This is a genomic window from Methanobrevibacter sp. UBA212 (assembly GCF_905233225.1).
Taxonomy (GTDB): Archaea; Methanobacteriota; Methanobacteria; order Methanobacteriales; family Methanobacteriaceae; genus Methanocatella.
In genome coordinates, this window is record NZ_CAJODJ010000019.1 from 1 (window position 1) to 57,326 (window position 57,326).

Annotated in this window: 59 protein-coding genes, 2 pseudogenes and 1 riboswitch; of the genes and pseudogenes, 31 read left to right on the forward strand and 30 right to left on the reverse strand. The window is 36.8% G+C overall.

Annotated elements, in window-relative coordinates:
• Nucleotides 1-244: 244 nt before the first annotated feature.
• From QZ138_RS06405 to rfbD, 3 genes are read right to left on the reverse strand one after another with little or no spacing between them, the layout of a single operon-like run.
• Entirely contained in the window at nucleotides 245-475 is a 231-nt protein-coding gene (locus tag QZ138_RS06405; RefSeq protein ID WP_292601535.1) for a barstar family protein, read from the reverse strand.
• A 1-nt stretch (nucleotide 476) separates the two neighbouring features.
• Nucleotides 477-929: a ribonuclease domain-containing protein gene (locus QZ138_RS06410; protein WP_292887654.1), complete on the reverse strand. Its 453-nt coding sequence runs from the start codon at nucleotides 927-929 to the stop codon at nucleotides 477-479.
• A complete protein-coding gene (gene rfbD, locus QZ138_RS06415) occupies nucleotides 926-1,762 on the reverse strand; it encodes a dTDP-4-dehydrorhamnose reductase (protein WP_292887657.1) in 837 nt (278 codons plus the stop codon). Before rfbD ends, QZ138_RS06410 begins: the two co-directional genes overlap by 4 nt.
• Before the next feature lie 77 nt (nucleotides 1,763-1,839).
• Between rfbD and QZ138_RS06420 the strand changes: the two genes are divergently transcribed.
• Nucleotides 1,840-3,078, forward strand: coding sequence for a nucleotide sugar dehydrogenase (locus QZ138_RS06420; RefSeq protein ID WP_292887659.1), 1,239 nt, complete (start codon nucleotides 1,840-1,842; stop codon nucleotides 3,076-3,078).
• On the opposite strand, the gene QZ138_RS06425 is transcribed toward QZ138_RS06420, so the two are convergent.
• On the reverse strand, nucleotides 3,075-4,286 hold the full coding sequence (locus QZ138_RS06425) for a DUF2264 domain-containing protein (RefSeq protein WP_292887661.1): 1,212 nt from the start codon (nucleotides 4,284-4,286) through the stop codon (nucleotides 3,075-3,077). The two genes, QZ138_RS06420 and QZ138_RS06425, sit on opposite strands and share 4 nt — an antisense overlap.
• Before the next feature lie 96 nt (nucleotides 4,287-4,382).
• Between QZ138_RS06425 and hacA the strand changes: the two genes are divergently transcribed.
• The 5 genes from hacA (at nucleotide 4,383) to mmp11 (ending at nucleotide 8,608) form a co-directional block, all read left to right on the forward strand.
• Nucleotides 4,383-5,627 carry a homoaconitase large subunit gene (gene hacA, locus QZ138_RS06430; RefSeq protein ID WP_292887664.1) on the forward strand — a complete coding sequence of 415 codons (1,245 nt, stop codon included), beginning with the start codon at nucleotides 4,383-4,385 and terminating at the stop codon, nucleotides 5,625-5,627.
• Nucleotides 5,628-5,631: 4 nt separating this feature from the next.
• Nucleotides 5,632-6,111, forward strand: coding sequence for a 3-isopropylmalate dehydratase small subunit (locus tag QZ138_RS06435; RefSeq protein WP_292887667.1), 480 nt, complete (start codon nucleotides 5,632-5,634; stop codon nucleotides 6,109-6,111).
• Nucleotides 6,086-7,093 carry an isocitrate/isopropylmalate family dehydrogenase gene (locus QZ138_RS06440; RefSeq protein ID WP_292887670.1) on the forward strand — a complete coding sequence of 336 codons (1,008 nt, stop codon included), beginning with the start codon at nucleotides 6,086-6,088 and terminating at the stop codon, nucleotides 7,091-7,093. Before QZ138_RS06435 ends, QZ138_RS06440 begins: the two co-directional genes overlap by 26 nt.
• 149 nt (nucleotides 7,094-7,242) lie before the next feature.
• Nucleotides 7,243-7,659 carry a 6,7-dimethyl-8-ribityllumazine synthase gene (ribH, locus tag QZ138_RS06445; RefSeq protein ID WP_292601552.1) on the forward strand — a complete coding sequence of 139 codons (417 nt, stop codon included), beginning with the start codon at nucleotides 7,243-7,245 and terminating at the stop codon, nucleotides 7,657-7,659.
• A gap of 7 nt (nucleotides 7,660-7,666) precedes the next feature.
• Nucleotides 7,667-8,608 carry a methanogenesis marker protein 11 gene (gene mmp11 / locus QZ138_RS06450; RefSeq protein ID WP_292887673.1) on the forward strand — a complete coding sequence of 314 codons (942 nt, stop codon included), beginning with the start codon at nucleotides 7,667-7,669 and terminating at the stop codon, nucleotides 8,606-8,608.
• 30 nt (nucleotides 8,609-8,638) lie between these two features.
• On the opposite strand, the gene QZ138_RS06455 is transcribed toward mmp11, so the two are convergent.
• Entirely contained in the window at nucleotides 8,639-10,336 is a 1,698-nt protein-coding gene (locus tag QZ138_RS06455; RefSeq protein ID WP_292887676.1) for a glycosyltransferase, read from the reverse strand.
• Between the two features lie 147 nt (nucleotides 10,337-10,483).
• Between QZ138_RS06455 and QZ138_RS06460 the strand changes: the two genes are divergently transcribed.
• Nucleotides 10,484-12,631 (forward strand): Tex family protein, encoded by a 2,148-nt coding sequence (locus tag QZ138_RS06460; RefSeq protein ID WP_292887679.1) that lies wholly within the window; start codon nucleotides 10,484-10,486, stop codon nucleotides 12,629-12,631.
• Here QZ138_RS06460 and QZ138_RS06465 read toward each other — a convergent pair.
• Entirely contained in the window at nucleotides 12,628-13,050 is a 423-nt protein-coding gene (locus tag QZ138_RS06465) for a MarR family transcriptional regulator (protein WP_292887682.1), read from the reverse strand. The two genes, QZ138_RS06460 and QZ138_RS06465, sit on opposite strands and share 4 nt — an antisense overlap.
• Complete coding sequence (locus QZ138_RS06470; RefSeq protein WP_292887685.1) at nucleotides 13,047-13,280, reverse strand: hypothetical protein; 234 nt, start codon at nucleotides 13,278-13,280, stop codon at nucleotides 13,047-13,049. Before QZ138_RS06470 ends, QZ138_RS06465 begins: the two co-directional genes overlap by 4 nt.
• 227 nt (nucleotides 13,281-13,507) lie before the next feature.
• On the opposite strand from QZ138_RS06470, the gene purE reads away from it, so the two are divergent.
• Complete coding sequence (gene purE, locus QZ138_RS06475) at nucleotides 13,508-14,530, forward strand: 5-(carboxyamino)imidazole ribonucleotide mutase (RefSeq protein ID WP_292887687.1); 1,023 nt, start codon at nucleotides 13,508-13,510, stop codon at nucleotides 14,528-14,530.
• Between the two features lie 7 nt (nucleotides 14,531-14,537).
• Nucleotides 14,538-15,794, forward strand: coding sequence for a UbiD family decarboxylase (locus tag QZ138_RS06480; RefSeq protein ID WP_292887689.1), 1,257 nt, complete (start codon nucleotides 14,538-14,540; stop codon nucleotides 15,792-15,794).
• 23 nt (nucleotides 15,795-15,817) lie between these two features.
• Here the strand turns inward: QZ138_RS06480 and amrS are convergent, their stop codons facing one another.
• The 7 genes and pseudogenes from amrS to QZ138_RS06515 all read right to left on the reverse strand — a co-directional run bounded on the left by amrS (nucleotide 15,818) and on the right by QZ138_RS06515 (nucleotide 21,164).
• Nucleotides 15,818-16,654 (reverse strand): AmmeMemoRadiSam system radical SAM enzyme, encoded by an 837-nt coding sequence (gene amrS, locus QZ138_RS06485; protein ID WP_292887776.1) that lies wholly within the window; start codon nucleotides 16,652-16,654, stop codon nucleotides 15,818-15,820.
• A complete protein-coding gene (gene thiL, locus QZ138_RS06490) occupies nucleotides 16,641-17,564 on the reverse strand; it encodes a thiamine-phosphate kinase (RefSeq protein WP_292887692.1) in 924 nt (307 codons plus the stop codon). Before thiL ends, amrS begins: the two co-directional genes overlap by 14 nt.
• A 90-nt stretch (nucleotides 17,565-17,654) precedes the next feature.
• The gene (locus tag QZ138_RS06495) at nucleotides 17,655-18,113 is read right to left on the reverse strand and encodes a hypothetical protein (protein ID WP_292887695.1); all 459 of its coding nucleotides are present in this window, start codon (nucleotides 18,111-18,113) and stop codon (nucleotides 17,655-17,657) included.
• 149 nt (nucleotides 18,114-18,262) lie between these two features.
• Complete coding sequence (gene cfbA, locus QZ138_RS06500; protein WP_292887697.1) at nucleotides 18,263-18,721, reverse strand: sirohydrochlorin nickelochelatase; 459 nt, start codon at nucleotides 18,719-18,721, stop codon at nucleotides 18,263-18,265.
• Between the two features lie 87 nt (nucleotides 18,722-18,808).
• Nucleotides 18,809-19,706 (reverse strand): annotated as a pseudogene (gene cfbA / locus QZ138_RS06505) (sirohydrochlorin nickelochelatase).
• Nucleotides 19,678-20,076 (reverse strand): Zn-ribbon domain-containing OB-fold protein, encoded by a 399-nt coding sequence (locus tag QZ138_RS06510; protein WP_116592943.1) that lies wholly within the window; start codon nucleotides 20,074-20,076, stop codon nucleotides 19,678-19,680. Before QZ138_RS06510 ends, cfbA (QZ138_RS06505) begins: the two are co-directional and overlap by 29 nt.
• 155 nt (nucleotides 20,077-20,231) lie before the next feature.
• Complete coding sequence (locus tag QZ138_RS06515; RefSeq protein WP_292887703.1) at nucleotides 20,232-21,164, reverse strand: hypothetical protein; 933 nt, start codon at nucleotides 21,162-21,164, stop codon at nucleotides 20,232-20,234.
• Between the two features lie 259 nt (nucleotides 21,165-21,423).
• On the opposite strand from QZ138_RS06515, the gene QZ138_RS06520 reads away from it, so the two are divergent.
• Complete coding sequence (locus QZ138_RS06520) at nucleotides 21,424-22,377, forward strand: hypothetical protein (protein ID WP_292887706.1); 954 nt, start codon at nucleotides 21,424-21,426, stop codon at nucleotides 22,375-22,377.
• Nucleotides 22,364-23,215 carry a hypothetical protein gene (locus QZ138_RS06525; RefSeq protein WP_292887708.1) on the forward strand — a complete coding sequence of 284 codons (852 nt, stop codon included), beginning with the start codon at nucleotides 22,364-22,366 and terminating at the stop codon, nucleotides 23,213-23,215. The genes QZ138_RS06520 and QZ138_RS06525 overlap by 14 nt, the downstream gene beginning before the upstream one ends.
• Here the strand turns inward: QZ138_RS06525 and QZ138_RS06530 are convergent.
• Genes QZ138_RS06530 through QZ138_RS06545 form a run of 4 tightly spaced genes read right to left on the reverse strand, consistent with a single transcriptional unit; the run spans nucleotide 23,212 to nucleotide 26,694 of the window.
• The gene (locus tag QZ138_RS06530) at nucleotides 23,212-24,471 is read right to left on the reverse strand and encodes a magnesium transporter (protein WP_292887710.1); all 1,260 of its coding nucleotides are present in this window, start codon (nucleotides 24,469-24,471) and stop codon (nucleotides 23,212-23,214) included. The two genes, QZ138_RS06525 and QZ138_RS06530, sit on opposite strands and share 4 nt — an antisense overlap.
• Before the next feature lie 35 nt (nucleotides 24,472-24,506).
• Nucleotides 24,507-25,103 (reverse strand): potassium channel family protein, encoded by a 597-nt coding sequence (locus QZ138_RS06535; RefSeq protein ID WP_292887713.1) that lies wholly within the window; start codon nucleotides 25,101-25,103, stop codon nucleotides 24,507-24,509.
• A gap of 11 nt (nucleotides 25,104-25,114) precedes the next feature.
• Nucleotides 25,115-26,188 carry a precorrin-3B C(17)-methyltransferase gene (gene cobJ, locus QZ138_RS06540; RefSeq protein WP_292887715.1) on the reverse strand — a complete coding sequence of 358 codons (1,074 nt, stop codon included), beginning with the start codon at nucleotides 26,186-26,188 and terminating at the stop codon, nucleotides 25,115-25,117.
• An 8-nt stretch (nucleotides 26,189-26,196) separates the two neighbouring features.
• Complete coding sequence (locus tag QZ138_RS06545) at nucleotides 26,197-26,694, reverse strand: hypothetical protein (protein ID WP_292602644.1); 498 nt, start codon at nucleotides 26,692-26,694, stop codon at nucleotides 26,197-26,199.
• A gap of 161 nt (nucleotides 26,695-26,855) precedes the next feature.
• Between QZ138_RS06545 and QZ138_RS06550 the strand changes: the two genes are divergently transcribed.
• Nucleotides 26,856-28,589, forward strand: coding sequence for a DNA-directed DNA polymerase II small subunit (locus tag QZ138_RS06550; protein WP_292887717.1), 1,734 nt, complete (start codon nucleotides 26,856-26,858; stop codon nucleotides 28,587-28,589).
• 11 nt (nucleotides 28,590-28,600) lie between these two features.
• Nucleotides 28,601-29,176, forward strand: coding sequence for a class II aldolase/adducin family protein (locus QZ138_RS06555; RefSeq protein ID WP_292887720.1), 576 nt, complete (start codon nucleotides 28,601-28,603; stop codon nucleotides 29,174-29,176).
• On the opposite strand, the gene QZ138_RS06560 is transcribed toward QZ138_RS06555, so the two are convergent.
• Nucleotides 29,173-29,340 carry a Met repressor gene (locus tag QZ138_RS06560; RefSeq protein WP_292602653.1) on the reverse strand — a complete coding sequence of 56 codons (168 nt, stop codon included), beginning with the start codon at nucleotides 29,338-29,340 and terminating at the stop codon, nucleotides 29,173-29,175. The genes QZ138_RS06555 and QZ138_RS06560 overlap by 4 nt on opposite strands.
• Nucleotides 29,341-29,486: 146 nt before the next feature.
• Between QZ138_RS06560 and QZ138_RS06565 the strand changes: the two genes are divergently transcribed.
• On the forward strand, nucleotides 29,487-29,735 hold the full coding sequence (locus QZ138_RS06565) for a UPF0147 family protein (protein ID WP_292602656.1): 249 nt from the start codon (nucleotides 29,487-29,489) through the stop codon (nucleotides 29,733-29,735).
• Between the two features lie 27 nt (nucleotides 29,736-29,762).
• Here the strand turns inward: QZ138_RS06565 and QZ138_RS06570 are convergent, their stop codons facing one another.
• Nucleotides 29,763-30,776, reverse strand: a complete 1,014-nt coding sequence (locus tag QZ138_RS06570) for a cobalt-precorrin 5A hydrolase (RefSeq protein WP_292887722.1) — start codon at nucleotides 30,774-30,776, stop codon at nucleotides 29,763-29,765.
• A complete protein-coding gene (locus tag QZ138_RS06575; RefSeq protein WP_292887725.1) occupies nucleotides 30,773-31,810 on the reverse strand; it encodes a cobalamin biosynthesis protein in 1,038 nt (345 codons plus the stop codon). Before QZ138_RS06575 ends, QZ138_RS06570 begins: the two co-directional genes overlap by 4 nt.
• A 64-nt stretch (nucleotides 31,811-31,874) precedes the next feature.
• Here QZ138_RS06575 and QZ138_RS06580 point away from each other — a divergent pair, with 64 nt between their 5' ends.
• The gene (locus tag QZ138_RS06580) at nucleotides 31,875-32,357 is read left to right on the forward strand and encodes a DUF2299 domain-containing protein (protein ID WP_292887726.1); all 483 of its coding nucleotides are present in this window, start codon (nucleotides 31,875-31,877) and stop codon (nucleotides 32,355-32,357) included.
• 635 nt (nucleotides 32,358-32,992) lie between these two features.
• Nucleotides 32,993-34,159 carry an orc1/cdc6 family replication initiation protein gene (locus tag QZ138_RS06585; RefSeq protein ID WP_292887729.1) on the forward strand — a complete coding sequence of 389 codons (1,167 nt, stop codon included), beginning with the start codon at nucleotides 32,993-32,995 and terminating at the stop codon, nucleotides 34,157-34,159.
• Here QZ138_RS06585 and pyrB read toward each other — a convergent pair.
• Together pyrB and hisG are read right to left on the reverse strand one after the other, a co-directional pair.
• Nucleotides 34,152-35,087 carry an aspartate carbamoyltransferase gene (gene pyrB, locus QZ138_RS06590; protein WP_292887731.1) on the reverse strand — a complete coding sequence of 312 codons (936 nt, stop codon included), beginning with the start codon at nucleotides 35,085-35,087 and terminating at the stop codon, nucleotides 34,152-34,154. The genes QZ138_RS06585 and pyrB overlap by 8 nt on opposite strands.
• A gap of 4 nt (nucleotides 35,088-35,091) precedes the next feature.
• Nucleotides 35,092-35,952: an ATP phosphoribosyltransferase gene (gene hisG, locus QZ138_RS06595; RefSeq protein ID WP_292887734.1), complete on the reverse strand. Its 861-nt coding sequence runs from the start codon at nucleotides 35,950-35,952 to the stop codon at nucleotides 35,092-35,094.
• A 243-nt stretch (nucleotides 35,953-36,195) separates the two neighbouring features.
• On the opposite strand from hisG, the gene QZ138_RS06600 reads away from it, so the two are divergent.
• Both QZ138_RS06600 and QZ138_RS06605 read left to right on the forward strand, forming a co-directional pair.
• Nucleotides 36,196-36,402, forward strand: coding sequence for a histone family protein (locus QZ138_RS06600; protein WP_292602677.1), 207 nt, complete (start codon nucleotides 36,196-36,198; stop codon nucleotides 36,400-36,402).
• A gap of 41 nt (nucleotides 36,403-36,443) precedes the next feature.
• Nucleotides 36,444-37,748, forward strand: a complete 1,305-nt coding sequence (locus tag QZ138_RS06605; RefSeq protein ID WP_292887779.1) for an amidohydrolase family protein — start codon at nucleotides 36,444-36,446, stop codon at nucleotides 37,746-37,748.
• On the opposite strand, the gene tfrA is transcribed toward QZ138_RS06605, so the two are convergent.
• Nucleotides 37,741-39,384 (reverse strand): fumarate reductase (CoM/CoB) subunit TfrA, encoded by a 1,644-nt coding sequence (gene tfrA, locus QZ138_RS06610; RefSeq protein WP_292887736.1) that lies wholly within the window; start codon nucleotides 39,382-39,384, stop codon nucleotides 37,741-37,743. The genes QZ138_RS06605 and tfrA overlap by 8 nt on opposite strands.
• A 207-nt stretch (nucleotides 39,385-39,591) precedes the next feature.
• On the opposite strand from tfrA, the gene QZ138_RS06615 reads away from it, so the two are divergent.
• Nucleotides 39,592-39,966, forward strand: coding sequence for a DUF120 domain-containing protein (locus QZ138_RS06615; protein WP_292887739.1), 375 nt, complete (start codon nucleotides 39,592-39,594; stop codon nucleotides 39,964-39,966).
• Nucleotides 39,967-40,005: 39 nt separating this feature from the next.
• Nucleotides 40,006-40,138: riboswitch (FMN riboswitch) on the forward strand.
• A gap of 52 nt (nucleotides 40,139-40,190) precedes the next feature.
• Nucleotides 40,191-40,874 (forward strand): 3,4-dihydroxy-2-butanone-4-phosphate synthase, encoded by a 684-nt coding sequence (gene ribB, locus QZ138_RS06620; RefSeq protein WP_292602686.1) that lies wholly within the window; start codon nucleotides 40,191-40,193, stop codon nucleotides 40,872-40,874.
• Here ribB and QZ138_RS06625 read toward each other — a convergent pair whose 3' ends face one another.
• From QZ138_RS06625 to gatA, 3 genes are all read right to left on the reverse strand, one after another.
• Nucleotides 40,875-41,288, reverse strand: coding sequence for a hypothetical protein (locus QZ138_RS06625; protein ID WP_292602689.1), 414 nt, complete (start codon nucleotides 41,286-41,288; stop codon nucleotides 40,875-40,877).
• Nucleotides 41,288-42,781: a DJ-1/PfpI family protein gene (locus tag QZ138_RS06630; protein WP_292887742.1), complete on the reverse strand. Its 1,494-nt coding sequence runs from the start codon at nucleotides 42,779-42,781 to the stop codon at nucleotides 41,288-41,290. The genes QZ138_RS06625 and QZ138_RS06630 overlap by 1 nt, the downstream gene beginning before the upstream one ends.
• Nucleotides 42,782-42,872: 91 nt before the next feature.
• Nucleotides 42,873-44,243 carry an Asp-tRNA(Asn)/Glu-tRNA(Gln) amidotransferase subunit GatA gene (gene gatA / locus QZ138_RS06635; RefSeq protein WP_292887744.1) on the reverse strand — a complete coding sequence of 457 codons (1,371 nt, stop codon included), beginning with the start codon at nucleotides 44,241-44,243 and terminating at the stop codon, nucleotides 42,873-42,875.
• Between the two features lie 212 nt (nucleotides 44,244-44,455).
• Here gatA and QZ138_RS06640 point away from each other — a divergent pair, with 212 nt between their 5' ends.
• Genes QZ138_RS06640 through QZ138_RS06650 form a run of 3 tightly spaced genes read left to right on the forward strand, consistent with a single transcriptional unit; the run spans nucleotide 44,456 to nucleotide 46,256 of the window.
• Nucleotides 44,456-45,184 carry a hypothetical protein gene (locus QZ138_RS06640; protein WP_292887747.1) on the forward strand — a complete coding sequence of 243 codons (729 nt, stop codon included), beginning with the start codon at nucleotides 44,456-44,458 and terminating at the stop codon, nucleotides 45,182-45,184.
• A gap of 2 nt (nucleotides 45,185-45,186) precedes the next feature.
• Nucleotides 45,187-45,453: a hypothetical protein gene (locus tag QZ138_RS06645; RefSeq protein ID WP_292600262.1), complete on the forward strand. Its 267-nt coding sequence runs from the start codon at nucleotides 45,187-45,189 to the stop codon at nucleotides 45,451-45,453.
• Nucleotides 45,454-45,461: 8 nt separating this feature from the next.
• The gene (locus QZ138_RS06650) at nucleotides 45,462-46,256 is read left to right on the forward strand and encodes an HAD family hydrolase (RefSeq protein WP_292887750.1); all 795 of its coding nucleotides are present in this window, start codon (nucleotides 45,462-45,464) and stop codon (nucleotides 46,254-46,256) included.
• A gap of 73 nt (nucleotides 46,257-46,329) precedes the next feature.
• Here the strand turns inward: QZ138_RS06650 and QZ138_RS06655 are convergent, their stop codons facing one another.
• Complete coding sequence (locus QZ138_RS06655) at nucleotides 46,330-47,043, reverse strand: sugar phosphate isomerase/epimerase (RefSeq protein WP_292887752.1); 714 nt, start codon at nucleotides 47,041-47,043, stop codon at nucleotides 46,330-46,332.
• A gap of 68 nt (nucleotides 47,044-47,111) precedes the next feature.
• Between QZ138_RS06655 and QZ138_RS06660 the strand changes: the two genes are divergently transcribed.
• The 6 genes from QZ138_RS06660 to albA all read left to right on the forward strand — a co-directional run bounded on the left by QZ138_RS06660 (nucleotide 47,112) and on the right by albA (nucleotide 53,079).
• Nucleotides 47,112-47,528, forward strand: a complete 417-nt coding sequence (locus QZ138_RS06660) for a PadR family transcriptional regulator (protein ID WP_292887754.1) — start codon at nucleotides 47,112-47,114, stop codon at nucleotides 47,526-47,528.
• Entirely contained in the window at nucleotides 47,512-48,561 is a 1,050-nt protein-coding gene (locus tag QZ138_RS06665) for an ATP-binding cassette domain-containing protein (protein ID WP_292887757.1), read from the forward strand. Before QZ138_RS06660 ends, QZ138_RS06665 begins: the two co-directional genes overlap by 17 nt.
• Entirely contained in the window at nucleotides 48,548-49,702 is a 1,155-nt protein-coding gene (locus QZ138_RS06670; RefSeq protein WP_292887760.1) for an ABC transporter permease, read from the forward strand. The genes QZ138_RS06665 and QZ138_RS06670 overlap by 14 nt, the downstream gene beginning before the upstream one ends.
• 11 nt (nucleotides 49,703-49,713) lie before the next feature.
• Complete coding sequence (locus QZ138_RS06675; protein ID WP_292887763.1) at nucleotides 49,714-50,916, forward strand: PQQ-binding-like beta-propeller repeat protein; 1,203 nt, start codon at nucleotides 49,714-49,716, stop codon at nucleotides 50,914-50,916.
• A gap of 45 nt (nucleotides 50,917-50,961) precedes the next feature.
• Complete coding sequence (locus QZ138_RS06680) at nucleotides 50,962-52,497, forward strand: 2-isopropylmalate synthase (RefSeq protein WP_292887766.1); 1,536 nt, start codon at nucleotides 50,962-50,964, stop codon at nucleotides 52,495-52,497.
• A 306-nt stretch (nucleotides 52,498-52,803) separates the two neighbouring features.
• Complete coding sequence (albA, locus tag QZ138_RS06685) at nucleotides 52,804-53,079, forward strand: DNA-binding protein Alba (protein WP_292600277.1); 276 nt, start codon at nucleotides 52,804-52,806, stop codon at nucleotides 53,077-53,079.
• 6 nt (nucleotides 53,080-53,085) lie between these two features.
• Here albA and QZ138_RS06690 read toward each other — a convergent pair whose 3' ends face one another.
• Nucleotides 53,086-53,745, reverse strand: coding sequence for a PHP domain-containing protein (locus QZ138_RS06690; protein ID WP_292887769.1), 660 nt, complete (start codon nucleotides 53,743-53,745; stop codon nucleotides 53,086-53,088).
• Between the two features lie 5 nt (nucleotides 53,746-53,750).
• Nucleotides 53,751-54,779 carry a DUF1786 domain-containing protein gene (locus QZ138_RS06695; RefSeq protein WP_292887771.1) on the reverse strand — a complete coding sequence of 343 codons (1,029 nt, stop codon included), beginning with the start codon at nucleotides 54,777-54,779 and terminating at the stop codon, nucleotides 53,751-53,753.
• A 90-nt stretch (nucleotides 54,780-54,869) separates the two neighbouring features.
• Here QZ138_RS06695 and QZ138_RS06700 point away from each other — a divergent pair, with 90 nt between their 5' ends.
• On the forward strand, nucleotides 54,870-56,171 hold the full coding sequence (locus tag QZ138_RS06700; RefSeq protein ID WP_292887773.1) for a TrpB-like pyridoxal phosphate-dependent enzyme: 1,302 nt from the start codon (nucleotides 54,870-54,872) through the stop codon (nucleotides 56,169-56,171).
• Between the two features lie 391 nt (nucleotides 56,172-56,562).
• Nucleotides 56,563-57,326, forward strand: a pseudogene (locus QZ138_RS06705) (ParA family protein).

Sequence of the window (57,326 nt, forward strand, 5' to 3'; positions counted from 1 at the left end):
TACAAATTATATAAACAAAGTGAGAGAGCATTTGAAAAGTAATATTCAAAAAATATTGATTGAAAAAATGACTCTGTGTCTTTTTTGTGAAATTCATCTTCGACCTAAAAGAGGTCGGAGTATTCTTTCACTAATTTGATAAATATATTACTATTATAATTATACAAAAAACACTTTAAAATGCCGTTAAGCCTAATATAAAAGCATAACTAGCCAATATTAAATTAAAAGAAAAAAAGAAAAATTAATAAATGATTTTAATGGTTAAAAACTGATTTTCATCGGCAGCATCGCGAAAAGTGTCGATGATATCACCATCAACTTCCCCGGCATTGACCAGTTCAATTTCACATTCGATTTCTGTGAGACAGTCATATAATGCATCAAGATTTTTTCCATAGTAATCGGGCAAATTCAAGGCTTCCTTCAAATAGTCATGCCCTTCCTTTTTAATCAGATTGCCATCCAACTGCATTTTAAACCTCTTTGAATGTATTGTAGTGGTCACTAGTGTAATAAACCTTATAGTCACCGGTATTGTATACTATCCTTTCAGCACCACGCTGTGTTCCATTTGCATTGATGTCACATTCTATGTAGTCAGAATTACTGTCTGGAAGCACATGCTGCCTGTTGGTGAATCTATCTCCACCAATGCTTTTTCCAGGAGCATATTTCTTAAGGGGCCCTCCATGCCAGCCAAGATTTTGAGCTTCCTTTTTTGTTATATAGTTGCTTGGAAGCTTGTGAAACTCCTTGATGTAGGCTGAAACCTCATCGACTGTACAGTACTGTCCATCCTCAACAACTTTTACATCGCTCGCCTTGTCATTGCCGAAATTCAGGAAATCAAAAAATCCTGCGCTTACAACTGAAATGCTGAATAAGGCAATGATTATTGCAATGATAAAAACTAATTTTTTATTCATCTAATCAACTCGATATATTCTTTGATTGCTTCCTTATAACTTCTAAGCGGCTTGAATCCTTTTTCAATCCAATTCTTATTTTCCAAAACGGAATAGCTTGGCCTTGGAGCGGGCCTTGCAAACTCGGATGCAGTCACCGGAACCACATTAACGTCCTTTTGTGCAACCTCAAAAATGTATCTTGCAAACTCACACCATGAACAGCTTCCGGAATTTGTCAAATGGTATATTCCGTAATAATCCGTTTCGATTAGCTCTGAAATACCAAATGCCAAATCTGGAGTGTATGTCGGTGTTCCGACCTCATCATAAACGACAGTTATTTCCGAATGGCTTTTGGCCAATTCAAGCATTGTCTTTGGGAAATTCTTGCCGTTGATTCCATATAGCCATGCGGTCCTTATGATGAAATATTTGTCCAAAATTTCCTGTATGGCCAGTTCTCCTTCGAGTTTGCTCTTACCATAAATGCTGATTGGGCCTATTTCCCCATCTTCAGCAATAGGTTCTGTGGCACTTCCATCAAATACGTAATCAGTGCTTATATGAACAAGCGGACAGTCAATTTCCCTGCATGCCAGAGCCAAGTTTCTAACACCGTCGCCATTGACGGCATATGCAAGATTACGGTTTTCCTCGCAACCGTCGACATCGGTATATGCAGCGGCATTGATAACAATGTCCGGCTTTGCATTGCAAACAAATTCAATTGTATGATTTTTATCTGTAATGTCCAATGTTTTGGAATTTGTCAAAATTAATTCATGATTTTCCAAAACATTAATCAAATCATGGCCCAACATTCCGCTAGAACCTGTTATTAGAATTTTCATAATTATCACTTAAAAATTTAATATTAGTTTTTATATATGTTTGAAGTAATATTTAATTAATAATGGAGTTGGAAATTATGAAAGTATGTATTATTGGTCAAGGCTACATTGGACTACCAACAGCCGCATTATTCGCTCGTAACCACTGTGAAGTGGTAGGCGTCGACATATCAGAAGAAATGATAAAAAATCTGAATAAGGGAATTATCCACATCGAAGAGCCGGGAATATCCGACATCATCAAAAAAGCTGTTGAACTAAAAGTGTACAAAGCAAGCCTAACTCCACAAAAAGCCGACGCTTTCATAATTACCGTGCCAACACCATACATCATTGAAAACTACAGCTGCGATTTGAGCTATGTAATAACAGCATGTGAATCGATTCTGCCTTACCTTGAAAAAGGAAATACTGTCATTATTGAATCCACAATTGCTCCTATGTCAACAGATGAGACAATAAAGCCTATCTTTGAAAAGGCAGGCTTCACAATTGGCAAAGATTTGTTCCTTGCACATTGTCCGGAAAGGGTGCTTCCCGGAAGAATCATTGATGAACTGATACACAATGACCGAATAATCGGTGGAGTCACACCTGAATGTGCCAAAAAGGCCTGTGAAGTTTATGGACAATTTGTTGAAGGGGACCTGATGCTGACAGAAGCAAAAACCGCCGAGTTATCAAAATGCATGGAAAATACATTTAGGGACGTCAACATTGCCCTTGCAAATGAGCTTGCTAAAATTTGTGCTGAAATTGGTGTAAATGCACTTGATGTTATTGAAATGGCAAACAAACATCCAAGAGTCAACCTGCACTCACCAGGTCCAGGTGTTGGAGGGCATTGCCTTGCAATAGACCCTTACTTTATTTATGCAAAGGCACCAAAGCAGGCAAAAATCATTAAACTGGCACGTGACACCAATAACTCCATGCCCGATTTTGTCGTTGAAAATGCTAAAAAAATAATTCCAAATGGTAAGATAGCAATATTGGGCGTTTCATATAAAGGCAATACCGGAGACGACAGGGAAAGTCCGGCTTATGAAATCATTGCCAAACTAAGCGCCAATTATGAGATAGCTATCCACGACCCTCACATCACCAATCCCGATTTTGTCAGTTTGGACGAAGCGACAAAAGATGCGAATCTGATTTTGGTTCTATGCGATCATAACGAATTCAAAAACCTGGATTATGATTTAATAACAAAAAATATGGATAATCCTATCATATTTGATACAAAAAATATAATAAAAGAAGTTCCTAACGAAATTAAATTATATAATTACGGGAACTTATACGAATTGAATTAAAAATTAATTGATTGGTCTGGTTGTATTTGATGGCCATTCCATGCTTTTTGACTACTCCATTCTTCAGATGGTGATTCCCAAAATACATCATTGGCTTTTAAACCTAATGGTAAAAATATTGTACAGCATGCATAAAGACTGCCTGTATCAATGTTATCTTCACAGATTTCCATTTGTGACCCATTCAATCCACAAATCAACCATCCTTCAGAGTTAAAGTTTTGATTGCCTTCAAATTGCCTTTGAATAACTTTTGTAAGTGCACATCTGACCTGTGCCTGTGAAATATTTCTTGGTAAAATTTTTAATAAGGCCGCCTGTGAAAGCAAGTGGAAAATGCCGCAACGATAAGATAACGCATTGCCCAAAAGAGGATATGTTCCTTCTGGAGAAATGATTCTTTCAAGTTGGGAAGCCAATCTGGAAGATCTCATTAACTGCACATCCAAAAATTCTCCATCCCGAAGGCTATACTTTCTCATTACGCGCAAGATATCATTGAGCATAGGATGAATAACTAAACTGTTAAAATAACCCACTTCAAAATCCGCACCGTTAGAGTAGATTGCATCGCCAACATACAATTCGTCCCTGAACTTGGCAACAGCATAAGTCAACCTCTCCATATCACATTCGCCGGTGAATTCTAAAAGAGCGGCTTCAATCATTGAGGTATACAATAACCAATGATTTTCAAAAGGTGCTATAATTCTTGTATTTTTGAATTCACGGATTATTCTGGCTTGAACATCCATAGGTAAATTAAGCCAAATTTGATTTTTAGCTCTGAGTAATCCTTGAGCAAATAAAGCAACATCAACTAAAGATTGTTTAGGTTCTACAATAAAGATATAATCATTGCTATTTGTACTGACAGCATTTTTAATGGCCTGTAAAGTCAAACGAATATACCTCTCACGAACTTTACCTTCTTCAGAAATATCAGGCCCCAATTCCAACCAAGGAGAGATACCATTAAAAACACGAGCAAAAGCTTCAAGATAAGAAAACTTCTGTCCTTCAGAAGTGCTTGATTCAAAAGGCATTGTTTTTCTAAGTGATCCTTTTGATAGATTGTTGAGGACAGGAAATGCTATCTTTTGTAATGTTGAAACCCAAAAAATCCTATCTTCCCAAACAGGAGTTTCTTCCTCTATTATTTGAGGTTCTTCTTCTTTTTTGAATCTTTTAAAAAATGAGTTGCTCATAATTTATATTTTGTTAAACATTATATATAAATATTAAAAAGAGTTTATATATTTTGATAAATATAAATAATTATCATTACTAAGAGGTTTGAAATAATGCCAACAATGTCCGAAAAAATATTAGCTAGAGCTTCAGGAAAAGAGAGTGTAGAAGCTGGAGATATTATTATAGCAAATATTGATATAGCAATGACCCACGATTTAACAGGGCCTCTTTCTGTTGAGTCTTTTGAAAAGATTGGCGCTGAAAAGGTTTGGGATTCCTCAAAAATTGTTATCCCATTTGACCATCAGGTACCTGCCGATTCAATAGATTCCGCCAATAATCATATTTTAATGAGAGAATTCGTTAAAAAGCATGATATTGAGCATTTTTATGATGTTAATGCAGGTGTCTGCCATCAAATCTTACCTGAAAAAGGCCATGTAGTACCTGGAGACGTTATTGTAGGTGCTGATTCCCATACCTGTACTCATGGTGCACTGGGTGCATTTGCAACAGGTATCGGTTCAACCGATATGGCCATGGTATTTGCTGAAGGTAATTTATGGTTCAAGGTGCCTGAAACAAATAGATTTAACATTACCGGTGAGTTGAAAGACAATGTTTATGCCAAGGACGTCATTTTACATATTATCGGTGAAATGGGCGCTGATGGATCCACCTACAAAGCCTGTGAATTTGCAGGAGATACAATATCAGACATGAGCGTTTCAGATAGAATGGTCCTATGCAATATGGCAATTGAAATGGGTGGAAAAACAGGTTTGGTGGAACCAGACGAAAAAACTATTAATTATGTTGAAAAACGTTCTGATAAACCTTACAAAGTGTTCAAAACTGATTTGGACTCATCTTCTCTCAATATAATTGATGTTGATGTTAATGATTTGGAGCCTCAGATTGCTTGCCCTCACAATGTGGATAACGTGAAGCCGATTGGTGAGGTTGATGTAGAAATAGACCAGGTATTCTTAGGTTCATGTACAAATGGCCGAATCAGCGATTTAAGGGATGCTGCAAAGATATTAAAAGGCAATAAAATAGCTAACGGCACCAGGATGTTGGTCATACCTGCATCCAAGGAAGTATACTCAAAAGCTTTGGATGAAGGATTAATCAGAATATTCGTTGATGCTGGAGCGCTCGTATCTGCTCCATGCTGTGGCCCATGTCTTGGAGGCCATACCGGAATTATAGGACCTGATGAAGTAAGCCTTTCCACATCCAACAGAAACTTTAAGGGAAGGCAGGGAAGTCCTGACGGAAAAGTTTATTTATCCTCTGCTGCTGTTGCTGCGGCTTCAGCAATTGAAGGAAGAATCGTTGCACCGGAGTGATCATATGAAAGGAACAGCTTGGAAATTTGGAAATGATATCGACACAGACATTATAGTTCCTGGAAGATACTTAATTTATACTGATGAGGAAAGATTATCACAGCATTGTATGGAAGGACTCGATGCTGACTTTAATAAAAAATGCAAAAAAGGAGACTTTATCGTAGCCGGAACAAATTTCGGATGCGGATCATCAAGGGAACACGCCCCAATTGCACTCAAGGGTGTTGGCGTGTCAGCAGTGATTGCCGAATCATTTGCCAGAATCTTTTATAGAAATGCAACTAATGTAGGAGTTCCCCTTCTTGAAGCTCCTGGAATTACAGAAATTATAGAAAATGGAGATGAAATTGAAGTGGATATGGATGAAGGAACCATTACTGCTTCAGATGGTGAAAAAATAACATTTAAAAAATTGCCTCCATTCATGTTAGAAATTTTAAATCAGGGTGGTTTGATTGAATACCTCAAAAACAAAAGATAAATATACTATTGCAGTCGTTCCGGGTGATGGAATCGGCAAAGAGGTTATGAAAGCAACATTGGATGTTTTGGATGCATTGGACATTGACTTTGAATATGTCTATGGTGACGCAGGAGACGAATGCCTTGAAAAGACAGGCACCGCACTGCCAGAAGAGACTTTAGACATTATTAGAGAAGCTGACGCATGCCTTTTTGGAGCAGCTGGCGAAACTGCAGCCGACGTTATCGTTAAGATACGCCAGGAAATGAAAATGTTTGCTAATCTAAGACCCGTTAAAGCTTATCCTAATACTAACTCATTATTTGACAACATTGACTTTATGATTGTGCGTGAAAATACAGAAGGAATGTACATTGCCGATGAGGAATCATTTACCGATGAAGGGGCAATAGCAAGGCGCATTATCACAAGAGAAGCGGAAAGACGCATCATTGACTATGCATTCAAATATGCAAAGGACAATGGCAAGACTAAAGTGACTGCAGTTCATAAAGCTAATGTGCTCAAAAAAACCGATGGTTTGTTTCGCGATATTTTCTATGAAGTTGCAAAAAATTATCCCGACATTGCAACCGAGGACTTTTATGTGGATGCAACTGCAATGTATCTTATTACACAACCGGAAAGCTTTGAAGTTATTGTAACAACCAATCTTTTTGGAGACATCTTATCCGATGAAGGGGCGGGCCTTGTCGGAGGACTTGGCTTGATTCCATCCGCAAATATCGGAGAGGATGGGGCATTGTTTGAACCTGTTCACGGTTCAGCGCCAGATATTGCAGGCCAAAACAAAGCAAATCCAATAGCTATGATGCTTTCAGCAATAATGATGCTTAGATATTTAGGTGAAAATAGCGAAGCCGACAAATTCGAGGCTTCAATACTAAAAGTACTGAATGATGCTAATACTTTAACCGGTGATTTGGGCGGTTCAGCTACAACCGATGAATTGACCGGTGAAGTTATAAATAACTTATAAAGGAGATATAATAAATATGAATTTCAAAAAATTAACCAAAATGCAAATGGCAGCACTTTTTATCATATTCATTATGGTAGTAAGTGGGGTAGCAGGATTTTTACTCATCATATTCGGTGGTGCCGGATAATTAAAGAGGGATTGATAAAATGGCAAGATATGAAATAGCAGCAGTAGTTGCTGAATTTAACTATGATATTACACAAATGATGTTAGAACTCGCTCAGGCAGAAGCAAAAAACAGAGGCTGTGAAATTACTAAAGTTGTTGCAGTTCCAGGCGTATTCGATATGCCTCTCGTAATCAAAAAATTATTGCAGAAAGGGGAATACGATGCAATCATTACCCTTGGTGCTGTAATTGAAGGTGCAACTGACCACGATCAAATAGTAGCACAACACGCTTCCCGTAAAATTGCTGACTTAGCACTTGAATATGACACTCCGGTAGCATTAGGAATTACCGGTCCTGGTATGACCAGAATGGACGCACACAGACGTGTCAAAAACGCAAAAAGTGCAGTTGAAGCAGCCATCAAAATGTGCGACAGATTAAAAGAAATCTAGTGATTGGATGGAAATACTAAAGCCTAACGAATTAAAAGAAAAGTTTAATGACCCATGGATAGCCCCATATGAAAAAGTATTGACTATGGTAGATGGGGACAATGTGGAACTAGTGGAGTACCATCCATGCATTTCAGGATCCCATTGGTTACTGCATCAGTACAGAAACAATTCAGAACTTATCGACTCCGCTTACCGTGACGGAAACAAGCACGTTTACAAATGCCATGTCGGCAAGGCTCCACTTGACCTGAAGGCAAGTTTCAATGCTGCAGGAATTGATGAGATTGTTGTTGACGGCGATGAGGTTAAAGTTACACATGCAGGCCTTGCTGGAGCAGGAGTCGGAGCCGGAATGTGCAGAGGAATGGGCGAAGGAGTTAAATATGTTGAACTTATTCAAATTGGAGGAGGCTCAAAAGCAGGAAAAGCCACAGTTGTGACACCTAAACTTGAAAAAGTGGTTATTGGCGTTGATGATACCGATACAAAAGATGCAGGTGCTACATGGACAATGGCTCATAATTTGGGTGTTGAACTTGCAGAAATGGGCTTTGAATACTTGGACCACATAATTGTTCAATTGTATCCTCATAATCCTCATAAAACTCAAAATTGCGTTTCAATTGCTCTTACCTTCGCTGTTGAAAGCGATAAAAAGCAAGAGTTAATCGACAATGTAATTGAAATTCTTAAAAGAGACACATTATCCGATAAAACAGCAATTGCCATTCTGGAAGGTTTAGACATTCCGGAAAAATTAAGAGAGTATTCAATTGCCACAAAATCTGGAATGATGGATGTTGAAACTGCTGAGTCTGTTGCAAAGGAATTGAACATTCCATTGATTGCAGTTACAGGCGAACAGGGTAAAGTCGGTGCTCTCGCTGCACTTGGACTTTATGATGATGTTGAAGAAGCTGTAAAAGCTTATGAAAAAGAAATCTAGAATAATTTTCTAGATTTTTAACTTATTTTTTTAAAGATTCAAATTCAGGAAATTTCCTTGATTCTGACGAGGAACTTGCTTTATGGATGTTGTATTCGTATCCTTAAACAATATCTCAACCGTATGATTTTCATAATTGAATGTGACATTGCTGTTCTTCTTGAAATTAAAGGAAGTGACGAAATCATCTATCTTAACCTCATATATTGAGTTCTTTTTAAATATTCCGGTTGAATAGGCAATTGAGGAATTATCCAAAAAGATCTCATATGTGGATGAAGGAACATCCCTTGAAGAAATGGTATAATGCTCGTAAAGCGTTGCATTCTCGTTTTCATAACTATGAGTCATTAAAGTTCCTTCAAATACTTGCTTTAATCGGGTATTTTGAATTACATTTCCTTCCTCAAGATTTAAAAAGTTTTTAGCCTCTTTAGGTAATCTCAAGATATTAGGTTCACCGTCTCTTGCATTCATGATTGTATAAACGGTATCATCTACCCGTATCGTGTCATTTTCCTTTACACCAAGGGTCGCCATTGCATCACCGGGCATGCGTATTATATCTAATTCATCTTCAATAGCTATATCAACAGTATAAGGACCCCTTACGGAAATTGAATTCCCCCTTGGTGAATCATCGGCATAAATAATCAAGTTTCTTGAATTAGGCTCGATTGACAAAACACCATTTTCAAAATGTGCAGCTCCAATAAATGTTGAAATCATTAGAAGCAATAATATGATTGAAATAATAAGCGGAAAGTGAATTTTAATAAACGACCTTACAAGATTGCCCTTAGGAGTCTTTTTAAACATGACGATTGACTTTATAATGACCTTGACAATGTAATAGATTGAAATTATAATGCCTATTACGCCAATCATTATACCTATAACCAATGGAACAAAGCTTACGAAAAATATTGTAAACAATCCTAGAATAACCAGAGACAAACCAACAATTGACATACGGATAAAATGACCGATTTCATCAATCATTATAACACGGCCATACTTATTTGCCCGGCTCATGATTGTCCTTACTACTTCATTAGCCATTAAGTTCAAATCCCCAAGCGGGGACATGTCATGCTCGATTGCACCAATATCCACTTCAGTTATCGAAATTCCCAATACGTCAGCGTCAATAACGATACCTACATCGACACCATAGTCCTTTTCAAAATTTATACGTTTCAATACTTCCTTACGTGCTGCAAACTGACCGCTCAAAGGTTGTTCAAAATTAATTTCAGGGAAGAAAAAGTTTAAAAGCGGTTTTGCGGTAAGTTCAGTTACGCGTCCACGAGCACGTGCGAATTTGGTTTTGGTAATATCGGTTTTGCCTTCAAGAATAGGCATTATCATTGCCTCAACCTTTTTGGATGTCAGATTATGAATATCCGCATCAATGAAAGCAATAACATCACATTCCGCTTTCCTATAACCTGTGAACAATGCTTCACCTTTACCCTTGTTGACCCTATGGGTAATCACGCGAGCTCCAGCTTTAATCGCTTCGGCTTCGGTATTGTCGGATGAACCGTCATTGACAACGATTATTTCATCAACAAAGGATACCTCCTTGACCACTCCTACAACAGTGGCTACGGTATCTTCTTCGTTATAGGCGGGGATGATAACTGAAACCTTCTGATACTTTTTAGGTTTTTGGGTTTTTATTCCCGCAAGCAAAAATGCAATAATTACTAAAAACCAATACAATTTAAATTCACCGTTTTTAATTTCTACATTATTAGTTTTTTAATTTAAATAGTTATAAATGTTATTATTAATTCAAACAAAAAATTATTAATCGATAAGCAATAATATTGATGTAAAAAGAATATTGATTTTTTAGGTAGTAATTTGATGATTGTTAAAACACTTGAAAAGGAATTGAATCTGGCCAATTGGCAGGTAAAAAAGGTAATGAAATTAATTGATGACGGAAATACAATACCATTCATTGCAAGGTATAGAAAAGACGTAACAGGTTCACTCAACGATGAAACACTGAGAAAATTTGATGAAAGGCTTAAATATCTGCGCAACCTGGAGGAGAAAAAGGAAAAAGTAATAAAAAGAGTAAATGAGCTTGGAAAGCTTGATGATGATTTGAAAAGCCAGATTTTAAAGGCAGAAACTTTAGTCGAGCTTGAAGATATTTACAGACCATTCAAAAGCAAAAAGCAAACAAGGGCAACAAAGGCACGTGATAAGGGTCTTGAACCACTTGCAAACATTATTTTAAAACAAAAAGTAAAGGAAAGCGTTAAAAACATAGCCAGGAAGTATGTCACCGATGAGGTGAAAACCCCTGAAGAGGCGATAGAGGGCGCACAGGACATAATTGCTGAAATCGTATCGGACAATTCCACCTTCAGAAAGAAAATCCGTCAAAACACATTCCGCACCGGTCAAATCGAAACCAAGGCAAAGGACAAGGACATATCAACAGAATACGATATCTATTACAACTATTCAGAAAACGTTAAAAGGATACCTCCCCACAGGATTCTGGCAATAAACCGAGCAGAAAAGGAAGGCGTCATAAAGGCAAAAATCACCTGCGACAGCGATGAAATCCTGAAATATCTAAACAGACACATGCTTAAAAACATCTCCCCCGTTCCTGAAAAAGTAAAATACAACAGATACACAACTCCAATCATTAAAGAGGCAGTCAGCGATGCATACAAAAGATTGATTTCACCGGCAATTGAGCGTGAAATCAGAAACATGTTAACCGAAAAGGCTGAGGAAAAATCTATTGAAGTGTTTGCCAAAAACCTGAATCAACTGCTGATGGAATCCCCGCTTGTCGGCAAAACCATTCTCGGATGGGATCCCGCATTCAAAACCGGATGCAAACTGGCCATCATTGATGAGACCGGCAAAGTCCTTGATACGGCATTAATCTATCCGACAGCACCTCAAAACAAGGTTAAGGAATCCATCAATACCGTTCGTGGACTAATTGAAAAATATGACATCAATGTCATAGCCATTGGAAACGGCACCGCTTCAAGGGAATCTGAAGAGATTGTGGCCCAAATCATCAGGAATACAAATGTCGAATACATCATCGTCAATGAGGCGGGAGCGTCTGTTTATTCAGCTTCCAAATTGGCAGATGAGGAATTCCCTGATTTTTCAGAAGGTGAGCGAAGTGCGGTTTCAATTGCAAGAAGGCTGCAGGACCCGCTTGCAGAGCTTGTCAAAATCGACCCAAAATCAATCGGTGTCGGACAGTACCAGCATGACATGAACCAAAAGCAATTGTCAGAGTCCCTGACGGGCGTTGTTGAAAAGGTTGTAAATGAAGTGGGTGTCGACCTAAATACCGCTTCAGTGAGTTTGCTCAATTATGTTTCAGGGATTGGAAATACGACCGCCAAAAACATTATTAGCTATCGTGAAGAAAACGGCAGTTTCAATTCAAGAAAAGAACTTATGAACGTTAAGAAATTAGGTAAAAAAACATTTGAACAATGTGCCGGTTTTATAAAAATCGACAATCCCGATTATCCGCTGGACAACACCACAATACATCCGGAATCATATGATGCAACCTATAAACTGTTAGACAAGTTAAATTACTCTGTCAATGACATCGGTGATAAATCATTAAAACTGGACAATATCAACATAAAAGAACTCTCTGATGAGTTAGAAATCGGCGTTGAAACGCTTAAAGATATTGTTAGGGAGCTTAAAAAGCCTGGCCGTGACCCCCGTGAAGACATGCCGAAGCCTATGCTTAGAAAAAACGTGTTATCAATTGATGATTTGGAAAAAGATATGATAATGCAGGGAACTGTCAGGAACATTGTTGATTTCGGAGCATTTGTCGATATAGGAGTTCATCAGGACGGGTTGGTTCACATTTCCCAACTAGCGGCGGATAAATTCGTTAAACATCCACTAGATATTGTCAGCGTAGGGGACATTGTCGACGTTAAAGTCTTGGATGTAGATACAAAAAGGAACAGGATTAATCTTTCGATGATAATCTAAATCTCCAATTTAATTTCATCAAATGTTAAGTAAGGGATTTTGCTATTCTTTGCTCCAATCTCGAATTTAATAAATCCCTCTTCTTCTAATCTTTTAACTTTAGGCTGTACATTACTTACATCTTTATTGATTTTATTGGCCAAATCACGGATGCTTCTAGGCTTTTCATGTTTAATGGTATTTAAAATGATAAAATCCAAATCTGATAAAGATAATTTATTTGTAACCAAACTTTCGGTTAATTCTATTTCTTCATCCAAGTTATCCCTATAATATCTCCAATTTTCTAAATCAACATACATTTTCATGTTGTTTGTTCTTTCAAACAATTTTTCTAATTCTGAAATGGATTTATATGTCTCTTCCATTTCACGAATAAATTCATGCCCTGTTTGCTTTTTGACTAAAGTTATAATCACTTTAACATCTCCATTAACTCCTCAACATCAAAACTATTTGATGCATTTAAGTAATCTTTAATTGTTTCTAAAATTTTTTCCATATCCTGTTGGCTTATTTCTACTTTATGCACATGATTTTTAGGATTAGGATGTATGTGAACCTTATTAATATGATAATTGTCAATCAGGATGTTATCTGGCATGATAACGATTGACCATCCATTAGGTGTCTTTGCTGTGTAAATCAATTTGTCACCTATCATGTCTTTATTCTGAATTTTTCTTGTCATGTAGTATTATATTTTTCATAATATTTATATATTCGTTGGTTTTAAACCAACACAATTATATATGTATATGTAATTATTATGATACTAAGTAAATTTCATGAAACCTAAGCAATATTGCAAAAATCTTAATAATACTTAGACCTAAAATAAATATATTAACATTTATTTTTAGAAGGGATTTTTAAATGACACCAAAGATAATGATTATTCTTGGAAGCGGATCAGATATTTCCATTGCAAATAAAGCAATGGACATGTTGGATAAATTAGAAATACCATACAGTTTAAAAATAGCATCAGCCCACAGAACTCCTAACCTTGTTCGTGAAATCGTTACAAAAGGTACTGAAGCTGGAATAGAAGTCTTTATTGGAATTGCAGGTTTAGCGGCACATTTGCCGGGTTCAATCGCTGCATATACCCCAAGACCTGTTATTGGAGTTCCGGTTGATGTGAAAACAGGCGGTATTGATGCTTTACAGTCAATCATTCAAATGCCCTATCCGTCCCCTATCGCTACCGTTGGAATTGACAGGGGAGACAATGCGGCAATTCTTGCTGCACAATTCATTGGCCTTCATGACGATGAAATACATCAAAAGGTCTTAAAATTAAGAAAGGATTATGCTCAAAAGGTCATTGAAAGTAATGAAAACCTTGTTCAGCCGATTAACAGGCCATTCATTAGGAATGACTTCATAAAAGTTAAGGACATTGAAATAAACAAGGTTCAGGCAGATGAAGAAAATGGAGGCTGTAAAAACAAGGATGCTGAAGTGGCAATCATTGTTGGAAGGCAAAATGATGTATTGACCGCCAAAAAAATAACCAAACTTCTTGACAGGCTTAAAATTACATATGACATGAAAGTTGTCTGTCCAATAAGATCAAACAAAAAATTCATCGATTACGTCAAATCCATGAAAAATGCCAAGGTTTTCATTGGGGTCAGCTCCAACTGCTCACAGGTCACAGGAGGCCTTGTCGGTCTTACAGCAAGACCGGTGATTGGAGTTCCTTGTACCAATGAAAATGGTGATGACTACATGCTTACGGCAGTCAATATGCCACCGGGCGTTCCTGTTGCAACTGTCGGCATAAACAACGGTAAGAATGCTGCAGTATTGGCAGGTGAAATATTTTCAATCAAAAATCCGGAAATGGTGGACATTCTTGAGAAATTAAAGGATAAAAAAATAAGCTTATAGTGATAACATGAACCTTAAAGATGAAAACATTATAGAAATTGCAGATGAGCTTTCAACCGAATATGAAATCTCTAAAGTATTAAGGCAATATCCTAAAGACACCGTTATTGTTAAGAACGTTAAAGGATATGAAATGCCGGTTGTAACCGGAATCTGCAATACACGTGACAAGATTGCTAAATCAATCAACTGTGAAGTGTCAGAGATTACCGAAAAAATCATTGATGCGATGGAAAACCCTCTTGAAGTTACCAAATTCACTGATTTTTCAGATTATGATAATCTAGATGTTGATTTGGGAAAAATTCCTATTTTAACCCATTATAAAAGAGATGGCGGAGCATACATTACCGCCGGTGTCGTGTTTGCACGTGACCCTAAAACAGGCATCCAGAACGCTTCAATCCACAGGATGATGGTGCTTGACGATAAAAGACTGGTCATCAGAATTGTGCCTAGAAACCTTTATACCTACTCCCAGAATGCACAGGCAGCTGGTGAAGACTTGGATATTGCAATAGCTATCGGAATGGACCCTGCAATACTTCTTGCAAGCACCACTTCAATACCTATCGACTACAATGAGATGGAAGTGGCAAACGCATTCAAGGATGGCGAGCTTGAACTTATTAAATGCGGAGACCTGGAAGTTCCACAGGCTGACATCATACTTGAAGGTAAGATTTCAGTGACTGAAACCGTTGCCGAAGGGCCGTTCGTTGACCTGACTGACACTTACGACATCATCCGTGACCAGCCAATCATTAACCTCGAAAAGATGCACATCAAAAAGGACAATCCTTGCTATCATGCAATCGTTCCTGCAGGATTTGAACATAAATTGTTGCAAGGCCTCCCTCAAGAGCCAAGGATTTACAAGGCAGTTAAAAATGCTGTTCCTACAGTTGAAAATGTCGTTCTGACTGAAGGAGGCTGTTGCTGGCTTCATGCAGTTGTATCAATCAACAAACAGACTGAAGGTGACGGTAAGAACGCAATCATGGCAGCATTGTCTGCACACCCTTCACTAAAACACTGCGTTGCTGTGGACACTGACGTGAACATATTTGATGCCGAAGATGTCGAATATGCAATAGCCACACGTGTAAAAGGTGACCGTGACATCATGATTGTTCCAAATGTCCGTGGATCCTCATTAGATCCTGTAGCTGAAAGTGATGGTACAACCACTAAAATCGGAGTTGATGCAACCAAATCACTTAAAACATTGGAAAAATTCGAAAGAGTTAGTTTTGGAGAGTAAACTAACTTCTTAATTTATTTTTTTTAAATATTACCCAAATACACATTTTTTATTCCCTTATCTAAAGCTATTTCTTTTGCCTTAAACAGGATTTCAGGCCTTGTCGGTGAAATGTCATTCATCTTATAGTATGGAAATGCCCTTGAGAAATGAAGCGGAACATTGCAGTCCAATTCATTTACTACAAAATCACATATTTCTTCAATTGAATCATTATAATCATTGATAATTAAATTGGTTATTTCCAAGTGCTTACCTTCATCATAAACCCTTTTTATATTGTCCAAGACTACATCCAAATCCGCACCACAGACTTTTTTATAGAAATCCCTGGACATTGCCTTAAGGTCTATGTTGAATGCGTCGACAAATGTTAAGATTTCTTCAATTGACTTATCCGAAAAATAGCCGTTGGTGACATAGATTACCTTCAGGTCTTTTTGCCTTGCAAGTAAAGAGGTTTTCTTGGAGAATGGCAAGTGTATCGTAGGTTCATTATAGGTCCAAGCAATTGACTTACAATTATATCTAAGTGCATTTTCCACAATCGCATCTGGTGTTATTTTAACAGCTCTTGAATTTTTGTCATATTCATGTGATATCATATAGTTCTGACAACCCCCGATTGAGTATGTAAATGTCCCTGGCAGAAAATGATTCAAAGGCTTTTTTTCAACAGGATCGGGACTAAGTGATGAAACGATACCGTATGACTCATCAAAAAGCTCGCCATTGATGTTTTTATGCTGTTTGCAGATTCCTACATTACCATCGGCAATCTTGCAGTAATTGGCGCAAATCTCACATCTGATTTTCCGTGTCTTGGAACTCTTCTTGTATAAATCGCTACTCACTAACATAATGCTCATAGCCTTTGTTTTTAATTCTTTCAACATAGCCGTTTTCCAAAGTAAGTTCAACAACATCCGAATCGTTAACCTCACCGATTACAATGCAGTCAATCGGCAGCTTTTCCAGATTCTCCCTGGAAATTGTGAATAATAGCTCAAAGTCCTCGCCGACATGCAATATCAAATCAAGATAATCAAGGTTCAATTCAGAAGCTAACTGTTTATACTCATCGGAAACCTTCAGCATCCCCTCATAAATCATAAAGCCGAAACCGTCCCTTTTAATCTCATATAACTCACTTGCAAGCCCATCTGTAATGTCAGTGGCTGATGTTGCATAATCCTTAAGGATTACACCCTCCTTAATCTTTGCTTCCGGTTTTAATGCATGCTTTACATATACATTATCCAAGGTTTCCAGCTCAAATCCCAATGCGGCAAGGCCGATATCGCCTGTAACGGCAATCAAATCGCCCTTTTGGTAAGTGTCCTTCATCAATGGCTTATCGGTCAGGCCCAATGCGGTGCCGGTGATTATTATTTCCGATGCCTCATTGGTGTCTCCGCCAATCAGAGGAATTGAATAATGGTCGCAGGCCTTCAGAACACCGTCAATGATTTCCTTGAAATGATCCAATTTCAAGTCCTTTGGAAGAGCGATTGCAAGCAGAAATCCCAATGGCTCTGCTCCCATTGCCGCAAGATCACTTACATTGACTGTGACTGCCTTAAATCCCATGTCAAAATATGTCATGTTTTGCGGAAAGTGCCTTGACTGAATCAACATGTCACATGTGGAAATCAGATTCGTATTGTCAAAATCAGTTATTGCTGTATCATCCGGCGTGATATCCTTGGAATTGGATATGATATATCTGACCAATTCCTTTTCGCCGATATCTGAGACTTTCAAGGTCATGAATATTAGTATAAACTTTAAAATAAATAAGTGTTTAGAAAAATGATATGAAAACCAAAAAAAAATAAGTTAATAAGGCTTTAAAAAACCTTATTGTGCCATAGGATCAAATCCAAATACTTTTTTTGCAAGTCCGAATCCTATTGGATATATTACAATATTGATAAGCAGATAAGCGGTAACCCACCTGACAGGCCATAAATAAAACAACAAATCTACAGGCATTCCCATTGTAAGACCGAAAATAGCAGCCATTATGAAGCTCATCATTAAACTTATGAAAAATGCTGCGGGATTCCAAAGGCCCATGCCATCACGGTCCGGGTTAAAATGGAACACAAACTCTGCCAATCCAAATCCGATTGGATATATTACAATATTGATAAGCAGATAAGCGGTAACCCACCTGACAGGCCATAAAATCAGACATAAGTCCCATTCAAGCCCTGGAATATTCAGGAGATATGGAACGAACATTCCAAAGATTATTGCCATAATCATGCTCATCATCAGACTGATAAAAAAAGCGGCAGGATTCCAAAGTCTCATATTTTACCTCCATTTTTTCTTTTATTAATTAATGAATCCAGACCTTAAATAATTTATGTTGGTGGAGGTTTGTAAAAAACAGAAATTGTTGGCAATACAGGGAAGTATAGTGATTTAGCAAGGTCTAAAAAATAAAGGGATTTCAGAACCTATAAGTGTTCTGAAACTCTGTCTTTGATGATTTCATACATTCTTTTGTCGATTCCCAAAGGATCGGTTAAAACGATTTCACCATCAAATTCAACAGGCTCGTCGTCATGGTCATGATGGTGGTGATGATGATGTCCGTGATGGTGGTCATCGTGATCATCATGGTCATGATGGTGGTGATGATGATGTCCGTGGAACAATCCCGGAATGTCCCTTTTTGTATGGAGTCCGTGTGCGACAAATACCGGCACCACAATGATTTTTTCCAAATCATTCTCTTCAGTCAATTTTTTGATTGTTTCAGGGATTCCAGGTTTTCTGATTTCCATGAAACCGTATTCCACCGGCATGTCCGGAAATTCCTCAGCATACATTTCCTTATAAGCTTTAATTACCTCTTCTCCATCGTCCAGTCTTGAACCGTGAGATAATAATAATATTCCTGTTTTATCTGTCATAAATATCAACCATAATTAAATTTTAAGTTAAATTCTGTTAAGTTATCTTGATTAAAAAATTTTTCAAAAAAATATATGGAAAAATAACTATTTTCCCTCAATCATTTTAGCTAAAATATCTATTAAGATGTCATCCGCCTTGATAGGCTCCGGATATAAGATTTCACCATCGAACTCGCACATGGTCGTGGTCGCCATGGTCATGGGAATGACCGTGTGAATGTCCGTGTTCGTGGTCATCCAAAAATCCTAGGATATGTGGAATGTCATGGGTTGTGTGCATTCCAGGAGCGATGAATACCGGTACGACAACCAGTCTTTCCAAACCGTTTTCATCCACTAATTTATTAATGGATTCAGGTATGCTCGGACCGCATAATTCCATGAATCCAAAGCTTGAAGGCAACTCGCAGGTCTTTTCAAACTTGTTGTATAATGCGGTTGCAAATTCCTTGTTGTAGTTTAGTCTGGAACCGTGGGTTACAAGCAAAATTCCTGTTTTTGCACTGTCATCCAATTCAGATTCAGCCAATGCCTCTTCAACCCTTTTATCAATTATATCCAATAGCTCATCTCTTGGTCCGATTGAACTTAAAAGTTCAATTTCACCGTCAAAATCGACATCAGGAGCTATTGACAAGTAATGTTCCGGCGGATAGTTTCCGTCAGGACATCTTGGATCCTCTTCAAGTGGTTCCAAACCCAATAATTGCGGAATATCGATATTGGTGTGAATACCTGGAGCTAAAAATACAGGCAATGCAATGATTTTATCCAAATCATCCACTTTTTCTTTTAGAATATCTACAGCGCCTGCAATTGTAGGCTCTGAGACTTTCATGTATCCTATTTCAGCCACAAGATTTGTTTTTTTGATGAATTTTTCTTTTATTTCTGTAAATACCTCTTCAGCATAAGGCAAGGTACTGCCGTGACTTACGAGAATTACACCGGTATTATTTGATAACTTTGAATTTGTATCCATATGAGATTACTCCGTCTTCTCCATCCTCTCTAACTCTTCTAAATACCATTTCAACATCGTCGCCGATTTCAAGTGAATCTACATCACAGTCGACGAGTTGGGTGGTTAATTTTGCACCTTCTTCAAGTTCAATGACCGCTACAGCATATGGAGCTGACTTTTTGAAGTCATCAGGTGCTGATCTAATAACTGAATAAGTATATATTTTTCCTTTTCCAGAAAATTGGAAAGGTTCAAGGTCTCCTTTTCTCCTACAGTTAGGACAAACTACACGGGATGGGAAGAAAACTTCACCACAGGTGTTACATTTGGAGCCTATAAGATTGTATCTTTGTTGTATATGACGCCATGTTCTTACAGTATCAGACATGTGAATCCTCCTTAATAATTTTCAATATGTATAATTTATCTAAAATAATATAAATAGGTATTGAAAGTATTAATTAAAACGTGTTAAAACAAAAAAAGTATTAATTTTAAAAAAATAGTGATTGAAAATGAGATATAATCATCCCATTTAAAATCTTAATATGAAATTCCATTTTCTTCAAGCCTTGCTTTGAGGACTTTAATTTCGTCATCTTTCCTCTCAAGCATGACTTTTATTTCTTCATCCTTTTCAGCAAGAGCCTTATCCCTATCTGCAAGAGCCTTATCCTTATCAGATATAGCCTTATCCATATCCGCCAATTTCCTCTCATAGACTTGCCTTGCATAATCTTCCTCAAATTCTGCTACAATCCTAAGTTTTGAATCATTAACTTTTTCCTCTAACATTTTTAATAACTCCTCTGCTTTTGATGTTGATTTGAAATACTTTTTAACCATTAAAGATATGCCATAGCCTACATGTCCCCTAAAAGGCTTTTTCAAAGTCTTGTCCATATTAAACAAGTGTAAAACCTTCTCAGTAATCCATTTTCCCTCTTTTTTAGGGGCAAACATCGGAAGGAAAACCATGTCCAATCCATCATCTTCACTCAATTCAATATGATTAAGTATTTTTTCTTCAAGATTATTTAACCTTTCGATTATTTCATCGAAATCCATGCGAATAAAGATTGGCATGAGAATATCAGAGTCAACCCTACTATATTCAACTTCCGAATATTCATATCCGTCAGTTATGATTATTACGGTTAGAACAGGAAGACCATAATACGTTTTGGCATAATCCTTATACTCTGAGATGATTTTAATCTTTTCTTTTGTCACTCTTGATGACTGAAACTCAACATTAATCAGTATTTTCTCAAATAACCTATGGCCATCCGGTTCGACCAAAATTAGCCAGTCCATTTCACCTTCACTGCCGTCACGCTTAACGATTCTTGTTGTGTAATTTCTCACAAACTTGCCCGGCAGGCGAAAATACCTGTGCAATACTTTTGGAATAACATTTGAAAAATACACATTCGTCACATCATTAACATGATGAACTCTATTAACTCTTGGCATATTTTCACCTCAAAAAATTATTTTTGAGATTTCATGAAATCTGAATTTAAAACATACTAGTACATATTACTGTTAAATTTGATAGTATATAAAGTTTTAACGATAATAAAGCAATATTTACCTTGATTTATAAAAAATAAGGTCATTACAATATTGTTTTTAACTTATAGTGAATATTTGCGAGTTATGCGCATTTACACAAAATCATACAGTCGCACTTCAAGAAATAATTTATAAATTCCAGACCAAATTCTTAAAAATGAAAGCGAAAAAACCAGACTCAAAAGGCAATATTATTGTAGGCACCACGGCAATTTTGATTGTAGCGCTTTTGCTGATATCAATTTTTGTTATAACAACAATAACATTCATTCAAAACTCAAATATCGGCTCTAAAAATAATGATAACTTCAAATATGTCATAGATGACTATTCAGCCAATTTGGAGATTTTAGGAAGGGATGCAATAGCACAAGCTACTCAAAAGGTTTACAATGGACTGCATATAAGAGACAGCCCTAATCAAATAAGAAAGAATTTGAATAAACTTTTAGAAGATAAAAACGATGAATTCAAGAAAAAATATGATATGGACATATCTTCTGAGGTGATATCTGTCGAACCAACTGATTCACCCTGGAAAGTATTGTTTAAAGTTAAACTGAATGGAAAAAAGGGAAATGAGAAATTTTCACAGATAATCGAAAGAAACACATCAATTGAGGGCTTAAGAGATCCACTGCCGATTGCAAAGCTTACAATTGCATCCGGCGTGATGGCATATGATGATAAAATCCATTATAAGACCGCACTTTCAGCATATATGCTCCTGCATAATTTCGACTCACCGGAATCATACATTGAAGCGACGGCTCCCTTAACGATGAAGAAATGTCCTTATGACCCATATGTTCACCATGGAGACCCCGGAGTCTTGAAGGATTGTCTTGATACCGGATATTTCCATGAAAGCGCTGACGGAAGCTGTTATCTGTGCAGGCTTGAGGGAAAGGGAAAATGTCCACATTATGGCATGGAAGTATTTATCCAGACGCATACCCCTCTTGGAAATGAATCTCTATCGTGCTCTGACCATGTGGTTTTTGCAGATCACTATAACGGCGAAAAGATAAATCCGAATGACTGGGACAGCTTGATTCTGGACTCATCACACAGAAAGAAATACGGGCTGGTTGGCAATGAGAGCTATTGAAATCGGAATAATCCTTATCATAATCCTGGTGATTTTTGGTGCAATCCTTTCATCCATTGAAAACTCAACCGAAAAGGCCACAAAAGAAGTTGAAGCGAACAATATGGAAAAGTTGACCTCAGAAGTCATCGACAATCTTATAAACAATCCGGGCATTCCTGATAACTGGAATGAATATGGCAAGGGCACCCCCGGCCTTGCAGTCGTCAATGAGGAAGGTCAAACAATTCCGAACAGCGTTTCATATTCAAAATTCATAGCCCTTGGAAAGGACTATGACAAGCTGGTTTTTGAAAAACTCTTCACATCTAAAATCCACACATCGATGGAACTGATACCGAAGGAGAGCTGCATTTCAAGTGTAAAAATCGGTGAAATTGGTGAAGGTGAAAACGTTTTTTCACTTACAAGACTGGTGAAATGTGAATTCTACAAAAGCTATGTCCTGAAAAATTTCGAAATCAAGGGAAAGTGCAACAAGCACCATTCGCAAGATAAATGCAGCTGTAACTACTTTAAGGTATTTCCGGGAAACCTAAAAAAGTCGGATTACTATCTGCTGATTGACACAACAGAGGAATATGACTTATCATACATTGTAGACACTACAAGAGTTGTAAAGGAGAAATCCTGGGAAACCTCAATGTCTGATGTGATTTATCTAAATGATAAATTTGATTTTTACGATGACGATAGTGCAGTAGTGTTTGTTCATCTTGACAAGCCACATCCAAAGGCATTGCTGGTGTCAGTCCCTAAAAACTTTGATAAGGATTTCCTCGAGTATGACTATTTCAGAACAAATGAATGCGAATTTGTCATGAAGGCATGGTATTAAATCAAAGTGCCCAACAGGAGCAGTGAAACTGAAATCAGGACAAAACTTGAAATTGAATCTGTGATACTGGTTGAAATAGGAATCACTATATTGTCCGGGTCCAAATTATGATTGTATGATGTAATGGAAACATAATATACAAGAATTACCATTATAGCCACTAAAATCAGTCCGGACATTGTGCTTATTTCAACTATCTTATCGAATCCGACACCGACCACTCCCAAAGCGAAGGATGATCCTTCTGCCAAAAGACCTATTAGCGGGAAGACTATAATCGCCAAAATAAAGCAAATCACAAAATTATGAACAGCTTCACCCTTCGGCTTGTTAAACGGTTCAACCAAACCTGAGTGAAGTCCTGAAGATAATCTGGCTCCCAAAATACTTATTAAACTTCCGCTCTCTCCTGAAAACAGCGGCAATAAGGTCAGTAGGCTTGCGTTTGTGAGCAATGTCTCAAGTGCTGAGTTCAAGATGCTTCCTGCTGCCCCTCCTAAAAAGGAACATAAAAGCAGGACAGGTGTAGATTGTTTTAAAATCATATTTGTCTCATAAGATAAGCGATAACAATAAATAAAGCTGATGCATACCGCAATTAAAACGATGACAAGAACGGCATCCTTAAAAATGAAGCTGAAGTTCATTGCCTGTAGAATAAATATTGATGCAATGATAGCCGGAAGTGTAAGCAAATCCCCAAATGCGGCAATGATAGGGCTTGTTATGTTGTCCGGGTCCCATCCATGTTCATAGCTTTTAAATGAAACGAACATTGTAATCGGAAGCATAATCAAGTTTGAAATTATTCCTGCAAACACACAGATTAGCATGAAATCTATTAGACTCATGGACGGCTGATGCAGTAAGATACATAGAATCTTAGCTATGATTGCTAAAAACAATGACAATACCATTGTCAAAACAAAAGATGAGTATATGTTATAGTTTAACTGCTCTGAAAACTCGAATTCCGGTGATATTATACCAATGTGTAGGTTAGTAGATAATCTTGATGCAAAAGAACCGAAAATATTTCCTCTCATTCCAATAGCTCCAGGAATCACCACCAACAATCCTGGAAATGTTTCAAGGAAAAAGGTCATCTTACCCAGAATAACACCAGCACATAGGTCTCCAATAGCGCAAATTAAAAGGGCTATTAATCCTTCTTTAATGACTGATTTATGCTCTGCGTAAAACTCAGACCATTTTACAGATAGTGGAGTGCGAATCTTCTTCTGTTTGTCTGTCACACATATCACTACCCATAATCATTTTTTTCACTTCCTTAGTCTTCTTCTAATTCTTCTGGAATATCTTCTAAAGAACAGGTTCCTGCCGCTAATTTTTCAAGCAAATCGGCACCTTCATCTGTTCCTTTTAAAATTAATGTATCGTCCGGTAAAAGTGTGGTATGTTTATCCGGTCCATAAATCCATGATGAACCTCTTCTGATTGCAATAACACGCATACCGGTACGGTTTACCAATAATAAATCTCCTAAAGTATTATTAGCAAGTTCTGATGACTCGTCAATGGAAACCCTGACTATACTTTTGTCAGACTCTTCCATAACCATCTTAAATACAGGGTGTGGTTTGAACCCTGTTATTACTAAATCAGCCAAATCCTTAGCAGCATTTGCCATACTTTCAGCAGCTTCGGCAATTTCAATCAATGCTGTTAGTTTCTCTGCATCTTCATATGATCTGGCCGCTACCAGCGATTCCTTTTTAATTTCGTAATTCATGGAGTTGACTTCATTTTCAAGTGCAATAACTTCTTCAGCTGCTGCTTTACTGTTGAATAAAACGGCCGAATAAGCTAAATCCACCATTAACTCCGACATGTTTTTCATTTCTATTAAAAGATTTTTAATTGTCAATTCTAATTCCCCTATAGATCATTTGGATCTGTTTTCAATAAGCATGATTTTCTAAGTTTCAATAAAGTTTTCTTTTTGGTTTTCAAATCTTCAACATCTTCCAGAATGTTTTCCAATGGTTCTCTGATATATTCGACCGTTTCCTTTTGATGTAGCCAATGGCAGTTTGTACAGTTCCATACTCCCTTGCCCTTTATCCACTCTCCACCTGTTGCAGAATCACCGCAGGGGTAAAATGGACAATAGCAGAAATCACAGTATTGGCCATCCCAATGGCAAGGATAAAATTCGCATTCACGGTTCGGACCATGGACCACTTCGCCATTCAAGAATTTTTCATAATGATTTTGTGATAATGGATGAATCTTGGACCTGATTACATATCCTCTCGGTGTTATCATCTTACCGTCCTGGACATAGGTTATGTCATTTCCGACAATCAATGTGCAGGACATGTTAACGAGGTCTTCTGTCAAATCCTTAAATTCAACGATTGTTGCTTTTGGAGGCTCATAGGTACTGTCGACGATGCCTATCAATGCATCTTCACCCTTGATATCCAAAACACATTGTTTGAATCTTCGGAAAGGTTCCTTACGTGTTTTGCTTATAGGATTATAGATTGCAACTATTAAATTGGCTTCAAGCGCATATCTCAACTTCTTTTCAATTTCTGATAAGGGAGTGAGAATATTGCTCAAGCTTATTGCAGCAAAGTCGTGTAATGGAGCGCCCAAATGACTTGATGCATAGTTCAGTGCTGACACTCCGGGATAAACCTTTATTTCAACATCATTGTATTTGCTTACTATCTGATATAATACGTTTGCCATTCCGAATACTCCAGGGTCTCCGGAACTGATTAATGAAACTGTTTGGCCTTCCTGACTTTTTTTAATGGCGAATTCAGCTCTGGCTATCTCGTCGCCCATTCCCTTTTTGACTATCTCCTTTCCTTCGATTAAGTCCTCAATTTGGTCTACATATTTTTTGTAGCCGATGATAACGTCGGACTCTTCAATGGCTTTGATAGCCCCTAAAGTCATATTCTCCCTATTCTGACCAATTCCTATTACATTAATCATTTATATCACTAGTACAATTTTAAAACAGAAGTTATCGTAACTGTATTTTTATCTGCTCTCAGACCATTTTCACCATATGTCGCCTTACCTGTTGCCATGACCTTATACGACGGATCCTGACTGATGACAATCTGTCCTGATGTCTGGTTAGGTGAAGCATAACCCAATGCCTCAACATTTATAGTAATGTTTTTGTTATCAGGGTCATCGAATGTTGTTATATTCATTGAATCAACATTCACTCCATCCACTTTCGACAGCGATTCCATCTTAAGCGCCACATCCTTTTTATTTGAAATGTTGACTGGAGTCGGGTCTTTAATCAAAACGTCGTTAACCTTCTGTGGATTGAAGAATTCCTGTATTTTTGAAATCTGCATATCAACCAATCCATGGAAGTTAGGAGCCTCAGCTGTTACGATGGTATATGAACTAAATAGACCCAATTCAAAAAATACAATAAATAACACTATTATTAGTATAACTCTAAGTATTTTACTTGCCATTTTATCACAATCATTAATCTTTTATAAATATAGATTATATAATGTTTTAAATTATATGTCTAATATATAATAAACCTAACCCAAATTCACACAATTAAATCAATATTGATTTTTAAAATTCTCAAAGTTTATTAACATAGAGAAATAAATTTTCTATCAGTATGTCAACTAATAAAATTCTATTAAAGTTTGCAAAAAAAGGAATTAACCTATCACCTGAAGCTTATGACAAGGTCATGAAGGCAGATAACCCTCTGGATTTTGCATCTAATTTAATAGTCAAATTGAAAAGTGATAAATTTACATCTAAGGATTTGGTTTGCGTCAGCGGCGAAACCATAGATGAAATCACCGGAATTAAGGCAGCACCTGAAAAAGGTAATCAGGACACCTTAATCAAGCCCAAAGAAGAAACTGAAAAGACTGTTGACAAAACACCACAGCCTGCTAAAAAAGTTTCAGATGCAAAAGCGCAGCCGCCTAAAAAGGTCATGGACGAAAAGCCTAAAAGCTCAGGCAATAAAGAAGTCGAAGCCAAAAAGCCTGATTCAATAGATGACCTTAAAAAGCAAAGTGATGAGCCTGAACACTATGTAAACGAAGCCATCGAAAAAGCTTCTGAAACCATTAAGGATACTAAAATCAAATTCAAAAGAAATGAACAAAAGACAAATGTCGAATATGACTTTAAAATCATTCAGGACACCAGTAAAAAATCATACACAAGCGGTGAGCTTGAAAACCTCATTTCCTATTTTAAAAGCAGATATGAAAAGCTTGCTAAGATACTGTCCAGAAGACCTGACCTTAGAAACTATACGAAAATAGCCGATATTGATGACGGAATGGATAGCTTAAGCCTGATTCTGATGGTTCGTGAAATCAGATCCAGTAAAAATGGTCATAAAATCGTTGAATTTGAAGATGACACTGGAAACATCTCCATTCTATTTTCAAACAAAAATGAGGAATTATTTGCAGAAGCCGAAAAGCTTGTCAGGGACGAGGTTGTTGGAGTCATTGCAAACAAAAGCAATGATGCCGGTTTCGCCTTTGGACAGGAAATAATAAACCCTGGTGTTTTAAGCATACCCGAAAAGGAAATGGACTTCGGTATCGTATTTCTCTCAGATGTCCACATAGGAAGTCTGACATTTCTAGAGGACGCTTTTCAAAGATTCATTGACTGGATTAACTGTGAAGCCGGTGATGAGGAGCAAAGAAGAGTTGCTGAAGATGTCAAATACCTGATTATCGGCGGAGATATCGTGGACGGTATAGGAGTATATCCTAATCAGGACAAGGAACTCGCCATTAAGGACATTACAGAACAGTATAACGAAGCGGCAAGGTTTTTAGGCAATATCAGAAGTGATATCAAAATAATCATTGCGCCTGGAAACCACGATGCATCAAGAGTCGCCGAGCCACAGCCAGCCGTGCCTGAGGAATATGCAAAGGCACTGTATGAACTTGACAATGTCGAATTCATTTCAAATCCGGGTGTAGTTTCCCTTGACGGAATAAATGTATTAATCTACCACGGACGCAGTTTTGACGATCTGGTTATGGCCATCAAGAGCTTTGAATATGAGAAAAGTGATGAAATTATGGTCGAATTACTGCAAAAAAGACATTTGGCTCCAATTTATGGTGAAAGAACTCCACTGGCATCAGAACTTGAAGACTATCTTGTTATTGATGAGGTTCCTGATGTTTTCCATACAGGCCACATTCACATTAACAGCTACAAAAAGTATAAGGGAGTTCATCTGATTAATTCAGGTACATTCCAGACTCAGACAGAGTTCCAGAAAATTTACAACATCAATCCTACCCCTGCTGAAGTACCTGTCCTTCATAAAGGAAAATACAGACACTTTAAATTCTTATAGAGGTTATTTTTATGAAAAAGAATATTGCTGAGATTATTGACGTATCTAATGAAATCTATGATAAGGGTTTGGTTTCCGGAAAATCTGGAAACATCAGTGCAAGATTTGGAAATGTGGTTGCCATTACTCCAACATTGAAATCCCTATCAAACTTATGTGAAGAGGATATCGTTCTTGTTGACATGGACGGCAATGTCCTGACTAAGGGAAAGCCATCTTCTGAAGTAAACATGCATTTGGAAATTTATAAAAAAAGATCTGACGTTAATGCCATTGTGCACACCCATTCCCCTTATGCAACAGGATTTGCCTTTTCAAACAAAAAACTCAAAAGGCTGGAAGGTTTCGGACCTATAGTAACACCATATCTTCAATCCATCGGCTATGAAAAGCCGGGCAGCGACGAACTTGCAAAAAATGCTAGTGAAGGCCTTGGTAGGGAAGATGTACTTATTTTAAAAAATCATGGTGTGATTTGTGTAAGTGACTGTTTAAAAGAAGCGATGTTGCTTGCAGTTTTTGTTGAAGAGACCGCTAAAACTCAATTTATTACGTTAATGTTAAATTCAGTTGAAGATAATGATTAATCTTCATCTGAAATTACATTTGTTTTACTTCTGTTTTTCATTCCTTCTTCAATCATTTTAATGATTAATCCGGATAATGAAGTGTCTTCATCAATTGCCATTTTTTTCAATTCTTTTTTTAAATCTACTGGTAAATTTATTGTGGTTTTGCTTACATCTGACATGTATAATAATTCATTTTAATAAAATATATATTTTTCTAATAAAATAACATCTCATTACCAAAAACTATTTAAATCTATTACAGACAAATATTATCTTAATAGTTATTTTTACTTATTTTAATTAGTTTATTTTGGAGGGAGAATAAATGAGTAATCAAGCAATTGAAGAAGTATGTGAAATTCTTGACTATATTTCAGATAATAACACTGTTCCTCGTAATATCAGGGAAGCAGCAAGTCAGTCTTGTGAATTGTTAAAGGATGATGAACAAGACCAATCTGTAAGAATAAGTACTGTTCTTGGAAAATTAGATGAAATAAGTAATGACCCTAATATTCCAGTGCATGCAAGGACTTTAATTTGGGAAGTTCTATCTAAATTAGAAGCAATCTAATTTAGTTTTTTACTATTTTTTATAACATTATTTTGAAACGGCAACCGCTATTGTAACGCCATCATATGAAGTTTTTTTGTATATTAATTCTGAATCAAAACCTGCCATTATCAATGCTGATGGTTCGCAAACGCCATAAATGCCAAACTTCGAATAAACAAATTCCGATTTGGAAACATCACTTGATTCAAACAATTTCAATTTGTCAATTTCAACAAATTCAACAGGTATGTTTAGCTTTTCGGACAATTCAAGAATGCCCTTTTCATCTTTTTTTATTTCAGCTGAAGCAAGCAAGTTAACTCTTGAATGAGATATTTTTAAGTCATTCAATGATTTTTTAAGCCCATCGTAAATGAACCTACATTCCTTTCCCCGCCTGCATCCTATTCCGACAACTATCTTTCTCTCTTTCAATGTCAGTTCATGGTCATCAAAACTGACATGTATTTCATCTGTATTGACTTTTGGCGAATATTCAATTGAAACATTGATTTCAAGTGTAACCTTATTCAGATAATCGAACAAATAATCAAAATTATTGTCTGGATTGACAGTTAGTGAGATTTCACGGCATTCCAATATGGCTTTATTGAAGTGCAAGATCTCCTTTGTATTGTCAATCGATAAATACAAATCCTTTGCCAGAACATCAATTCCCAACTTTTTGTTGACGTCAGTTGAAGTTGTTATGACAGGTGTTGCATCAATTAAACCGGCAACCTTACCAGCAAGCTCATTTGCACCGCCTAAATGCCCTGATAATGCAGATATTACAAATTGTCCGTTATCGTCTATGTTTATTACGGCGGGGTCTGTGACTTTGGATTCAACTAGAGGTGCAACCGATCGGATTAATATGCCTGAAGCCATGACAGCAATGATTGCATCATATTCATAAAATAAAATAGGAAAGCATTTCTTGACATTTTTATGATATAAATCACATTTTATTATTGTTGAATCCGAATCTAATTTATCTTTTAAGTCAAATGCCAATTCCCGGCCCTTTTTTGATACAGAAATTATTGCTATTTTCATAATATCACATATATTAAAGAAAGTAAAAATATAATGACAATTGTAAACAGGTTAATTGTTATTTTTGACAGGCTTACCGCTTTTGAAATATCCTCTTTTGTTATAACTTTATTATCATCACCTAAAATATAGGTATCCTTTTTAATCAACTGAATGTTCAATGCTCCCGCTGTTGTTGCCATGGTATAACCTGAATTTGGTGACGGGCATTTTCTTGCATCTCTCATCATTATCTTATATGCATTTTTGCCGTCAAGATTTAGCAGATAAGCCGAAATGACAATGAACACTCCTGCTATTCGTGAAGGAATGAAATTCAATATGTCATCTATTTTTGCAGGGACAAAACCGATGTCAATAAGCTCATCAGTCTTGTATCCGAGCATTGCATCAAGGGTGTTTGAAATTCTGTAAGCCATTGGAATCAAAAGCAGATAAAACAGCTGATTGTTTATTGGATGGCATAAAATGACAATACCAAAGATGAAATAATAGAAAACAGGTGCAACATATGAATCCGTTATGTTTTCAGTCAGGCTTTCGATTGTGGCTGAAACAATGAAGGATTCCGTCATCTCATCAGTGTCACGACTGACCAGGTATGATACCAATTGCCTTGCCTTGCCAATGCTTTCATCAAGTGCACATTTCACATCATCTGCAGTCTTCAAAAGCATGTTGACTGAAAATGTCGATGACAACAGTATTGCAAAAACAATGAAAAACAAAACAAAATTCCAGCTGCAAATTAAATAAATTAAATATAATATAATAATAGAGACTGAATAAACTCCAACAACAACAAACAGTCCAATTAACTTGTTTTTAATTCCTATAAACAGTTTTTTAAAGAAACTGATAATTGATCCTATTACAACAACAGGATGTATTCTTGTTGGAAGCTCTCCAAATGTCATGTCTATTATCAATGATATTATCAGTGCAAATATAATAAATAAAAATAATTTTAATGATGTAATACAGCTTATTTTTGTTGTTATTATATCATTAATCAAATTATTAAAATCTATCATAGTTTAATTTATATAATTAAAAAATAAATAATTTATTATAAATTTTTAATTAAATGATGATATTATGAATCTTGAAGAAAAAGTTAGACAATGGTTATCTGAAGAAGATTTGTTAAGGGAAGTCAAATATGATGAAAATGCTGATTTTCACTATATTATTGAGTTTCCAAAGGAAAATATCATGGATGTTGTAAAGCCAGAAGGTAAGGACTGCTTGATTGTTGCATGCGCTACCCAGGTTGCTCCACAACATTTGGACTTGATGAAGCAATCTGACAATAAGACTCAAAAGGATTTCATCATGGATTTGAACTTTGGTTTGAATAATTTCTTGGTTGATTTTGAGCTTCAGGTTGCACAGGACATCCTGCAGCAATTTGTCGTTACTGAACAAATATTTGAGGATGGAATTACTAAAAATGAATTTTTCAGAACCCTTAAACGTATTTTTAAGGCTAAACTTCACTGCATTTGGCTAATCGACAAAACTTTCGGATCAGTTCAAATCAACGTCACACCTTCCAACCAAAATGACATGTTCGTTTAGAGAGGGAGGGGTGCATTTCAAGTGAAACGTTTTCGTTGATATTGTAAGACTGAAGGGGTCTATTTCAACTGTAACACTTGAAATTTATCTTTTATTTTTTTGCTTATTTTGCTGATTTGACGGGTAAATATTACTTTTTTTCACAATCGTAGTGTAATTATTGATTTTTTACACTTGAAATATATGTCTTCATTTTGGGCTTTTCGGCAAAACATGTTACACTTGAAACGGACCTCTCTGTCTTTGTGATGAATCGTGATAAATTTTTTGATGTTGATGTCCATTGACTGATTTGGTGGGTGTGAATTCATATTTTTTAGAGATAATTACACTTGAAATCATTATCTTATATTTGAAATAACACTATTTCACATTTAAAAATTTAACTTCAAAAATCGAATATATTTTTATTATATAACCATATATCCATTAATTTTTTATTTTAAAGATAAATTATTATTTTTATTTAATTTAACTTAATTTAATCAAATTAAATTCATGACATTTTTCAATTGTTAATATAATTTTCATAGCTTGTAATAAAAAGCTTTATTTATTAGCTATTTAATAATAATAACACTGGAAATTATACTCATGACATTTTTGTTATTTACTTATTTTTTTAGGTGGGAAAGATGGCGAACATTTTTGAGGATGAAGAACTTATTTCAAACAGAAGGAAAAATCATATATTTAAAAACAAGAAACCGTTGGATCACAGATTTTTGCCTGAAAAGTTAGTGCACAGGGATGTGCAAATCAGGGAAATTGCTAGAAACTGGGTTGATGTTTTGGATAACGTCACTCCATCCAATGTTACTTTATACGGTAAAACAGGAACAGGAAAAACTGCTGCATCTAAATTTGCACGTGAACAGTTAATGGAAGTTGCAGACAACGAAAACATCTTTGTAAAGATAGAATATATCAGATGCACAGACTTCACCACAGAATATCAGGTTATTGCAGAGTTATGTAACAGGCTCGGACGTGATGTTCCGAATCGTGGATGGACCAAGGCGGAAGTTGTTAATGCATTCAGAAGCTTATTCAGAACAAACGCCTATGGCAAAAAGCTGCAGCTGATTGTTATTTTGGACGAAATCGACATATTGCTTGATAAGGATGGTGACGGGATATTATACACATTAACCAGAACAGACAATGTTGCAGTCCTGTCAATCAGTAACTATCTTGACTTTAAAAATTTAATCAAATCAAGGGTTACAAGCAGTCTGAACGACAAGGAAATTGTATTTCCACCTTATGGAGCGGATCAATTGTCAGACATTTTATCCGAAAGGGCTGAATTGTCATTCAATGATGATGTATTAAATGGCGATGTCATTCCACTATGTTCTGCAATGGCCGCTAAAGAGGAAGGCGATGCAAGATATGCATTGGACCTTTTAAAGAATGCTGGTGAATTGGCTTTTGATGAAGCCAGTGAAAAAGTAACAAGCGATCATGTAAAAAGAGCTAAGGAAAGAATAGAACACAATAAAGTCAGTGAAATCTTATCCACCCTTCCGCTTCAGCAGCAAAGGCTTTTGTTAGCCATATTAACATTGACAAAACAAAAAGAGGAAATAACATCTGGAAAACTTTATGAGTCATACACTGAGATTTCCAAAAAGGATGCTGTGACTTACAGAAGGATATTTGATTTCATAAATGAGCTTGAATTGCTCGGTATAATTTCTACAAACACAGTTTCACGTGGCCGTGGAAAAGGTAGAACTAATATAATTAAACTTCAATGTGATGAAACTTTACTTGAAACAGCTCTTTACTCTATTTAGGGTTGTTTTTAATTAAAGTTTTTAAAATCGCCATCCTAACCGGTACTGCATTTGCTGCTTGTTTGAAATATTTGTTATATTTGGTATCGTCAACATCACCGGCGATTTCATCAATTCTTGGCAGTGGATGCATCACAATCAAATCCTTGCCTTCCAACATTTTTTTGTTGATGATATATGCGCCTTTTATTTTTAAATAATCATCAATGTCAACAAAACGCTCTTTTTGGATTCTGGTTACATACAGCACGTCAACTTCATCGATAATATCCTCAATGCTGTCCACTTCCACATACTCAACATTTGTTTTGTTTAAGTCGTGCAGAATCTCCTGAGGCATTCTGAGCTCCTGAGGAGATACCAGATAAATCTTGATGTTATTGAATAGGGTTAATGACTGTGCCAGTGAATGCACTGTACGGCCGAATTTCAAATCTCCAATCAAAGCGATATTTAAATTGTCGATTGATCCGATTTCATTTCTTATTGTGTATAAGTCGAGCAGTGTCTGTGTTGGGTGCTGTCCTGCACCGTCACCGGCATTTATCACCGGAACATCCACTATATCGGATATGAATTTTGATACTCCCTCAAGTTCGTGTCTGATTACAAGCGCATCGCTGTATCCTTCAAACATTTTGGCGGTATCTGCAATGCTTTCACCTTTTGAAACGGAACTTGAGTCGCTGCTTGCAAATCCAATGCATTGCCCATTGAAACGTTTCATTGCAGTTTCAAAGGATATTCTTGTTCTTGTTGATGGTTCAAAAAACATCAAACCTAATACTTTTCCTTTTAATTCATCTGAAACCGCTTTGGATTGAGCGATATCTTCTAATTTGGAAGCTTCATCAAGAATATATTCTATGTCTTCTCTTTCAAAGTCTTTAATTGAAATAATGTTTTTCAGTTTGAAAATTTTAACCACCTTTTTAGATTATTCTTTCAATTGGCACAACGAGAATATCACGGGCACCGGCATTTCTCAAATCATTGACAAGTTCAAAAACCTCTTTTTCATCAATCACCGCTTGCACGGCAACAGTCTTTTTATCGGATAATACTTCGGATATTGTCAGGCCACCCATTGATGGCATCACTTCTTTTACTTTATTCAAATCGCTTTCATCAACGTTCATCATGATCAGTTTCTTTCTGTCTGCATCAAGCACACCTTTTATACTTGTGCTTACAGCTTCAATCAATTTCCTTTTATCTTTTAGGCTGTCATGATTTGCGATGAGCTTAATGGAACTTTCCAGTATTATATCAATGATTTCCAAATGATTCATTTTAAGAGTAGTTCCTGTACTTGTAAGGTCTGTTATCAAGTCTGCAATACCAATGAAAGGAGCCGCTTCGGTTGATCCGCTCAATTTGACGATTTTCAAATCCAAACCTTTTTCCTGCAAATATTTTTTTGTTAAGACAGGAAATTCGGTAGCCACTTTCATGTCTTCTGTGATGTCATTTATTGAATTGATGTTTGATTCTTCAGGAGCCGCCAGGACCAGTTTTGTCTGTCCGAATCTTAGGTCAAGCAGTTCACATACATCCGCTTCATTTTCCCTTATCAAATCCACACCTGTTATTCCAATGTCAGCCACACCGTCATTGACAAATTCAGGTATGTCGGATGCTCTTGCAAACATAACTTCTATATTTTCGTTGAATGTTTTTGAAATTAGTTTACGATTGCTTTTATCGATTAATCCAAGTCCTGCCTTTTCCAAGATGTTTATAGATGGTTCACTGATTCTTCCTTTTGAAGGAACCGCAATTTTAATTTTCATCATATCTTCTCAAAATTTTTTTTATCTGATAATATTATTTAAATATTGTTATTAATAATCTTTATTGATTTATAATAAATATCACTACTTTTATTTTTAAGAATTTGGAAATTATTATTATCGATTTTTAAATCATGGCATAATTTAGCGAAATATTTAAATATTAAGATATATTATATCTTATTTAACTTATTATTAGTTGATAATAATAAGTTTTAACAGAATTTATGTGAGGTGAAAATTATGTCTGAAATACCAAAAGCTCCTATCGCAAGAATCATCAAAGAATCTGGTGCAGAAAGAGTTAGCGAAGATGCAAAAGCTGCATTAGCTGACTACTTAGAAGAAGTAGCTCGTGATGTTGCTAAAGAAGCAAACAATGTTGCAAAAATCGCAAAACGTAAAACTGTTAAAGCAGATGATATTAAATTAGCTATCAAAAACTTATAAATAGTTTTAGCTAACTTTTTTTATTTTTTTTTTAAGGTGTTATCATGAATAATACTATTTTGATTAAAAACGCATTAATTTTAAACCCGAATAATTTTGAAAACAAAAAGCAATCATTATTAATTAAAGACGATTTAATCGCTGAAATTTCAGATGAAATCGACGACAGCAATGCTGATAAGATAATCGATGCGGAAGGCAAAATACTACTTCCGGGATTAATCAATACTCACACTCATTTGTCAATGACATTGTTCAGAGGCCTTGCAGACGATTTGAGCCTTGACAGTTGGCTGAACGATCATATATGGCCGATGGAAGCAAATCTCAATGGCGATTACTGTTATATTGGCGCCCTTTTAGGGGCTGTTGAGTTAATAAAATCAGGAACAACAACATTTTCTGACATGTACTTCTACATGGAAGATGTTGCCCGTGCAGTTGATGATGCGGGAATCAGGGCAGTCCTGTCATATGGAATGATAGACTTTGGCGATGCCGAAAGGAGAGAAGCTGAAATTAAGGAAAACATGGCGCTATATGATGCCTGCAATGGAATGGCTGACGGAAGAATCAAGGTATTTTTCGGTCCACACTCCCCATATACAGCTTCAGAGGAACTCCTCGTTAAAGTACGTGAACTGGCTGATGAGCATAACATTGGAATTCATATACATGTTTCTGAAACCCAAAAAGAAATCAATGACAGTTTGGATGAAAGAGGCATAAGGCCATTTGAATACTTGGAAAAAATCGGATTTTTAGGTCCTGATGTTGTTGCTGCACATTGTGTATGGTTAAGTGATGAGGAAATCGAAATAATCAAAAAGCATGGTGTAAAAGTGTCACACAACCCTTGCAGTAACATGAAATTGGCTTCAGGTGTTTCTCCGGTTTCAAAACTGATCGAAAATGATATCTGTGTTTCCATAGGTACCGATGGTGCTTCTTCAAACAACAATCTTGACTTGATTGAAGAGTTGAAGACTGCCAGTTTGCTTCAAAAGGTTTCAACCTTGGATCCTAAGGTATTGACTTCCGATGAAGCCATTGAAATGGCAACCATTAAGGGTGCCGAAGCTTTGGGATTAGACGATGAGATAGGTTCTATTGAAGTCGGTAAAAAAGCAGACATTATTTTAATAGACACAAACAGTGCCAATATGGTTCCGGACAGTTCATCTTTGTCCTCCAATGTAATTTATTCCGCTAACGGTTCAAATGTAGACACTACCATTTGTAACGGTAAAATATTAATGGAAAATAAGAAATTGACTACTTTGGATGAGGATGGAATCTATGCTAAAGCCAAACAGGCCATAAAAGAATTAAAAGAAGCTATCTAGCTTCAAATTCTATTTTATTTTTATTTATTATTATACTCTTTTTCCATTCATCATTAGTTTCAGGAAAATCGCTTCTGAAGTGTGCACCACGGCTTTCTCTGCGTATGATTGCTGATTTTACAGTCAGAATACATATTTCAACCATGTTTATTACTTCAAGTGCGGTTACCAAATCAGTATTGTATTGTTTTTTGTCGCTGACATCAAGGTTAACGAGTTCCTTTTGCATTTCCAGAAGCTCGCCCAATGCTTCGTTAAGGGTTTTTTCTTCACGAACGATTGCAACCTTTTCCCACATCAGGTTTTTGATTCTGTTTTTGAATTCCTTCGGTTTGATGGAGCCTTTTTTAATCAGGCCTTCAATTCTTGAGGCTTCTTCGAGAACCATTTCGTTATTGCTTTTGAGTTCGCTTTCCTTTGCGGCCTTTGATGCGCTTACACCTGCAATCTTACCGAACACCTGGGTATCGGCCAGTGCATTGCCGCCTAAACGGTTCGCTCCATGGACTCCTCCACAGACTTCTCCTGCTCCAAAGAGGTTGTCCAGAGAACTTGATGCATCGGTATTTATTTTAAGCCCGCCCATAAAGTGGTGAGCTGTTGGAGCCACTTCTATCGGACCGTGTTTGATGTCCACTCCAACATTTTCAAACTGCAGTACCATTGTTTCGAGCTTTTCATCGATGTAATCGTCATCCAGGTGTGAAATGTCCAGGTACACTCCGCCGTTTTCGGTTCCTCTTCCTTCAATGATTTCCTGATAGATTGATCTTGCAACAACATCACGTGTAGCGAGCTCCATCTTTTCAGGTGCATATTTGCTCATGAACCTTTCCCCTTCGCTGTTAATGAGTTTTCCGCCTTCGGCCCTGACCGCTTCGGTTACAAGGACTCCCTTTTTGGATTCGGGCGCCACCATTCCTGTAGGATGGAACTGAACCTGTTCCATATCAACAAGGTTTGCGCCGGCACGGTAGGATATTGCATAACCGTCTCCATTCTTTTGGAAGGTATTGGATGTTACAGGGTATAGTTGTCCGGCTCCTCCGCTTGCAAGGATGGTCGCTTTTGCCTTGAAGTATATAAGGCTTGAATCTTTCAGGTTCAGGCCGGTTGCGCCTATCACCTGATTGCCGTCAGTGACAAGGGATGTAATCATTACCTCATCGATGCATTCAATATCTCTTCTGATGATTTCCTCTTTAAGGGCATTCAGCAGCTCCGCTCCTGTTCTGTCTCCCTGATAGCAGGTTCTTCTGAAGCTCTGACCTCCGAATGGTCTCTGGTCTATTTCACCAGATTTCTGCCTGTCGAACAGTGCGCCGTAGTTTTCAAGGTCAACCAATCTTTTTGGTGATTCACTGACGAGTATTTCAACAAGTTTCTTGTCGTTCAGATAGCTTCCACCTTTTAGGGTGTCGTTGAAGTGAGCGTCTATGGAATCATCCTTATCGACGGTTTTGAATACTGCATTGTATCCTCCTTCCGCCATTCCTGTACAGCCTGACCTGAATGACAATCCTTTTGACACGATGATTGCCTTTATGCCCGCATCGTCAACTTCGATAGCCGCTCTTGAACCTGCTCCTCCGGATCCAATTATTAACACATCTGTAGAGATAGTTTTTATTTCCATTTCAATTACCCTGTAAAATTTTATTATGTATTACTATATTTTTTATCGTTAAAAATATTTATTAATCAATAAAAATTAAATGTATAGTGTCGAATCTTATTTCTTAAATAAAATTTAAAGCATTTATTTCATGGTTTAATTAAATTGAAAGTATAGTTAAAATTTTGATACTTATTAAATTTGATTCATTTAATTTGAGGTTATTTAATGAAAATCGATGGTGAAGTTAAGACCGGTTTGGGCAAAGGCTCATATTTCATATCACAGGAATTCTACTCAAGTGAGTTCAGGAAAAATCTGGGATTCATTCCATATCCCGGAACATTGAATGTTGTTGTCAGCGACGAGTATCTTGATGAAATCAATGAAATCAAGGATAACTGTCAAAACATAATCAAGCCGGATGAAGGATTCGGGGCCGTTAAATACATTGAAGCCGTATTAAACGATGAAATTAAAGGGGCAATAGTCTTTCCGGCCAAAACGGTTCATGACGTGAACTATCTTGAGTTCATCGCTGAAGTCCGAGTGAGGGATGAGTTGGGCCTTGAAGACGGCGACATTGTAACTTTGGAATTTTGATACCATAAAGTATTTTATACATGATGAATATATTTTTTAATACGTTCTCGGGGCGGGGTGCAATTCCCCACCGGTGGTGATTTTGATAAAATAAGTCCACGAGCACAAAAGATGTGTTGATTTGGTGAGATTCCAAAACCGACGGTGACAGTCCGGATGGAAGAGAAGATAATAGTTATTTAGTTATTTTTAGCCCTGGTTCTAGTATATAAGGAGATATTACTATGAATCAAGAAACAGATTTAGATAAAGCTTTAGAAGCTATAAGAAATGGTCAATTTGTACTTGTTTTTGACGATGACGATAGGGAAGGGGAAGTCGATATGATCATCGCTTCCGAATTTGTAACCCCAAAATCAATTGCAACAATGAGAAATGACGCAGGCGGTTTAATCTGCAACTGTCTTCACGATGATTTCTGTGATGCGATTCATTTGCCGTTCATGGTGGACATCATGAAAGCAGCAACTGAAAAATATCCGGAACTTGCAAAACTTGCACCAACAGACATTCCATATGATGAAAGGTCATCATTTTCAGTTTGGGCAAACCACAGAAAATCTTTCACAGGAGTAACAGACCATGACAGAGCAATGACAATATCTGAAATGGCCATCATGATGAAAGAAGAAAGATTTGATGAGTTCGGTGCAACATTCAGGTCTCCTGGTCACGTATGTCTTTTAAGAGGAGCAGAAGGACTTGTTAAAAACAGGCAAGGACACACAGAAATAGGTCTTGCATTATGTGAGCTTGCAGGCGTTACCCCTGTCTGTGTAGTGTGTGAAATGATGGATGGTGAAACCGGTCAGGCAACATCAGTGGCTGATGCCCGCAAATACGCCGAAGAAAACGGACTGGTTTTACTTAGAGGCGAAGACATCATTAATGAATACTTAAAAGAATAGTTAAGGTGTTTCTTCACACTTTTTAACTATATAATTCGCAATGAATTCCATTATCTGATTATATTTGTAGGAATTATAAATGCTGAATGAGACGTATCTTCCGTCTCTCATTTTAATTTCTAAACCGTTTTTTACTTCTTTTGATTTGTTTATTGCAGCTATTTTTTTCCAGTTGATTCTAAGGTTTTTGCTTTTCAGGGCATTTTCAATGTGAATTCCGTCATCCTTGAACTTAACGATCCTAACGATTCTGCGGTTTTTGTCGCTTGCAATTTGAATGTTGCCGTTTTCGTCAAAGACATAGTCAGGTATCAGGCAGGTTGCCTTCCAGCCCTGTTTCATTTTCTTCATAACATGTGCTCTGTCTTTTTTGGTCAGTTTAACGCCTTTTTCAGGACTCAAATTAAGTGCCATTAAATCACCTTGCTTTTGATTTCATCGAATGTGTAGATTTTTTCAAACTCGACTTCATGGGCCATTTTTATTATTAAATCAATATCCAGATTGCTTTCAATCAGATCCATTGCATGTGAAGTGAACAGCTCGTATCTTATTTCAACTTCAGGAATGAATCCGCGCATGTCTGCTGACTTTAGTTTTGGAAGCTTTAAAACGTTTTCGACCTTTGTGTTGTTTTTGATGTAAGGCACCACCTGGTCGAATATATCGTCATTGTATACTTTGTTTAAAAGAATCGCTTCTACTGAAACTCCGAATTTTTCAAGCATGTTGGCATGTGAAACCAGATCAACAGCAGCCGATTCTATTCCACCCTTGTTAACACCTGAAGCAAGTATCATTGGAATGTTTGATGACATTGCAATTTCTGCAGCTGAAAACGGAACCCTTTCGTTCAATAAACCTGTAAATACGCTCATTACACCCTCGATAAGCACTATATCATAGTCTGATGAGTTGAGTTTTGCCACAGTAGATTCGATGTCGCTCCAGCCTAAATGCCCTATTTTTATTGATGCGAACTCTTCCATTTTGCCTTTTGTCAGGTAAAGCCCAGGTATTATGTCACGCACATCGGGACCTACCTTTAAAAGGGCCACTTTATATCCTCTTTTTCTTAGGGCACCGGCAAGACCGGTTACAATGAAGGTCTTTCCGCTGTCAGAGCCATTGCTTCCAATCATAAGGTATTTAGGTCTTTTGTTTGGTTCAATTTCAGGTATTCTTATTCCGGTGTTTATTCCAACCTCGCTTTTAAGGAATTTTTTGACTTGCCTGTTTCTATTGTAAATTTCATCGGTATCTGTAGTGTCTATCTGTTCTAATAAATTTTCTACAATAATGGGATTTTCATCCAGAATGCCGTGAATCATGGTTCCGATAACATTACCGTCATCGTTGCATGCACCTGAAAAGATGTTATAGTCGCCTTTTTCATTGGTGTCGCCGTAATTCATCCTTTGAACTTTTGAATAGAACAGCGGTTTTGCATCCCCTTCAACCTTACCATAGGTATGGGTGTGAAAGCCGTCAACATCTTCAGTCTGTCCCTTCACTAGAAAAGAGTTGTCAAACACCTTTGCCTTAACACGGTCGCTTGTAATCAATGGTGAGAAATTAACATCGATTATTCCAAGGCCGTCCTTAACAATCGGCACGGGGGATTTTCTTCCGATGTCTATCTGATTGGACAATAGCTGAAAGCCCGCACATATTCCGATGATAGGTTTTCCGGCTTTTGCCATCTTTTTAATTTCCGTGTTAAGCCCCATGTTAATGTCATTTGATTCAATCAGTGTTCCGCCTGGAATGATTAATGCATCAAGTTCATCTGAAGCCTTATTACCGTTTACAAGTCCGTTTTCCTTAACGATGTCGGTTGGCAAGTTTCCAAAATCCTCAAATCCCGGAACCGCTCCATTGATATAGGCAAGTCCAATTTTTGTCATAAAAATACCTCTTGATATTCTATTGTATTTTTAATATAATAAAATTTTAGAGGTGCATTTCAAGTGTAAAAAAGTTCGTAAAAAAAAGAGTTTATTGAGTGTTTTCGAAAACACTCATAGCTTTGATAATTTTTTCGTCATCCAATGGTTTAGCCTGAATCTGCAATCCTACAGGAATGCCGTCGACCTCACCTGCAGGTATGCTTGCTGCTGGAATACCTGCCAGGTTTGCAATTACTGTCAATACGTCGTAGGCATACATTTCCATTGGCTCTAATTCAGCGCCGATTTCGTGAGGGAGCTTAGGAACGGTTGGTCCTACAATCAAATCGACATTTTCAAGCATTGAGGTGATTTCAGCTCTGATTACTGATCTTGCCTTTAAAGCTTGCTTGTAGTATTTACCGCTGAATTCAGCTTCTGCAATATGTGAACCGATTTTGATTCTTCTTAAAACTTCATCTCCACATACTTCTTCGATTCTTGAACCGTAATCTCTTCCGTCGTATTTTCTTGTTGCTGAGAAGAATTCAACATAGTTGATTAGGTAGTAGGTTGGCAGACATAAGTCAATGTAGTCGAAACTCACTTCCACAAGCTCTGCACCTGCATCTACTAACTTTTGAATAGCTTTGTTGACGGTTTTGTTGATTTCGTCATCTGTAACATCAATGAACTCCTGACATACAGCTATTTTCATGCCTTCTAAAGATTTGTCTTCAAGCACTTCGGTAAAGTCAGGTTTTTCCCAGTCAAGTGTGGTACATTCGGTTTCGTCATATTTTGCAATTGTATTTAATGCGACTGCAATACCGCTTACATCGTTGGCCAGTGGTCCGATTTGGTCCAGACTCATGGATAAGTCTAAAAGACCCTGTCTTGAAACGGCACCGTAAGTAGGTTTGAATCCGACAACACCACAGTGTGATGCAGGGTTTCTGATGGATCCGCCTGTGTCGGAACCGATTGAAATGTCACACATTTCAGCTGCAATTGCCGCTGCACATCCGCCTGATGAACCGCCAGGGATTCTTCCCATTGCAGCAGGGTTTTGGGTAGGTCCGTAGTAGGAAGTTTCAGTTGAACTTCCGGCTGCGAATTCATCCATATTTAAAATACCGATGATTATTCCATCTTCCTTAAGGATTTCATCAACAACGGTGGCATTGTAGCTTCCGTAGTAGTCTTCCAGGGTTTTGGAAGCTGCGGAAATAATCAGATCTTCAACATTAATGTTTGCTTTTATACCGAATACCAAACCAGCTAAAGCGCCGACATCTTCGCCGTTAGCGATTTTTTTATCAATGGCTTCTGCTTGCTTTAATGCATTTTCATAGTTTAATTCAATAAATGCATTAATTTCTTCGTTATTTTCATCGATAACTTTAATGAAGCCTTCTACATTTTCTTTAGCTGTCATTTCTCCATTTTTAATGGAGTTTAACTTTTCAATAACGTTCATTAAAACACCTTAAATGTAATCGTAAATTATAATATTATTACTTTATTTTTCAATGTTTATATACTTGTTTTTTTTCTAAAAGAAAAATTGTTTTCACTTCGTAAAATTGCTTTAAGCTTGTAAAATTGCTTTGATTTATAACTTATTGATTTATAACTTATTAAATTTAATTAATTAAATAGATATTTTTTAAAATTATATGAGGAGTATATATGAATTTTGTTAATAAGATACGAGGAAGATTTCAAAATTTCATCGGATTTGAAAAATTAAATCCATTAAATAATTTTGATTTTCATAATTCTTTTGATGAATCCAATTTAATAAGCAATATTGATTTGTTTAAAAAAGCTATGGAAGAACATAATGAGTTAAAAGAAGTAATATGGATTTCATTATATCATTGTTTAAACACTTTTGATGCAAAAATTGAATATCTGACGGTTTTAGATATTAATTTTCAACTAATTGCTGATTTAGTTGAGGGCAATGAGGAAAAGGTTATTATTCCACATAATGTTAAACAAGAAATTTTAGAAGGAAATGTTTTAGCAACTTTTCATAATCATTTTAATGGAGCCATTATTCCATCTTCTAAAGATTTAAAAAATACGATTTTGCCATTTGTTAAGTTCATGGTTATTACATCTGAGAATAATATAGGTATTATAGTTAATGATACGAATTGTGACTCTAAACTTTTAAAACAAGAATGGATTTTCTTTTTAGCATATGTGAATTGGTCATTTAACATCACTTTTGCTAGTGAAATTGAAAAAATATATGCGTTAAAATTAAATGATGAGAAATTTAAAAAGCAGGAAGAAATTCTTTTTAATAGGTTTTTATCTTTAAATTTAAAAAAATTCATTAATGAATTTAATTCTCGCATGGAAAAATATAATGTTTACTTTTTATATATTACTATATTGGAGGAATAATAATGTCCGAAATTTTAGAACCATTTGATAGTGGATTAAAAACTGGAAATATCACTATTTTGTTTAATATTTATCGACATGAGAGAATATCATATCAAAATAGAATAAGATATGAAAATTTTCTTAAAAATAATTATCCTAAAGAATATGATAATTTTTTAGAGTTTAAGATAAAGGTTAAAAACAAAACCCCGAATATTAAAGAATTAATTTTTCAATGGTTAGATGGAAAAAGAGACATTCCAGATTTAGAATTATTTTTAGTTTAGGCGATACTATGAAAAAGGCTGTCGTATTTGATAACTCAGGAACATTGATTGAAAGGTTCAGGGTAATTAAGGATGTTATAAATGGAAACATATTCACCGATATCAATTCACTTGATTTGATCGACCAGGCCGATGCCCTGGCCTTGGTGGTTCTTCAGTTCAATACCAATAAGCTTCTGAAATTGGATTCAGACACATTGATTTCTGATGTCATCAAGGAATATGACATCGATTTCGACATTAGCTTTTCAACAAATCCGGTTTCCAAAGCTGAGGTCAAGGAGATTCTTGACAACGAAAAGTCAACCACAATTTCAGACATCACCGACGGTTTTGACATATTGCGGGAAAAGATTTCCCATATGGAGCTGTGCAACGGATCCGCTCTCATTGTTGACATGGATTTGGGTGTTGTTGCATATACCATCACTTCAGCAGGCAAGTTTTTCCCAAAGGTATTTGAAACCGTCGAAACGTTGAAATCCCGTGGCATTGAAATATATATCGCTTCAGGAGACAGAAAGGGAGCCATCAACAGGCTTGCCAATATGCTTGATGTTCCAGAGGACAATGCCTTCGGCACTGTTTCAACCCGTGGAAAGTGTGAGGTGGTATCCATCCTCAAGGACAGTGGCTATAAGGTCATGATGGTCGGTGACGGACTCAATGATATTTTGGCATTCAAAAAGGCGGATGTCAGCGTTTTAACCATAGAACAGCAGGAGGAAGTCTCCCCTAAGATGATGGACAAGACAGATTACATTATCGAGGACATTTTCGAGGTCACCCTGATTGACTTCTAAGTTATTTTTTTATAACTAATAACTTATAAGTTATAACTTATAACTAATAACTTATAAAAAAATAATGAATAAGTTATAAGTTATCAATGACCTCTTTGCTTTTAAGAATGTTATCGAAGCTGTTCAGCTCTATTATTGCGGTATCAATCTTTTTCAATAAATTCAGGTCCATTGTACCTTCACCCAATGCAATATGCTGGTCCTTGACGCCATCATTATCATTCAAGTGGCAGTAGCTGATGTTTTTTAGGTTAAGCATCTCCTCAAGGTTTCCGCAGGTATTGCCGTGGCCGGTGTCGATTGTCAGGCTGCATCCGGTTGCCTCCTGTATCATCTCTATTTCCTCAACGGTGTTTCCTAAGAATTTGCCACGGACAGGCATGTTTTCGACTGAAATTTCAACATTTGTGTTGTCTATTATTTCTCCAATGCTTTCGATAGCTATTTCCAATGCCCATTTTCTTAAATGCGGTTCGTTTCTACCTATTATCCCAGGATGCACTGTAATTGTATTTGCATTAATGCTTTCGGCATATTGCCCGCAATGAATCATTTGCTTAACGCTTTCATCTCTTATTCCCTTGTTTAAACTTGCGATGTTGATGTCTACAGTTGCAGCATGCATTCTCATGTCCAGGCCACAGTCCTTGAATTCACCATTGTCCTTTTCAAAAAAGGGGCCTTCAGCAAGAATTTCTATTATTTCAAATCCATGTTTTTTAGCTAAATCGATGATGTCGTTGTTAGGTTCCATGAATAAAGCCAGTGTTGTAAAACCTAATTTCATATTTAAATATTTGGTAATGCAAATATAATAAATGTTAACATATATCAAAAATTGACATATGGTGAAATATGACAGACGAAAAGGATTTTGAAAAAACTCATGAAAAGTTCCTCAAGCATTTTACCAACGGAATAATCCATAAACTGATCCTGTGGATAATTTCAAAGGAAAACATTCATGGCTATGGAATCATGAAAAAGTTGGAGGAATTCTTTAGCTTTGAAGATTCAAAATGTGACATGAAAATTAATTCAAGTAAGATATATCCTATATTGTCTAAAATGGAGAATGAAGGATTGATTTTTGGGGAATGGAAAGTTAACGAAAATAATAAAAGGGTTAAATATTATTCAATAACTGATGACGGACAGCAATTCCTGTATGAAATGAGGTCTCACATGAATGATATTTTAAATAATCCATCTTGGGTGAATTTTTTCAAAGACATGACTGGAATGGAGATTAACAATGAAAAACGCAATTGAAACTGAAAATTTGACAAAAGTTTACAACAATAACTTTACCGCTGTTAATTCTCTTAACCTGGAAATTCCAAACGAAAGTATTTTTGGCATGTTGGGTCCCAATGGAGCCGGAAAGACAACCACAATCAAGATGCTCACCTGCCTTATTCAGCCAACTTCCGGTAAAGCCACTGTCGGCGGATACGATGTTCAGAAAAACCCCGATGAGGTGCGAAATCTTCTTGGGATGGTTCCTCAGCAGGTTAGCCTGTATAAGGATTTGACCGTAATGGAAAACTCACAGATGTGTGCGGACTATTATGGGGTGCCTCAGGACGAGCGTGATTCACGAATCGAAGATTTGATGGAGCTTGTTGACATCAAATATGCCAAGGATAAGCGTGTCGGTCAGCTTTCGGGAGGCCAAAAGCAAAAGGCTTCCCTTGTTGCAAGTTTGGTTCACAGGCCGGATATCCTCTTTTTGGATGAGCCTACAATCGGCCTTGACCCTACTACCAAGCGAACCCTTTGGGATTTGATAAGAGAACTTAACGACAACGGTCACACAATAATTTTATGTTCCCATGACATGCATGAAGTTGACATGCTTTGTGACAATGTGGGAATCATCAATACCGGTAATTTGGTTGCCTATGACACTCCTCAGGGGCTTAAGGATGCTCTTTTGGAAAGCAACAAGCAGGAACTGACGGACGCTTTAAGCAAAATTTCCGAGGAAGGCGAAGATTCCGATTCATCAGATGAAGATTTGGAAAATCTTAGCTTGAAGAAGATGTCTATGCTTTTGAAAAACCAGAATGAGGAGATCATTGAAACAATTTCCGAATCTGAAAATGTCAAAAGTGTCGAATTGGCCCACAATGGCCGTATCAATTTGAGAATTGACAGCTTTGATGACATGGCCGTTCAGAATGTATTGAATGATATCATATCCTCAGGCGGCATCATCACTTCAATTTTTACAGAAGAGCCATCATTGGAAGACGTATTTATCAAAGCAACATCCGAGGTGAATGAAGATGATAGAGCCTAAAAAATTCTGGTGGATGATAAAGAAGGAACTGATTTCCCTTAAAAGGCACCCTGCAAGGCTGGTTTCAATCCTTGCCTTTCCGATAATCATGATTTTGCTCTTTGGTTATGGAATGGGTGGGGAAATGACAGACTTGCCTATAGTTGTAGTGTCACAGTCAGACGGTGATTTGACCGACTTGACATTGGATACCATCAAATCGACCGAAACATATCATGTCGTTGAGGTAATCGACAGTTTGAATGAAGGAAAGCAGCGCGTTGATTCGGGAGAAGTTAAAGCGGCAATCATACTGCCATCGGACTATGATAAGGATTCGTCTCAGCAGAAGGGTGTAACGCTTTATATAGACTCGTCAGACCAGATGGCTTCACAGATTCTTGAATCATCAACACAAGGAATATTTTACAGAATTTCCAACATGGTGGCTTCCCAGACCAGCGTTTCAACTCAGGATGCAAACATCAAGCCGAGCATTGCTCATTCCCTGGACAATTTCAAGGATGATATAAGCCTTCACATTAACCGCATTTATGGAAACATCAAGTATATCGACTTTTTGGTTCCGGCTATTTTGGGTATGACAATCATGATGAGCTGTATGATGGGAATGGGCGCAACTATTGCAGGTGAGCGTGAAACCGGTGAGCTTGCAAGACTCTTCATGACACCGACATCCGTTTCCACAGTTATCGGAGGAAAGATTGCGGCGAAATTGCTGATTGAACTTGTACGGGCTTTGATACTGATATTCATGGCGGTATTGCTCTTTAATGTGAGCATCAAGGGAGGATTCCTGCAGACGTTCATCGTTTTGGTTATTGGAGCGTTGTGTTTTGTCGGATTTGGTATCATGCTTTCGGCAAGAACACAGACTCAGGAGGATTACGCCCAGATTTCACTGCCGTTCTCAATGCCTATGATGTTCGTTTCAGGGGTATTCTATCCGATTGAGACAATGCCTTGGATTTTACAGAAACTGGCATATGTATTCCCATTGACTTATCTCAACGATGCAATGAGAGGAATAATGCTTAAAGGTCAGACATTAGGTGATGTTTGGGTTGATTTGGTCGTGCTTTTAGGATTTACCATATTATTCTTTATAATTGGTGTAAAACGATTTAACAGGGATGTATAGGAGGTTTTCAAATGTATAAAAAATTATTGATCGGATTGGTTATAGCGCTTTTGTGCCTGTCTCCAATAGCGGCTGAAAATTGGAATTCATTTGCTGGAGATGTAACCCACAATGGATATAGGGAAGGAAATTCGGATTTCGTAACTAATTTATGGACATTTAACGTCCAATCTCCGGTTCATTCTTCACCGGCCATCTATGGTGATTACATTTATATCGTATCAAGTGACGGTATCTTAAAGGCCATTAACATGGAAAAAGGTGTAGAGGAATGGGATCTGGATTTGAAATCTCCTACTAATTCTTCCCCGATTGTTCATAAAAACAGGCTCTATGTCGGTTGTGAAGACGGCCTTAAAGCAATCAACATCAACTCTCACAAGGTCGTTTGGGACTATGACTGCGACAATGTGGAGTCAACTCCATTTTATTATAAGGATGTCATTTACTTTGGAAGTGACGACGGACATTTATACGGATTGAATGATGACGGCAAAGTCGAATTCAACAAGAAACTGGATGGCGATCTTAAATCATCTCCGGTGGTTGTGGATGATACAATTTATATTGGTTCAACCAATTCTAAAATGTACAGCTTCGATACTGACAAATCCAAAAACTGGGATTTTACTACAGGCGATGAGATATTGTCTTCACCAAGCTATGTGAATGAAACAGTCATCTTCGGTTCATGCGATGGCAACGTTTATTGTTTAAATGAATCCGACGGGGATTTGGTCTGGAAAAAGGACCTTGACAATAAGGTATTATCCTCTCCTACAATCGATGAGCATGAAAACAGTGTCTACATCGGAAGCGACGAGGGAAACATGACATGCCTTGACATTCGCGACGGTACCGTAAAATGGTCCCATAAGACAGGCGACAAGGTTCAGTCCACAGCCGCTTTAAAAAACAACCTGGTTGCATTCGGGTCAAACAATGGCAATCTCTATGTTTTAAATAAATACACAGGATTGGAAGAGTTCACATATAATCCTGGCACATTCTTATTTAATTCAGCCATTACATCCTCACCTGTAATAAACGGCAACTCCTTGTTTTTCGGTGATCATTCAGGCCAAATTTATTCCTTGAACATTGAAAAATATGAGGTTCCAGGTTCTACACAGTTATACTTGTCCTTAGGAATTTTAATCGTTATTATGATTGTAGCTGTTGTTGTGGTTGTTAAGGTTAAGCGTAAAAAATAATTAACCTTATTAACTTCATTTTTTAAATTTTAAATGGGGGATGCGATGCACGATATTGAAACTATTAAGAATAAGAACATGAATTTAGCAGAAAAGATATATATTTTTGATACAACACTCAGGGACGGCGAACAAACTCCGGGTGTTGCATTGACAGTTGATGAAAAAATTCAGATTGCCCAAAAGCTCAATAATTTGGGTGTTGACAAAATAGAAGTTGGATTTCCGGCATCATCTAAAGGAGAAATAGAGTCTGCCAGAAAAATTAAGGCTTTGGATTTGGATTCGGCCTTGGCCGGTCTTTCCAGGTCTTTAACAATTGATGTTGATGCGGTATTGGATGCGGATTTGGATTATATACACACATTTATTGGCACTTCCCCTTTGCATCGTGAATATAAGCTTAAAATGTCAAAATCCGAAATCATCACTAAAGCCGTTGAAACTGTTGAATATGCTAAGGACCACGGTTTGACAGTTGAGTTTTCAGCTGAAGATGCAACCAGAACAGAAAGGGGTTTTCTTTATGATGTATTCAGTCAGGTCATTGATGCTGGTGTTGACTTTTTGGATGTCCCGGATACCGTTGGAATTTTGACTCCTGTCATGACTCGCGAATTAATCAGCGATATTAAGGAAAGCTTTTCAGTTCCTGTTAGTGTTCATTTCCATAATGATTTCGGTCTTGCAACAGCCAATACTCTAACCGCTTTGGAATGCGGTGCCGACCAGGCCCATGTTACCGTCAACGGTTTGGGTGAGAGAACAGGTAACTGTTCACTTGAAGAGCTGGTCATGACTTTAAAATCAGCTTACAATGTTGATTTGGGCTTGGATACTACCCGTTTATATAGCTTGTCCAATTTGGTAGGGCGTCTGACTGGGGTAAAAATGCCTGTCAACAAGCCGATTGTTGGAGATAATGCATTTGCCCACGAATCCGGAATTCATGTTCACGGAATCCTTAACAACTCTTCCACTTACGAACCTATTTCTCCTGAAATGGTAGGCCATTCCAGGCGCATAGTGTTGGGAAAACATACCGGAGCCAATGCTTTGAAATCAAAGCTCAAGGAATATCACATAGATTTGACTGACGAACAATTTTATAAGGTCTTCAATGAAATCAAATCTTTGGGTGACAGCGGCAAATGTGTTACTGATGATGATTTGGTGGCTATTGCTATTACTGAACTCGCTTCAGCTCGTGAAACACCAATTGAAATAAAGGGCATGAGCATTTCAATGGGGGCCAATGTTTCTCCAACCGCTACAGTTAAGCTTGCAATCGATGGTGTAGAAAAGGAAACTGCAAGTACAGGTGTAGGTCCTGTCGATGCTGCTTTAAATGCTATTAGTGCCTTGATTGAGGATACTCTTCATATTGAGCTTGAGGAATATAATCTTGAAGCTATTAACGGCGGTACCGATGCATTGGCTGATGTATTTGTAATCTGTTCCGACCCTGATGGAAATAAATCTACAGGCAGGTCAATCCATCAGGACATAGTAATGGCAAGTATTTTGGCAGTTTTGGATTCAATCAATAAATTGTTGCTAATTAATCGAACAAATTATTAATTTTTTTTTTAAATTTTCTATTTTTTTCACTTTTTCAAAATTTTGTAATTTTTATTTTACAATCTATAATTTTTTTATTATCGATTAATTGATTTATTATGAAAAATTTTAGTTGAATTTCTATTTTTTATTTATTTTTTTATTTATTTTTTATTTGTATATTAATTGTTTATAATTTTCTATTTATTTTTTTATTTTGTTTATATAAATTTTATTTTTTTTATTTAAATGTTTATACTTATTATTAAAATTTTATGTAAAATTTTATATACATTAATTGCTAAACTTTATTATGGTGAAATAAATATGGAGAATAATACAATTTTTGTAGGTAGCAAACCTGTTATGAATTATGTTTTAGCAGTTGTTACACAATTTAATGAAGGATCTGATAGTGTTCTTTTAAGAGCTAGAGGAAAAGCTATCAGTCGTGCTGTTGATGCTGCTGAAATTGTTAGAAATAGGTTTGTTCCGGAAGCGGACGTTACTGATATTCAAATTTCTACTGAAGAAATTGAAAATTTTAACAACGAAAAAACAAACGTTTCCATTATAGAAATTTTAATTGAAAAGAGTGAATAACTCTTTTTAATCAAATTTCTTTAATACATTTTTATCAAATAGGTATTTGGAAAGCAATATATTTGATGTTCCCTTTCCATGAGCCTCTACTTTTCCTTTTCGTATTGCTTTTAGTACGCTGTCGATATCCTTTTCACAATCAATCAGACTGAAGCAATCGCCAACGAATTTCCAGTAATGGGCATCGCTTGCACCCAATGTTGGAATATTTTCTGTTTTTGCTAATTTTTTTGCCTTGTTGTTACAGTATCCTATAACGAATCTGGCATTTTTTGTCTCTATTGCATCAATTTTCAATTCCTTATAGTCACTCTTGCATAAAAGCCCATGTCGATAAAAACAGTAGGGGTGGGGTATAATTGCAAGTCCCCCTAAATCATGGATTCTGTCTATAGTATCTTGTGGAGAAAGGTCTCGAGGTATATTTTCCTCACACCCAAAACCAAGAATATGACCTAGTGCTGAAGAAATTTCAATGGAGGGTATTGCCAATATATCTGCGTTTCTAGTTTTAGCCATAACTTCGCTGGTTCCATCAACAGTATTGTGGTCACTGATTGCTATGATGTCCAAATCTCTTTCTTGCGCTGTCTTTAAAATGTCGTCAATTCTTGAATGTGAGTCCGGGGAATATTCGCTGTGAATATGGGAGTCCATTTTTAGCATATTATCTATCCTAGTATTGTTTTGATTAGTCCAATTGTTCCTGTCATCATCACGTCTCCCCCTGGAGCCGCATGATGCCAATCAAGATTTGTCTTTTCGATCAGTTCCCTTTTCGGTCCGCTTACTATTACCTTTTCGATTTCAGTTATTGGGTTTAGAACATGTGCGCCATGTCCAAAGTCCTCATGAACTTCCTCATGGGTTATTTCTCCTGAGGCAAGTCTTTTAATGTATCTTTCAAGTGATTCGCCAGTCAGGCTTGATGTGTGATGTTCGAATACTCCTTGAATTTTCCCGTTTTCAATTGATGCGGCTGTTGTGTGGCCGTTTCCAATGTCAATTACAATGAAGCTGTCAAGCCTGCTTGCCACCTCATCATAGCACATTCCGGCAATTGATGCGAATTTCGTATCCATCACCAGCGGAAGCTTTTCTATTCCCTCATCCTTTATTTGCCTTCTGACGGCCTGCATTCTTGTGAAGTATTCAGGCATATCCTCTTTGAATCCGAATTCCAATGGGGAGATGGGATGTGATACCTTCTGTCTGATTTTTTCAAACCTGAAGTCACGGTCACCCATGTTTTCGTTATAACCGTGGTCCTGCACAGCTATTGCAATTTCATCAAAATCGAAATCCAGGTCATAACCCAATAAGAATTCAGATAATTTTTTAATATTGATGTCACCCAGTTTTATTTTGCTATAGTCTGTGTAGTCTTTGTTTTCATCGGCAATTTCTATTCCCAATGATTTTACCTGTTCGATATTGTCTCGTATTGTCTTTGCGCATGTCGGTTCCATCACTACCTTATATCCTTTTTCCATATGTTCCAACAGGCTTTTTTTGATTTTTCCTCCGCCCATTATCTCTCCTGTAAAGTAAATGTCATTTTCTGTTTCCCTTATCTGTTGGGAGATGTACAGGTGCGGAGAGGGCAGAACCAGTTTAATTGAGTTTTCCAGTTCCTTTTCTGTATCATATATCATTATGTCCTGTGTTCCGGTTCCAACATCAATAGCTAAAATTCTCATGATTTTAGATTGTCCCTTATAATATTAATAATTAAACTGTACATTTTTGTACAACAAAGCTTTATATAGTACATTGATGTAAGTATTATTATGACTTATAAAATTGAATTATCATCAGATGAAGTGCCAAAGCAATGGTATAATATGCTTGCCGATTTGCCTGTTCCGCTTCCTGCTCCTAAAAACAGTGAAGGAAAAGATCAGATTTCATCTTTACAGTTAGCTTTTACTAAATCAGCTTTAGAACAGGAATTTGCAACAGACCGCTATATTACTATACCAAACGAAGTTAGAGAATTATATATGGAAATGGGAAGACCTTCTCCATTGGTCAGAGCCAATAAGTTGGAAGAATACTTGAATACTCCCGCTAAAATCTATTTCAAGAGGGAAGACTCTTCACCAACAGGTTCACATAAGCTTAATTCCGCTATTCCTCAGGCATATTTTGCCAAAAAGGAAGGTGTGGAAAGACTGACTACAGAAACCGGTGCGGGTCAATGGGGTACTGCCTTATCACTTGCATGTAATTTGCTGGACATCGAATGTACAGTATATATGGTTAAGGTTTCATTCAATCAAAAGCCGGACAGGAAAAATATCATGGACATCTATGACTCAAATGTCTTTGCCTCACCTAGTGAAAATACCAAAGTGGGACGTGAAATTTTAGCAGATAATCCAGATCATCCCGGTTCTCTTGGAGTAGCCATTTCCGAAGCTATGGAAGAGGCTTTGGAAAATGATGAAGTCAAATATTCCTTGGGAAGCGTACTCAACCATGTGATGCTGCACCAAACCGTTATCGGTCAGGAATTGAAGACCCAATTGGAAATTGCTGAAGAGACTCCTGATGTAATGATTGCATGTGCCGGTGGAGGAAGTAACCTTGCTGGATCTCTTTTCCCATTCATTAAAGATAAAATTGATGGAAATTCAGACACAGAATTCATCGCAGTTGAACCTAGTGCCTGTCCAACTTTAACTGAAGGATCTTATGATTATGACTTTGGCGATTCCAATGGATTTACTCCAATGCTTAAGATGTTTACCTTAGGACATGACTTTGTTGCCCCTTCAGTTCATGCAGGCGGTTTAAGATACCACGGTATGTCACCAATTGTTTCTCTTTTAGCTAAAGAAGGTTATATCACCCCTAAGGCTGTTCATCAAAAGGACTGTTTCAATGCAGGAATTCTTTTTGCACGTAATCAGGGCATTGTTCCTGCTCCTGAGACCACTCATGCAATTAGAGCCACAATTGATGAAGCATTGAAATGTAAAGAAACCGGCGAAGAGAAAACCATTGTCATGAATTTCTCAGGCCATGGAATGTTGGACTTAAAAGGATATGCTAGCTATTTTGCTGGAACCCTGCAAAATGCTAAATAATCCTTTCTTATTTTTTTTTGATTTTTTTTAGTTATTAGTTATAACTTATAATTTTTATTATCAGTTATAAGTTATAAGTGATAATGAATAACTAATAACTTATTTGTGAAAACAAATACTTTATAAGGAAGAAGTTATAAAATATAACTTATTTGTTAAAAGTTAGTTATGATAAGTTATTTCTTTAGAAGTTCTAACTTAAACCTTATTTCCTATCCCTTAGAAGTTGGAACTGATAAGTTATTTCCTTTAAGTTTTAATTTAGAAGGAATAACTTAATCCTTTTAACTTATACTGGATAACTTAAATGTTATTCTTTAGAGCTTTGAAATTTTAAGTTATACTTCATAACTGGTAACTTAAAACTTATCATAAATAGGAGAATTCTTTAATGAGTGAAGTAATTGCAGTGATGAATCAAAAGGGTGGCTGTGGTAAAACAACAACTGTTGTGAATACTGCAACATCTCTAGCGGTAATGGGAAAATCTGTTTTAGTGGTCGATATGGATCCTCAGGCCAATGCTACTACAAGCTTTGGCATTGATAAAACTAAGATAGAAAATACAATATACGATGCTATCATTGGGGATATAAATGTAAAAAAAGCAACAATTCCTACGTTTATTAAAAATTTGTTTATTATCCCAAGTAATATATCCCTCAGTGGTGCTGGAGAGAAAATTACCATATTATCTTGAAGGAAACTCTTAAGGATGTTGTACCATTATTTGATTACATTTTCATTGATTTACCTCCTTCATTAGGTGTCATAACAGTCAATGCATTAGTAGCTTCCGATAGCGTTTTAATACCTATCCAAGCTGAGTATTATGCACTAGAAGGGGTAGCCGATTTGATTAATACCATTAAATTAGTCGAACAAAGGCTTAGAAGTCCCACTCCAATTAAAGGAATTCTCCTCACTCTATATGATAAGAGAACTAGACTTAGCAAAGACGTTTACAAAGAGCTTAAAAGTTACTTTGGCGAAACTGACCTATTGTTCAAAACCGTCATTCCAAGAAACATCCGATTGGCTGAAGCCCCTAGTTTTGGAAAACCATGCCTTATATATGACCCGGACAGTACAGGAACCAAAGCCTACCTTAAACTGGCAAAAGAAATCATTCAACGTGATGGAGATGATTCCTAA

Excerpts from the sequence above, each read along its gene's own strand:
- QZ138_RS06585 (WP_292887729.1), top strand. The coding sequence starts at position 32,993 with ATGGCGAACATTTTTGAGGATGAAGAACTTATTTCAAACAGAAGGAAA.
- hisG (WP_292887734.1), bottom strand. The coding sequence starts at position 35,952 with ATGAAAATTAAAATTGCGGTTCCTTCAAAAGGAAGAATCAGTGAACCA.
- QZ138_RS06525 (WP_292887708.1), top strand. The coding sequence starts at position 22,364 with ATGAGAGCTATTGAAATCGGAATAATCCTTATCATAATCCTGGTGATT.
- QZ138_RS06615 (WP_292887739.1), top strand. The coding sequence starts at position 39,592 with ATGAAAATCGATGGTGAAGTTAAGACCGGTTTGGGCAAAGGCTCATAT.
- QZ138_RS06425 (WP_292887661.1), bottom strand. The coding sequence starts at position 4,286 with ATGAGCAACTCATTTTTTAAAAGATTCAAAAAAGAAGAAGAACCTCAA.
- QZ138_RS06405 (WP_292601535.1), bottom strand. The coding sequence starts at position 475 with ATGCAGTTGGATGGCAATCTGATTAAAAAGGAAGGGCATGACTATTTG.
- QZ138_RS06565 (WP_292602656.1), top strand. The coding sequence starts at position 29,487 with ATGAGTAATCAAGCAATTGAAGAAGTATGTGAAATTCTTGACTATATT.
- tfrA (WP_292887736.1), bottom strand. The coding sequence starts at position 39,384 with ATGGAAATAAAAACTATCTCTACAGATGTGTTAATAATTGGATCCGGA.
- albA (WP_292600277.1), top strand. The coding sequence starts at position 52,804 with ATGGAGAATAATACAATTTTTGTAGGTAGCAAACCTGTTATGAATTAT.
- QZ138_RS06670 (WP_292887760.1), top strand. The coding sequence starts at position 48,548 with ATGATAGAGCCTAAAAAATTCTGGTGGATGATAAAGAAGGAACTGATT.
- QZ138_RS06575 (WP_292887725.1), bottom strand. The coding sequence starts at position 31,810 with ATGATAGATTTTAATAATTTGATTAATGATATAATAACAACAAAAATA.
- QZ138_RS06410 (WP_292887654.1), bottom strand. The coding sequence starts at position 929 with ATGAATAAAAAATTAGTTTTTATCATTGCAATAATCATTGCCTTATTC.
- QZ138_RS06515 (WP_292887703.1), bottom strand. The coding sequence starts at position 21,164 with ATGCCAAGAGTTAATAGAGTTCATCATGTTAATGATGTGACGAATGTG.
- QZ138_RS06675 (WP_292887763.1), top strand. The coding sequence starts at position 49,714 with ATGTATAAAAAATTATTGATCGGATTGGTTATAGCGCTTTTGTGCCTG.
- QZ138_RS06690 (WP_292887769.1), bottom strand. The coding sequence starts at position 53,745 with ATGCTAAAAATGGACTCCCATATTCACAGCGAATATTCCCCGGACTCA.
- QZ138_RS06495 (WP_292887695.1), bottom strand. The coding sequence starts at position 18,113 with ATGAGACTTTGGAATCCTGCCGCTTTTTTTATCAGTCTGATGATGAGC.
- QZ138_RS06695 (WP_292887771.1), bottom strand. The coding sequence starts at position 54,779 with ATGAGAATTTTAGCTATTGATGTTGGAACCGGAACACAGGACATAATG.
- QZ138_RS06580 (WP_292887726.1), top strand. The coding sequence starts at position 31,875 with ATGAATCTTGAAGAAAAAGTTAGACAATGGTTATCTGAAGAAGATTTG.
- rfbD (WP_292887657.1), bottom strand. The coding sequence starts at position 1,762 with ATGAAAATTCTAATAACAGGTTCTAGCGGAATGTTGGGCCATGATTTG.
- QZ138_RS06555 (WP_292887720.1), top strand. The coding sequence starts at position 28,601 with ATGAAAAAGAATATTGCTGAGATTATTGACGTATCTAATGAAATCTAT.
- QZ138_RS06480 (WP_292887689.1), top strand. The coding sequence starts at position 14,538 with ATGAACCTTAAAGATGAAAACATTATAGAAATTGCAGATGAGCTTTCA.
- ribH (WP_292601552.1), top strand. The coding sequence starts at position 7,243 with ATGGCAAGATATGAAATAGCAGCAGTAGTTGCTGAATTTAACTATGAT.
- QZ138_RS06560 (WP_292602653.1), bottom strand. The coding sequence starts at position 29,340 with ATGTCAGATGTAAGCAAAACCACAATAAATTTACCAGTAGATTTAAAA.
- QZ138_RS06520 (WP_292887706.1), top strand. The coding sequence starts at position 21,424 with ATGAAAGCGAAAAAACCAGACTCAAAAGGCAATATTATTGTAGGCACC.
- QZ138_RS06420 (WP_292887659.1), top strand. The coding sequence starts at position 1,840 with ATGAAAGTATGTATTATTGGTCAAGGCTACATTGGACTACCAACAGCC.
- QZ138_RS06625 (WP_292602689.1), bottom strand. The coding sequence starts at position 41,288 with ATGGCACTTAATTTGAGTCCTGAAAAAGGCGTTAAACTGACCAAAAAA.
- cobJ (WP_292887715.1), bottom strand. The coding sequence starts at position 26,188 with ATGATTAATGTAATAGGAATTGGTCAGAATAGGGAGAATATGACTTTA.
- QZ138_RS06645 (WP_292600262.1), top strand. The coding sequence starts at position 45,187 with ATGTCCGAAATTTTAGAACCATTTGATAGTGGATTAAAAACTGGAAAT.
- hacA (WP_292887664.1), top strand. The coding sequence starts at position 4,383 with ATGCCAACAATGTCCGAAAAAATATTAGCTAGAGCTTCAGGAAAAGAG.
- QZ138_RS06700 (WP_292887773.1), top strand. The coding sequence starts at position 54,870 with ATGACTTATAAAATTGAATTATCATCAGATGAAGTGCCAAAGCAATGG.
- QZ138_RS06510 (WP_116592943.1), bottom strand. The coding sequence starts at position 20,076 with ATGTCTGATACTGTAAGAACATGGCGTCATATACAACAAAGATACAAT.
- QZ138_RS06550 (WP_292887717.1), top strand. The coding sequence starts at position 26,856 with ATGTCAACTAATAAAATTCTATTAAAGTTTGCAAAAAAAGGAATTAAC.
- amrS (WP_292887776.1), bottom strand. The coding sequence starts at position 16,654 with ATGTTAGTGAGTAGCGATTTATACAAGAAGAGTTCCAAGACACGGAAA.
- thiL (WP_292887692.1), bottom strand. The coding sequence starts at position 17,564 with ATGACCTTGAAAGTCTCAGATATCGGCGAAAAGGAATTGGTCAGATAT.
- gatA (WP_292887744.1), bottom strand. The coding sequence starts at position 44,243 with ATGAACGTTATTGAAAAGTTAAACTCCATTAAAAATGGAGAAATGACA.
- purE (WP_292887687.1), top strand. The coding sequence starts at position 13,508 with ATGACACCAAAGATAATGATTATTCTTGGAAGCGGATCAGATATTTCC.
- QZ138_RS06680 (WP_292887766.1), top strand. The coding sequence starts at position 50,962 with ATGCACGATATTGAAACTATTAAGAATAAGAACATGAATTTAGCAGAA.
- QZ138_RS06545 (WP_292602644.1), bottom strand. The coding sequence starts at position 26,694 with ATGGCAAGTAAAATACTTAGAGTTATACTAATAATAGTGTTATTTATT.
- QZ138_RS06640 (WP_292887747.1), top strand. The coding sequence starts at position 44,456 with ATGAATTTTGTTAATAAGATACGAGGAAGATTTCAAAATTTCATCGGA.
- mmp11 (WP_292887673.1), top strand. The coding sequence starts at position 7,667 with ATGGAAATACTAAAGCCTAACGAATTAAAAGAAAAGTTTAATGACCCA.
- QZ138_RS06665 (WP_292887757.1), top strand. The coding sequence starts at position 47,512 with ATGAAAAACGCAATTGAAACTGAAAATTTGACAAAAGTTTACAACAAT.
- QZ138_RS06600 (WP_292602677.1), top strand. The coding sequence starts at position 36,196 with ATGTCTGAAATACCAAAAGCTCCTATCGCAAGAATCATCAAAGAATCT.
- QZ138_RS06630 (WP_292887742.1), bottom strand. The coding sequence starts at position 42,781 with ATGACAAAAATTGGACTTGCCTATATCAATGGAGCGGTTCCGGGATTT.
- QZ138_RS06435 (WP_292887667.1), top strand. The coding sequence starts at position 5,632 with ATGAAAGGAACAGCTTGGAAATTTGGAAATGATATCGACACAGACATT.
- QZ138_RS06660 (WP_292887754.1), top strand. The coding sequence starts at position 47,112 with ATGACAGACGAAAAGGATTTTGAAAAAACTCATGAAAAGTTCCTCAAG.
- QZ138_RS06650 (WP_292887750.1), top strand. The coding sequence starts at position 45,462 with ATGAAAAAGGCTGTCGTATTTGATAACTCAGGAACATTGATTGAAAGG.
- ribB (WP_292602686.1), top strand. The coding sequence starts at position 40,191 with ATGAATCAAGAAACAGATTTAGATAAAGCTTTAGAAGCTATAAGAAAT.
- QZ138_RS06570 (WP_292887722.1), bottom strand. The coding sequence starts at position 30,776 with ATGAAAATAGCAATAATTTCTGTATCAAAAAAGGGCCGGGAATTGGCA.
- cfbA (WP_292887697.1), bottom strand. The coding sequence starts at position 18,721 with ATGACAGATAAAACAGGAATATTATTATTATCTCACGGTTCAAGACTG.
- QZ138_RS06655 (WP_292887752.1), bottom strand. The coding sequence starts at position 47,043 with ATGAAATTAGGTTTTACAACACTGGCTTTATTCATGGAACCTAACAAC.
- QZ138_RS06460 (WP_292887679.1), top strand. The coding sequence starts at position 10,484 with ATGATTGTTAAAACACTTGAAAAGGAATTGAATCTGGCCAATTGGCAG.